Source organism: Kushneria avicenniae, from assembly GCF_900112585.1.
Taxonomy (GTDB): Bacteria; Pseudomonadota; Gammaproteobacteria; order Pseudomonadales; family Halomonadaceae; genus Kushneria; species Kushneria avicenniae.
The window spans coordinates 228,967-285,951 of sequence record NZ_FOLY01000005.1; the positions used below are offsets into that span (position 1 = coordinate 228,967).

The window sequence follows — 56,985 nt, forward strand, 5'->3', positions numbered from 1 at the left end:
GGGCTCGGGTGGCGGCGCTTTTGCTGGTAATGATGCTGGTGCTGCTGGTGTCACTGGCGCTGGGCCGGGTCATGCTCGGCCCCGGCGCGCTGCTGGAGGCGCTGATGAATCCGCACGCGCCGACCGGGCTGATCGTGCGCGAGCTGCGCCTGCCTCGGATCCTGCTGGCAGCACTGATCGGGGCCGCACTGGGCGTGGCTGGATGGCTGTTGCAGCAGGTCATGCGCAACCCGCTGGCCTCGCCAGACATTATCGGCGTGACCAGCGGGGCCAGTGCCGCGGCGGTCAGCTATCTGGCGTGGCTGGCCGTGCCGCTGGGCATGGCGGGGCTGCCGGTGGCGGCCATGCTGGGGGCCGCCGGGGCGGCACTGGCGGTCTATACCCTGGCCTGGTCGCACGGGGTGACGCCGCTGCGACTGGTGCTGACCGGCATCGGCATGGCGGCGGCGCTTGGCGCCGTGACCACGCTGGTACTGGCGATCAGCCCGTTGACCACGACGCTTTCGGCCTATGTGTGGCTGACCGGCAGCGTTTACGGCGCCAACTGGTCGGATGTCTCGAGCCTGGCATTGTGGTGTGTGGCGCTTTTGGTGCCGCTGGCGGCGCTGATGCGCCAGGTCATGCTGGCGCCGCTGGATGATGCGCTGGCCACCGGTCTGGGGCTTGCGGTGCAGCGTCACCGGGCAGCACTTCTGGCGCTGGCCTCGGCGCTGGCCGGGGTGGCGGTGGCGTGGGGCGGTGCCTTTGTTTTCGTGGGGCTGGTGGCGCCGCATCTGGCCCGGCGGCTGTCGGGCTATTCGGGCACGGCACAGATGGTGCTGGCACTGCTGTATGGGGCGCTGCTGGTCATGCTGGCCGACCTGGTGGCCCGTACGCTCTTTCTGCCGCTGGATCTGCCGGCCGGCATCTTTGTGGCCGCGCTGGGCGCGCCGTTTTTTCTGGCCCTTTTGATTCGCGAGGTACGCTGACACGCCATGGCCACGGTATCGGCTCACGCTCTGATGCTGGGCTATCAGCGTCGCCGGATTCTCGATCAGCTCGAGCTGGATCTGCCCGAGGGAAAAATCTCGGTGCTGGTGGGCAGCAACGGCTGCGGCAAGAGTACGCTGCTCAAGGCGCTGGCGCGGCTGCTGTCGCCCTGGTCCGGGCAGGTGTGTCTTGATGGCACTGACATTCATCAGCTGCCCACCCGTGAGGTGGCGCACCGGCTCTCGCTTTTGCCCCAGCAGCCGGTCGCTCCGGAAGGCATGACGGTACGCCAGCTGGTACAGCTGGGTCGTCATCCGCATCAGCGCTGGCTCTCACAGTGGTCGCCGGATGACGAGCATCAGGTGGCCCGCGCGCTGGAGCGTACCGGTCTGGAGGCGCTGGCCGATCAGGTGGTGGATACGCTCTCGGGCGGACAGCGCCAGCGTGCCTGGATTGCGCTGGCGGTGGCCCAGAACACACCGCTGATGCTGCTTGATGAGCCCACCTCCTTTCTGGACATGAATCACCAGATGGAGGTGCTCGATCTTTTGCATGAACTCAATCGCGAGGAGGGGCGGACCATCGTGATGGTGCTGCACGACCTGAATCTGGCCGGTCGCTACGCCGATCACATGGTGGCGCTTCGGGCCGGGCAGGTATATGCCCGGGGCACGCCCGCGCAGGTGATGATCCCTGAGCGGATCGAGGCCATTTTCGGGCTGGCCTGTCGGGTCATCGAGGACCCGTGCTCCCACACGCCGCTGTGTATTCCGCTGAGCCGACAGGCGCGCTCATGAGTGGCGCGAGAGACTTCACGCCGCAGACGTGGGCCTTTCTGACCGACACGCTGGCGCTGGTGTCGGCGCAGCACTCGGATGTCCGCGCAGCTCGAGTCGCTGAGCTGTGCGAGCCCGCCTGCTGCGCTCGCATGCTCGATCAGCTCTCACCCACCATCGGCTCGCCCGGTCGACGCGTGACGGCGTCGCTGCTCTCCAAGCGGCTGGGATTTTTACTGACCGGGGCTGGGCTTTATGCGCTGTCGGCCTGCAATCGGGTGCTGGATGTCTCAAGCGATAACTGCCTGATCGAGTGGGCGCACGATGGCGGCCGCTGGACCTCCTCGCTGCCGCTTGTGACGCTTGAAAGCATCTCGCTTGACGGTGCCGATCGGGAGGGGCTTCGAACGAGGCTGGTGACGCAGCTGTTTGCCGGCGTGATGCAGCCGCTGTGGCAGACATTTCACGAGGTCAGCGGCGTGCCGCTCAGCATGCTGTGGGAAAACGCCGCCGTGCGCGTTTACTCCCTTTACGAGCGCCGCATGGCGAAACTCGATGATCCGCAGGCCAGAGCGCGACGCGATGAGGATTTCAAATTTTTGCTGACGGCGCCGCCGTCCCTGTTCGGCGCCCCCTGGAACCCGCTGGCCCGCTTTTATTACCCTGAAACACCGACAGAGGATGGCCGGACACAGCGCTTTCGGCGTACCTGCTGTCTCTATTTCAAGGCCACCTGTCCGGCCGAGTACTGTCAGAGCTGTCCGCTGTTGAAGCCGCGGAGACGACAGTCCGGGACGGGCTCGCTAATATAAGACCGGGAACCGACCGCGACGACGGTCGAAAAATTACTGCCAAACAATTAAAAAGGGCGCTTCATGTTGACCCCGCTTCTCTACTGTCGCCGCCGTCTGGCGGTACTGGCGACGCTTGGTGCTGTCACGATACTGATGGCTGCACCTGCCAGCGCTGACGACACGCTCACGGCGCGCAGCGCCGACATCATGGCCGAGCTTCGCGATCAGCCGCCGAAGCTTCGCATGTTCCTGCAGCGCATGCCCAAGGGCGGTGATATACACCACCATCTGTGGGGCACCCCCTGGCCGGAGACGCTGCTGAAAGAGGCCGGCCGGGCCGGCATGTGCGTGCATGCCGATGGCTCGGCGATCGCGCCGACACCCTGTGAGGGGGAGACGCTGGCCCCTGCCGAAGGTCTGGCACAGCGTGACAGCGCGCTCTACGCCGAGCTGCTCAATGCCCTGTCGATGCGCAATACACCCATCGGGCCCGGCACGCCGCCGGTGGATGGCCACGACCAGTTCTTTTCGACCTTCGACCGTTTCGCCCCGATCGCCGCAGCCTCGCCCGGCGCGCTGCTGAGCGCCTCGAAGCAACTGGCCGCCGGGGATCACCTGAGCTATCTCGAAACCATCTCCAACCCTGGCGCCGTGCACGCCTTCGGTGCCATGGCGCAGTCGCGCGGGCTGGATGTTGATGATCTTGACGCGGCCTGGCAGGCGCTGTCGCCGCAGATCGATGAGTCACTGGCAGACGCCCGCCACGAAACCGATGAGATGTTTGCCACAGCACAATCAAGGCTGGGCTGCGACGGCAACAAGGCCGCGCCGGGCTGTGACGTGACGGTGCGTCTGCAGGGTTTTGCCGTACGTACCCAGCCGCCCATGGCGGTCTTTGGGCAACTGATGATGGCCTTTGCGCTCGCCGATGCCGACCCGCGCTATGTCGGCGTCAATATCGTCGCGCCGGAGGATAACCCGGTGGCGCTTGAGGACTACGACCGCCACATGCAGATGCTGGCCTTTCTGTCGAAGCGCTATCCCGGGGTGCCACTGGCGCTGCATGCCGGGGAGCTGACGCTCGGCCTGGTGCCGCCGTTCGAGCTGCGTGATCACATCGAAAAGGCCGTCGATATCGCCGGTGCCCGCCGCATCGGCCACGGTGTAGACATTGCCTTTGAACGGAATGCGCCGCAGCTGTTGCAGACCATGGCGGAGCAGGACGTGGCGGTGGAGATCAACCTCACCAGCAATGACGTGATTCTCGGGGTCCGTGGTGAGGAACACCCGATCAATCTCTATCGCGATGCGGGGGTGCCGCTGGTGCTGGCCACCGACGATCAGGGCGTGTCTCGCATCGATCTGACCCATGAGTACGAGCGCGCCGTCACCGAGCAGGGGCTCGACTATCCGGCACTCAAGCAGATGGCGCGCAACAGCCTTGAGTACAGCTTTCTGGCGGGTGAGAGCCTGTGGGCGACCGGCGAAACAGGCAAAACGCGCGTCGCCGCCTGCCAGAGCGCTTCGCTTGATGCCGCCCCGAAAGGGCAGTGCGCCGACCTGCTGGAACACAGCGATCGCGCTCGGCTGCAGTGGCAGCTCGAGCAGAATCTGCTGGCCTTCGAGTCAGCGGTCACGCAATGGCCGCAGTGGCTGGGCGGGGCGTCACGCTGAGCAGGCAGGGCAGGGGTCAATGCGCCGCCACCGGGCGGCGCAGCACGCTGACCAGCACGCTCAACGACAGCAGCATCACGAAGACGCCGTAGACATCAATCGTGGCTTCAAGACCGAAATGCTGGGTGGCGATGCCAGCGGCCAGCGCCGGCAGGCTGGCGGAGAGGTAGCTCACCACGTAGAACACCGCCATCAGTGATGAGCGCTCGCTGGCCGGTGCCAGTGGCATGACCGCGCGCAGTGCCCCCATGAAGCCCGAGCCAAACCCCAGCCCGGCAACGCCATAGCCGGTAATCAACAGCACAAGACTTGGCAGGTAGACGCTGATCAGCACCAGTACCAGCCCGGTGGGCAGCAGGGTGCTCGAGATCAGCAAAATGGTGCGGGTCGTGAAGCGGCGAAAGCGCCAGACGCTGATGCCGCCCATGACCGATAAAATGCAGGCCAGCAGCCCACCCATCAGGGCGCTGTGAAATCCGGCGACCTGCTCGGCCAGCGCCGGCCCCAGCGACAGGCTGAAGCCACCCAGCGCCCAGGCGGCCACGTTGGCCGGCATGGTGCGCACGAACGTGGGCAGAACGACGGCCGGCACGCGGGCGCGCGGCGTCATCGAGGCCAGCGCGCCCGGTCGGCGCGTCACGCTTTCTTTCATGCGACCCAGCCCCAGCATCTGCCAGGCGAATATCACGATCATCACGACATAGACCAGTCGCAGCGGCCAGGGGGCTCCGGCCACCAGCACGCTGGCGCCCAGCGCTCCGAGTCCCATGCCGATCATGGGGGCAACGCTTGCCATGATCGGGCCGCGCTGATGGTCGCTGTCCATCAGCGCCGCACTCAGTGCGCTGGTAACGATGCCGGTCGCCAGGCCCTGCAGGAGGCGGGCGGCGAACAGCCATGCGAGATCGGTGGCCAGCAGAAAACAGCCCATCGAAGCCAGCTCGATCACAAGGCCTGCAAGGATGACCGGACGGCGGCCGAGATAGTCCGACAGCGCGCCGGTGAACAACAGCGTCACCAGCAGCGCAAACAGATAGCTGGCAAACACCAGGGTGAGCATGAACGCGGAGAAATGCCAGCTCTCCTGATAGAGCGGATACAGCGGCGTGGGCACGCCGGAAGCGGCCAGAAACGCCATCAGCACCAGGGTGTAGAACACCAGCTGACGCGGACGGGCAACGTCCGGGGCCGTGACATCACGGGACATGAGAGGCGATACCTTGAGCGATAAAAAGCGTTGAAGTGGCGCCAGTGTAGGGGATTGTCTCGCCACCGGCAGTGGCATCTTTCAATCGAGGCCATGGCCTGACCCTCATGAACCGATCAAGCCGTCGCTTCAGGGCCCTCGGCAGTGGCGGAGAAAACTTTAGCGAGAAAGTTGAATAGGGCATGAATTCGCATTCATTCCTGCTCATTGACCCCGGCGCGCTCATGGCACCCTTGGCGCCATGATGTGAAGGCAGCCGCTGGAGATGACACCCGGCGGTCTGCACCACGACCGTCGATCAGGAGAGTCAGGGCATGGGGGTACACCGTTTTATCGGCACCAGCGCACGCGACGCCATGCGCCAGGTGCGCGAAACGCTGGGTGACGAGGCGCTGATTCTTTCCAACCGCCAGGTCGATGGGGGGGTCGAGATCGTGGCGATGCTGGATGCCGATCAGCAGAGCCTGACCGGCCATGAGCGCCCGCCCGAACCCGCAGCGCCGTCGCCTGTCGCGCCTGATCCCGAGCCGGCACCGCGCCCGGTCTCTGTCACCGCCCCGCAGGAGATGCAGGCCTTCAGCGCGCAGCTGATGAATGAATTTGCCGCCATGCGCGATCTGCTCGACAGCCGCCTGAGTGCCGCACCGGCGCCTGAAGAGGCAAAAGCCACACCGGCCACCCGCCTGCGCCAGCGCATGATTGGCGTGGGGTTCAGTCAGACGCTGGTGCGCGAGCTGATCGCATTGCTGCCGGCAGAGTTTGCCGACACCGCCGATGAGGAGATCGACGAGGCGCTCAATGGCTGGATCAGTCGTCAGCTCGCCGCCCGGCTTGAAACCCTGGACGCCAACAGTGACCTGCTTGCCGAGGGCGGGGTGATGGCGCTGATCGGGCCGACCGGCGTGGGCAAGACCACCACCACCGCCAAGCTCGCCTCGCGCTACGTGATGGCCCACGGCAACCGCGATGCGGCGCTGATTACCACCGACAGCTACCGTATCGGCGCTCAGGAGCAGCTGCGCATCTACGCGCGCCTGCTGGGCGTGGAAGTACACGCGCTGGAAGGCGATGGCGATCTGGGCGCGCTGCTGGCACGGCTCATGACGCCGCGCCGGGCGCTTTTACAGATGCAGCGGGCCACGCCCAAACGCACCATCCTGATCGACACGCTCGGCATGAGTCAGCGCGACCCCCGGCTGGCGACCGAAGTCGCGCGTCTCGGCGAGGCGGGCGTGCCCATTGCGACCCTGCTGGTGCTGGATGCGGCCAGTCACGGCGATACCCTCGAGCAGGTGGTGGCGGCCTATCAACAGGCCGCAGCGCAAGCCGGCACGCCGATTCGCGGCTGCATTATCACCAAGCTGGATGAGTCCGCGCGTCCGGCAACCGTGCTGGACATTCTGGCCCGCCATCGGCTGCAGGTACTGTTTGTGGGCAACGGTCAGCGCGTACCGGAAGACCTGGCCGCGGTGGACGTCGCTGCATTGGTGCATGAGGCGCTCTCGGTCGACAGCGCCTCGCCGTTTGGCTATGACGCGGCCACGCTTGCCGAGATGGCCGGGCAAACGCGTCAGTCGAAGGCGCACGCCCTGTCGCGTGATGTGGTCAGTCACGGCCGATCGCTGCAGGCGATGTTCGAGACGCTGGCCAGGCGGGCCCCGGGCACGACGCTGCTGGAGCAGCTCTGGACCCACGGCATGAGCAATGCCGCCAGTGAGAGCTTTGCCGCCCACATGGCCGCGCGCGCACCGATCACGATGGCCCCGGGGGAAGAGCAGGCGCTTTGGTGGTCGAAGGAGAAGGGCTCACGCCGGCAGGACTGGCTGATGCCGCTGGTGTCGCTGGACGACCACGGTCTGCCGCTGCCGCAGACCTGGCTGCGCCACCGCCTGCCGACCTCGGAGGCCGAGCGCATGCGCTGGGCGCGCGAGACCCATCAGAGCGTCTGGCATCTGATGGCTGCGCCGCCGGCGCCCGGGGAGATGCACCGCCTGTCCGCCGACCGGCAGCTGTGGATGGCCGCGGCCACGGCGTCGCGCCAGGTGCGCCACCAGGGTGAGCGTCAGCGGCTGGTCGATCTGGCAGGTCTTGCCGATGAGGTCGATCAGCGCCAGTGCCGCTGGCGCGGCCGCACGGTCACCATGGTGCTCTCCTGTCTGCCGGCGCTGTACGAGACGCGCGGCAGCACCGCGTCGGTCGAGGTGCTGGTGTGGTATGCAAGGCTTCATGATGTCGATGACAACCGCGTGCTGGCGCAGCGCTACTGGCTCTCCAACGCCGTGACCGGCCGCGATGTGGCCTCCAGACTGGCCCGGGCCGTGGCGCTTGAGGGGCTCGAGGGATTGACCCGGCAGGCCATGCGCCGGCTGGAAGAGCACGGCGTGGCACGCAGCGATCGTGAGACCCGGCTACAGCTGGCTTCCGGGTTGGCAGCACTGGCCACCCGGCTGGAGCTGTGTGGTGAGGACTGGGCCATGGACGTACGTGCTCAGCTGTTCAATCTTTCCGGCGGCACGCGCCGACGCACCGGCACCGTGCTGCTGGAAGCGCTGCTGCAGGCCTTTACGGCTCGTGATGCCCTGAGAGAGGCCCGGGGAGCCGGCGCGTGAGCCCGGCGGTCATGAACGAGGGCCACCATGTCCAGTGATCAGGCCAGCGGCCTGCGCCAGTGGTCACAGGCACGCGCGTCAAACGTGGATCGACCGGTTCCGGCGGTGCTGGTGGTCATGGTCTGGACCCATGACCGCGCAGCGATCAGGGCGATGGTGTCGCAGCTGCGGCTGCCTGCGGGGGTGTCCGCCTGGCAGCCCCGGGTGCTGGTGCTGTCCGAGCCGCTGCCCGAACCTCTGCCGGCGTCTCTGTCCGAGTCATCGTGCTGGGTGCTTCATCCGGTGTCGCTGCCGCCCCGGGAGGCATCAGGGCTGGCCAGTGCCCTGCGAGTGCTTTATCGCGCCGGTATGCCGCAGACCGTGCTGCTGACGGCGCCCGAACCCGGACTGGTCCGGGCCGCGCGTGATTATCTGGGCGTGCGGCTGGTGCAGGATCAGCAGGCCTGGCAAGAGGCTGTCATGGCGGCGTCCGGCGCGGGTTAAGGTAGACGTCAGGGCGATGTTGATGAAATACTTCGCATCCTTACGTTTTTCTCCACGCCGCCGTTTCCTGCCAGCAGGCACTATCGCCTGCCGGCGGCGTGCGTCGTTCACAATGTCGATCATTTCCAATGAGAATTGTCTCGAGTATTACCGGTGACCACTGGGTGCTGGCGCTGCGTACCGTGCTGGCGGTCTGGCTGGCGCTTTATGTCGCGCTGCGTCTGGATCTGGCGCAGCCGGCCTGGGCGATTCTGGCCGTGATGATCGTGACCCTGCAGCCGGTCATGTTCACCGGCGGCACGCCACCGCTGGGCATCATCATCCATCGCTGTATCGGCCGGTTGATCGGCACCTTTCTGGGCGCGCTGATGGGGCTGGTGCTGATTGCGCTCTTTGCCCAGCAGCCGATGCTCTATCTGCTCGCCGCCGGCGCCTGGCTGGCCTTTTGTACCTTTTGCGTGATGCTTTTAAACGATGAGCCGGCCAGCTACATCATGATGCTCAGCGGCTATACCGCCACGCTGGTGTCGTTGACCGCCATCGGCACCGGGGTGGATAACATCTTTGATCTGGCCCTGGCGCGCACCACCGAGACGGCGCTGGGCATCGGCGCCGGCTTTTTGATGCATGTGCTCATTGCGCCGCGCTTTGGCAGTCGTGCGCTGCCGGGGACGCTTCATACCCTGATCAGTGGCGCCGCCGGTGAGGTGCGCGTGGCGCTTGATCGGACACGCTCAAGAGCGGTGCTCAACGAACGACTGCGTACCCTGATGGGCAAGCACCAGCAGTTCGAGGCCCAGCATGGTCTGGCCCGCTTCGAGTTTCGCCGCTTTCGCCGGTTGCTGCCGGCGCTGGATCGCTTTGCCGGCGACAGCCTGGCGCTGATGACCGGGCTTCGTGAACTCGAAGAGGCCATCGACCGGCTGTCGCACTGCGATGGCGCCGAGGCGATCATGACGGCTCTGCGCGATCCGACGCTGCCCTTTCTGACAGCGCTGGAGCAGGACGATGACCAACTGCCGGCGCTTCCTGAACTCCCTGATGTGGCCAGCCAGCAACCGCTGGAGGCGCAGGTGACCCTGGTGCGGGCCACACTGGTGCGCGAGCGCCTGAGCGAGGTGATGCGGCTTTTGCACCATGGCCGGTCGCTGAGTCTTGCCATGCGTCATCATCGCCATGCCGGGCTGGTACGGCTGACCGGTCGCCGCCCGCGTCGGGCAAACCATCCCGAGTACGGCGTGGCGCGCTACAACGCCCTGCGCGTTTTTATCGCCTTCGAGCTTCTGGGGCTTTTCTGGATCCACAGCGGCTGGACCTCCGGGTATCTCTCCATGATGCTGCTGGGCGTGTTTATCGTGCTGTTTGCCAAGGCGCCCAATCCGGCGGCGGTGGTGCGGCAGTTTCTGACCGGCACGATCTGGGCGGTGATCATTGGCTGTCTGTTTTCCTACGTTGTCTTTCCGTCCATCACCGGGTTTCCGCTGCTGGCGCTGAGCCTCGCGGTGCCGGTGGTGATCGGCACCCTGATGACGCCGCACATGCGCTACGCCGCGGTCGGTCTGGCCGGCGCGGTGACGCTGATGACGCTTTTGAATCTGCACCGCACCTACGTGTTTCACCCGACCCAGTTCATCAACGGGGGGCTGGCCTCGATTCTGGGCACCATTGTGACCATGGTGACCTATTCACTCTTTCGCCAGCGCACCCCGGCCGAACGTCTGGAAACGCTGGTGGCAGCCTACTGGCGTGGCCTTGAGCGGGTCACCCGAGCACGGCGGCTGCCGTCGCGGACATGGCTTGAAAGCCGGCTTTATGACCGTTTGAGCCGCCTGCTGGCGCTGGGCAGCAATGAACCGATGCTGCGCGAAGCGGTGGATTTACATGCCCTGGCGATGTGCCTGTGGCGACTGCGCCGTCTGGCGCGCGTGAGCGGATCGCATCAGCGCGAGATTGAGCGCTGGGTTGCCCGGCTCGGTCGACAGCTGCCTCACTCCGGGCGCGACGAGCAGGCCTGGCGGCGTCTGGCGGCGGAAAGCGAGTCGCAGGCGGCTGCTCTTTATGATCTCAAGCCGCTGCCTATGGCATTGCTCGGAGAGTTCGAGATGCTCTCGCATCTATTGCGGGATCTGCCCGGCGCCGCGACCCAGGCCCGCGAGGCGCTGTCGCAGGGCGAACACGAACAAGGAGCCACGGATGCTCGATGAGTGGTCGTTTCTGGGGTTTCTGACGCCGCCCCTGTTTGTGCCGGTGTTTCTGGCCCTGCTGCTGTTCTGGGGCGTACGCCGAGTAATGTCGTATTTCGCGCTGTATCGATTTTTCTGGCAGCCGGTGCTGGCGGACATCGCCATGTTTACGCTGCTGTTGTGGGCGGTACTGATGTTCAGCGGGGCACTGCCGGCCGGAGGGGGAACATGACGGACAAGGAGTCGGGTATGAACAGCGTATCAGCGCTGGCAGGGCGTTTTGTACGCGTGGTGTCAACGCTTTTGCTGGTGGGGGCTGCGCTGCTGGCGGCCTGGTGGATCTGGCATCACTACATGCATGACCCCTGGACCCGGGATGGCCGTATCCGCGCCGATATCGTTCAGGTCGGGGTAGATGTCTCGGGGCTGGTCGACACGCTCGAGGTCCACGACAATGACCTGGTTCAGAAGGGCGAGGTGCTCTTTACCATCGACCAGGCGCGCTATCAGCTGGCGCTGGATCAGGCAAAGGCGGACCTGGCACGGTTCAAGGAGCAGCGTGACGAGGCGAAGGCCACCAGCAATCGTCGCGAGCGGCTCAACAACTACGTCTCGCAGGAGGCGCGCGACAACGCTCGATTTGAATACCGTTCGGCCGAGGCGGCGGTGCAGAATGCCGAGGTGGCGGTGCGTGCCGCGCAGCTGGACCTGGAGCGTTCGAAGGTGCGTGCGCCTGTGGATGGCTATGTAACCAATCAGCAGCTGCGCCCCGGGCAGTACGTCAGCTCGGGCACCCAGGCCATGACGCTGGTGGATGAGCAGAGCTTCTATGCGCTGGGTTATTTCGAAGAGACCAAGCTGGGGGGGATTCACCCCGGTGATCCGGCGCGCGTGCGCCTGCTGGGACGCGACCGGGAGCTCCACGGTCACGTGGATTCGATCGCCCGCGGCATCGTTGATAACAGCCTGACCGGTCAGTCCGGCGGGCTGGCGGCGGTGAATCCGTCCTTTGACTGGGTGCGTCTGTCCCAGCGGATTCCGGTGCGCATCCGGCTGGAGAACGTGCCCGATGATCTGGTGCTGTCCGCCGGACAGACGGCGACCATCTACGTCGATGCGCCCGGCCATGAGCCACAGGAAAACGGCTGGGGCGCTGCGCTGCGCCGCCAGCTTGAAGAGATTTTCGACATCTAGAAGCCGCCTCGTTGCTAGCGGCTGTAGGGCGTTGCCGGTGCCGGCCCGCGCGGGTCGGCGTAGAGGTTGCCGCCCCGGCCCGGGTCGCTGAAGGAAGGCGGTCGCGACTGGCCGGGCAGTGGGTAGCCATGGGGTGGCAGCGGATAGCCGGCCGATGGTGGCCGGTAGCCGCCCGGCGGGCGGTTGCCGGGGCGCTGCCATCGATCGGGCCCGTAGTACTCATTTCCGCGCGGCGCGGTGCCGTAGATGGTGTCGCGCTGCTCGCGATCAAACTGGCGACGCTGGGCCTCGTAAAGGCGCTCGTAGTGACGCCTCAGCCGCTCGTCGGGGTCGATGCGCTCTGGGCGATGCCAGCCAAAGCCGGGTCGGCCATCGTAGCCCCACTGACCGTTATAGATCGGCGGGCCGCTATAGCCGGGACGGCCACCGCTTCCTGATCGACCCTCATGGCCGGGCCGGTCATCAAGCCCCGGACGCCGGTCAAAACCCGGATGGCGATCAAAATCCGGGCGGTGGTCGAAGCCGGGGCGGCCGGGGTGATGCCAGCCGCGTTCGCCGAAGGTGTCGTGCTGGCGGAACTGTGAGTGGTTCTGCGAAAAATGAGAGCGATCCCGGTCAAAGTGCGAGCGTATCGGTTCGCGTTCCTCGGCCTGTGCCACACTGCTGAGTAACAGTGCGGCAAACCCTGTCAGTAGTAACGGTCTCATGACGGCCCCTCCCGGGAGTCGTTCGATGCAGCCTTCATTCTAGCCTGGCAGGGCACGGGCCGCGCCATGCCGGGATTACTCTTCGGTCGTCGCCTTTTTTGCCGCTTGTCGCTCAAGCTGACGGCGTAGCTGCGGCGTCGCAACGCGTAGCCGCCAGGGCGCGTCGCGGTGTTCGGGCTGGGCGTAGTCGATGCCGATGCGCGGGCTTCGGATGATGTCCTCCTCACCGACGGGCGTGCCTGGCTCGATCCACAGGCCCTCACCGCTGCACAGATCAATCCGGTTAAAGGCCGTTTTGGTGATGCCCATGGCGCGGGTCAGCTTGCCGGGGCCGTTGAGCATCTCGCGGCCGCGCTTGCCGTTACGCCGCTCTACCATGGTCTCTTCACCCTGAATCGGCTCAACGGCGCGGATCAGCACTGCGCAGGGGTCATCCTCGACCTCGGTCACCAGATTGAGCATGTCGTAGATGCCGTAGATGATGTAGACATAGGCATAGCCCGCCGGGCCGAACATGACCTCGGTGCGCTGGGTGCGCCCGTGGGAGGAGTGACAGGCCGTGTCCTGAAGACCGAGATAGGCTTCGGTTTCGGTGATCCGGCCGACCAGACGTTCCCGGCCGTCATCGACGACAAGATGACAGCCCAGCAGTGCCCGGGCGACCTCAAGGGTCGGTTGCTGATAGAAGCTTCTGGGCAGCGGGGCCGGCGGGGAAACTGCAGGCATTGAACCTCCTTGTGAATATGTCTGACGCGACGGCATCGTTGCCTTTCGAGTCAGAGGGTGCGATAGCATGACCCCCAATAATGGATGAGTCCGGCGCATTTCGCCGATTCTGATCGTTTTCCTGTTCCCGTATCGAGTGTCCATGTTGCCTGAACCGCACGACTTCCATCAGATGCAGGGCCCCGGCTGGCAGACCGCACGGGGCGCCTGTCCGTCGCTGGCCACGCCCATGGAGACCGGCGACGGCTGGCTGGCACGCCTGCCGCCGTTGGTGGCGCCGCTCGAGAGCGAGGAGGTCATCACGCTGTGCGAGGCCGCCGAGCGCTTTGGCAATGGGCTGATCGAGGTAACCCGGCGCGGCAATCTGCAGCTGCGCGGGCTGGCCGAGGGCGCGCATCGGGGGCTGGCGGACTACCTGACCCGGCGGCTGTCGCAATACTGGCTGGACAGCGGCGCGCCGGCGGTGTCGCTTGATCCGCTGATGGATGTCGATGAAGCCATTGATGCGCCCACGCGCGCGCTGGCCCGGCGGCTGCGCGGCCAGATCCTGACCGGGGCGCCGGCAGCGCTGGCCCCCAAGTGCGCCGTGGTGATCGATGCCGGCGGCTGGGCGGGGCTTGCCGGGCTTTCCGGCGATGTCCACCTGCGGCTGGACGGCGCTCGTGGCGGCTGGATCGGTGTGGCGGGCGACCAGGGCAGCGCCACCTGGCTGGGGTGGATGGTGGCTTCGAAGCTTGCCAGCGCCGTGCTCGGCCTTCTGAGTGAAATGGAGATGCTCGGTCCGGCGGCTCGGGGGCGGGACCTGCTGTCGCGGGTGTCGGTCTATGCGCTGTGCGACCTGCTGGGCTGTCGCCCCGGCGCCCCGCCGCTGCGCAGCGGCCTGACTCAGGGCCCGGATGTGGCGGCCCGGCGCCAGCGTGATGTGCTGGATATCGTCTGGCCGTTCGGACAGATGCCAGCGCTGGCGCTGTTGCGTTTTACCCGCGAGGCGCAGCGCCGTGGCGCGCTGGGCTTTGCTGCCGCGCCCGGGCGCCACTGGCGACTGGTGTGTCGCGAGCATGCCGATATCGACGCCATCGCGGGCGCCGCGCGCGAGGCCGGAATGATTGTCTCAGACGACGATGCCCGGCTGACCCTTGTTGCCTGCACCGGGGCGCCGGGCTGTGCCAGCGCCTTCATGGCCACCCACGACGCCGGCCGGGCGCTGAGCCGTCGCTGGGCGAGCCTGTTTGATGCATCGGTCAGCGTGCACCTGTCCGGCTGTGCCAAGGGCTGTGCCAGTCTTGATGTCTGCACCTTTACCCTGGTCGGCCTTGAGCCGGGGGTCGGTCTGGTTTTTCAGGGCAACCCGCGCGGCGCAGCGCGGCTGATTGCCGGAGACGCTGCCGCGCTCACAGCGGCGTTCGAGCATCTGGCCGTCATGCTTTCCCGACAGGGGGAGGTACTGCCGCTGGACAATGCAGCGCTGGACCGGGTCGGCGAGGAGCGCGTAGTGGCCCTGCTGCGCGCGGGCAGCGGTGTCGATACCGACGCGTAAGGGCGGACGCTGCCGTGTCGCCAGGGTAGAATGGCGCGCCTGATTGCCCCGATATCCACTTCGACCACGAGGGAGCCCATGACCGATCGCCATGGCACGCATGACGCACCTGCCCAACGTTCCCTTTATGAGTATGAACATGACGGGCAGGCCATCTATCGTCAGTCGTTTGCCATCATTCGTGAAGAGGCGGATCTGGCGCGCTTTTCGCCGCTCGAGGCCGACGTTGCCGTGCGCATGATTCACGCCTGCGGCGTGGTGGCGCTGGCCGAGCAGATCGTTTTCGGCGGGGGCGATATCCACCGGGCGCGCGAGGCGATTCTCGACGGCGCGCCGATTCTGTGCGACGCCGGCATGGTCGAGCGGGGTGTGACCCGGGCGCGGCTGCCGGCCGGCAATGACGTGATCTGCACCCTGCATGACGCCCGCACGTTTGATCTGGCGGCACGCCTTGGCAATACCCGCACGGCGGCAGCGATCGAACTCTGGGGCGAGCAGCTTGACGGTGGCGTGGTGGTGATCGGCAACGCGCCGACCGCGCTCTTTCATCTGCTGGATCTGCTCCATCAGGGCGCGCCGCGTCCGGCGGCCATCATCGGCGTGCCGGTGGGCTTTGTCGGTGCGGTGGAGTCCAAGCAGGCCCTGATCGATGCCGGATTCGACATTCCCTTCATTACGGTTCGCGGACGCATGGGCGGCAGCGCCATCGCCTCGGCCACCATCAACGCGCTGGCAAGCGACCGACTGTGATGCGATCAACGCCCGAATTTTCCGCGTCTTCCGGCGGTCAGCCGTCCGCCTTCGGGCGTCTTTATGGTGTGGGCACCGGCCCCGGCGACCCGGAGCTTTTAACTCTCAAGGCGGCGCGGGTGCTGGCCGAGGCCGACGTGGTCGCCTGGTTTGCCAAGGCCGGCAATCAGAGCAACGCCCGGCGCGTGGTCGCGGCGCATCTGCGCCCCGGTCAGCCCGAGCTGGCGCTCTATTATCCGGTCACGACCGAGCTGCATCGTCATTCCAGCGGCTATCGCGACGCCATCACCGCCTTCTACGAAGAGAGCGCGGAGCGGTTGGCCTCCGAGCTTGCCGCCGGACGCAGCGTGGCGGTGCTCTCGGAAGGGGACCCGCTCTTTTTCGGCTCGTGGATGCATCTGCATGTGCGTCTGCGCGAGCGCTTCGATGTCGAGGTCATTCCCGGCGTGACCGGCATGGCCGGCGGCTGGTCGAGCGCCGGCGTGCCGATCTGTCAGGGCGACGACGTGCTCACGATTCTGCCGGGGACGCTGGATGAGGCCGCGCTGGTGGATCGTCTTACGCGCTGCGAGGCCGCCGTGATCATGAAGGTGGGGCGCAACCTGCCGCGCATTCGTGCGGCGCTGGCTCGGGTGGGTCTTCTGGAGCGGGCGCTCTATGTCGAGCGCGCCACCATGGCGGGCGAGCAGATCATGGCGCTGAGCGCGCGCGATGATCGCCCGGCACCCTATTTTTCGATTGTGCTGGTGCCCGGCTGGGCAGCCTGCACACATCCTGTCCACTCCGATGCGCGGGTGCGCTCATGAGCGGCCGGCTGATGGTGATCGGGCTGGGCCCCGGGGAGGCGCGCTATCTGACGACGCAGGCGGCGGATGCGCTGGCCAGTGCCGACTGGTTCTACGGCTACGGCCCCTATGTAGATCGCGTGGTGGCACCGGACGACCCGCGTCGGGTGGTCTCTGACAACCGCGAGGAGGGCGCGCGGGCGCGTGAGGCGCTTATGCTGGCGGCCCGCGGCGAATGTGTGGCGATGCTCTCCGGCGGCGATCCGGGCGTCTTTGCGATGGCCTCGGCAGTGTGTGAGCAGATCGAGCGCGGTCCGCAGGCGTGGCGGGCGCTGACAATTGACATCGTGCCCGGGGTGAGCGCCATGCTGGCGGCCGCGGCGGCCTGCGGGGCGCCGCTGGGCCACGATTTTGCCACCCTTTCGCTGTCCGACAATTTAAAGCCCTGGGCGCTGATCGAGCGCCGACTGCTGGCCTGTGCCGGTGCCGGCATGGCCATGGCGCTGTATAACCCGATTTCGAAGGCGCGCCCCTGGCAGCTGGGCGTGGCGCTTGAGCGCCTGCGCGAGGTGCTCTCGCCGGAAACGCTGGTGATTTTCGCCCGCGCCGCCGGCCGCGCCGATGAGCAGATCACGACCGTAACGCTTGAAAAGGCTCGCGCCGAGCAGGCCGACATGGCAACGCTTGTGATCATCGGCAGTGAGGAGACCCGCCGGGTCGAGCGCCCTGATCAGGCACCGCTGATCTATACGCCGCGCTTTGCCCCGGGTCATGATCCCGAGACGCCGGACTCAAAGGGCTGACACCCAGTCGAGCAGCGCGGCCATGCCGGTGGTCTCAAGCCTGTCCACAACCGGGGTGTCGGGCATGACCGGACGGCGGATCATGATGACATCGATGCCCAGCGCTCTCGCCGCATCGAGCTTGGCCCGCGTGGCCTCGCCGCCGCTGTGCTTGGTCACCAGCACGTCAATGGCGCGACTGCGCAGCAGGTGGCGCTCCTGCGCCAGCGTAAAGGGACCGCGTGCGATCAGATTATCCACATGGGGAAGGGCGAGCGGCGGATCGATGGGATCAATGCTGCGCACCACATAGTGATGCTGTGGGGCGGCCTCAAAGCGGGCTGCCTGAGCGCGTCCGAAGGTAAGCAGCACCCGACGCGGCGTCTCGCCCAGAAGGGTGACGGCCTGATCGGTGCTGTCGCATTCAAACCATCGATCACCGCTCTGGCGCTGCCAGCCGGGTCGGGCCACGCGCACGATGGGCAGACCGGTCCGGCGTGCGGCCTCGTGAGCGTTGTGTGCCATCTGCGCGGCAAAGGGATGCGTGGCGACAATGATGCCATCGATGCGATGGGCGCTCAGCCAGGCCACCAGCCCGGTCACGCCGCCAAAGCCGCCGATGCGGGTGGCCACGCCGTTGTTGATGGGCACGCGGGTGCGACCGGCCAGCGACAGGGTGACCGAGACCCTCGGCAGGGCGGCCAGCTGCGGCGCGATCCGGCGGGCTTCAAGCGTGCCGCCGAGCAGCAGCAGACGTCTATGCCGGGAAGAGGCGGGTAAGGACATGGTCGGCAACGTCGTGATCGATGGAAGTGAACAGGCCGTAGCGATGCACCCGATAACGGTGCCCGCGGATGGCACAATATAACAGGAGAGTGATGCATGAGCCCCAGTGACGCCCCTGCCGATGCAGCAAGCGTTGACGATGGCAGCGGCCACGAGCCCTGGCTTTCCATCGTCGGCATTCAGGAGTCCGGCGCCGAGGAGCTGTGCGAACGGGCACGCGAGGCGATCAGCCAGGCCTCGGTGGTCTTTGGCGGCTCGCGGCATCTGGCGTTGACCGGCACGCTGATTCAGGGCACGCCGATCGCCTGGCCCTCGCCCCTGAGCGAGGGCATCAGCCAGCTGATGGCGCTGCGCGGTCAACGGGTCTGCGTGCTGGCTTCGGGCGATCCCTTTCACTATGGCATCGGCTCGACCCTGTCGGAATACATTCCCGCCGCCGAGATGATGGTCTTTCCCGCGCCGTCCGCCTTTTCGCTGGCCTGTGCCCGCCTGGGCTGGCCGCTGCAGAAAAGCCGGCTGTTGTCGCTGCACGGTCGCGCCATGAGCCGTCTCAACGGCCATCTGCATCACGGCGTGCGTGTGGTGGCACTGACCAGCGATGGTCAGGCGCCGGCCCTGATGGCCGGCATGCTTGTCGAACGCAACATGGGCGAGACCCGCCTGACCGTGCTGGAAGCGCTGGGCGGGCCGCGTGAGAAGATCGCGTCCTTTACCGCGCAGGCGCTGGCCCGCGAGGATCGAACCTTTGATGCTCTCAATGTGGTGGCGCTCGAGATCGTTCAGCAGGGCGAGGGTGCCGTGGCCGGGCTGGCGCCCGGGCGCAGCGATGCGCTGTTCGAGCATGACGGTCAGATTACCCGTCGCGATATTCGTGCCATGACGCTGGCCCGGCTGTCACCGCGCCCGGGGGAGCGGCTATGGGACATCGGTGCCGGTGCCGGCTCGGTCGCCATCGAGTGGCTGCTGCTGGATGATTCACTCGAGGCCGTGGCCATCGAGCGCGACGAGACCCGCCGCCAGCGCATTCGTCGCAATAGCGAAACACTGGGTGTGCCGCGCCTTGAGATCGTCTCGGGTGAGGCGCCCGCCGCGCTGGATGGCCTGGCCACGCCACAGGCCATCTTCGTGGGCGGCGGGGTGAGCGACATGGCGCTGATGGCGCGCTGCTTTGATGCGCTGGCCCCCGGCGGCCGGCTGGTGGCCAACGCCGTGACGCTGGAAAGCGAGCTGGCGCTTGGCGAGTGCCATCGCCTGCTGGGCGGTGAGCTGATGCGACTGAGCCTTGAGCAGACCGCGCCGCTGGGCAGCATGATCGGCTGGACGCCAGCGCGTACCATTACGCAGTGGGCCTGGACCAAACCGCTGGATTTTCAGGGGGTGTCATGACGGTCCATTTCATCGGTGCCGGCCCCGGGGCGGCCGACCTGATCACCGTGCGCGGTCAGCGCCTGCTCGCGCAGTGTCCGGTGTGTCTCTATGCCGGCTCCACGGTGGCCACTGAACTGCTGGAACACTGTCCGAGCGGGGCGCGTCTGATCAATACCGCGCCGCTGGACCTTGATGCGATCGAGGCCGAGTATCTGCGCGCCCATCACAACCATGAGGCGGTGGCCCGGCTGCATTCGGGCGATCTCTCGGTGTACAGCGCGCTGGCCGAGCAGCTCAGGCGTTTGAGACACCACGGCATCGATTATACCCTGACGCCCGGTGTGCCGGCCTTTTCGGCGGCCGCGGCGCTTGTTGAGTGCGAGCTGACGGTGCCGGAAGTGGCGCAGAGCGTGGTGCTGACCCGGCTGTCCGGAAGGGCGTCGAAAATGCCGGAGCGTGAGCAGCTTGAAACCTTTGCCGAAAGCGGTGCGACGCTGGCGATCCACCTGGCGATCCATCGGCTGGAAGAGATTACCACGCGGCTGACCCCCTTTTACGGCGCGGACTGTCCGGTGGCGGTGGTCTATCGCGCCAGCTGGCCGGAGGAGCGTCTGGTTGAGGGCGTGCTGGGTGATATCGTCAAGCGGCTGGCAGCGGACCCGATCGAGCGCAGCGCGCTGATTCTGGTCGGTCCGGCGCTGGCAAGTGATGATTTCCGCGACAGCGCGCTGTATGAAGCCGGCTATTGCCGGCGCTTTCGTCACGGCAACGCGGGCGATGCTCCGGTCGTGTCAGACAAGGGATAGGAAAAAAGCATGCAAAACGATCTGCCCGGCACGGGCGCCGATGATGACGCCGCCTATGCCTTCCGGGAGCATCGACTGTCGTGGGTGGCCTACGGAGATGCCGTTCTCAAGGGGGGCGTGGCGATCGCCATCAGCGTTGCGCTGATGCTCTCGCCGCGCTGGATCACGGTGGCGCCCATTACCGCACAGGTGCTGTTTTACGCCGGTATTGCCTTTGCCCTCTGCGCGCTGGCGCTTTCAATCTATCGACTCTGCTATCTCCGCCGCGTGCGGCTTTATACCGATCAGGACGGCGTATGGTGCTATCGCGGCATTCTGCCGTGGCGGCGCGGCATCGTTGGCACCAACTGGCGCGACGTGCGCCAGGCGAGCTACGGCACCGGTTTTGTGCGCTGGGTCACGAAGGCCTACCCGATCAACGTGGACAATCGCTTTACCGATACTGACCCGATCACGCTTGCCCACGTGCACCGTGGCCATGAGTTTGTCGGCCATGTGAATGCCTGGCGCAACCGGATGCTGCGCCAGGACGACGAGACGCTGCGCTGATCAGGTTTCGACCGGCGGCTGATGCTCCCTGACGACCCTGCGATCGCGAATGCAGTCCTCTTCATGGGACGCCTCCCGCCAGGGTTCCTGAATACCGGTGCTGACCCACTCGGCCACCGCCGGGTGGGACAGCAGCCGATCCACATAGGCCATGGCCTGCTCATTGAGATCGAGCTGATAATTTTTGAGGCGCACCGCCACCGGAGCGAAAAAGGCATCCACTGCGGTAAAGCGATCGCCGGCCAGCCAGGGGCCGCCAAAGCGCTCCAGTCCGAAACACCACAGCGATTCGAGACGCTTTAGATCACGCTTGAGCGCCTCGCTCGGCGTGGTCAGCGCAATGACCAGCCGGCAGTTCATTGAACACTCATCGCGCAGGGCGCCAAAGCCCGAGTGCATCTCGGCGGCCGCGCAGCGAGCGAAGGCGCGCGCTACGGGCTCATGGTGCCATACCGCTGGATGGGCCTCGGCCAGATACTCGCAGATGGCCAGCGAATCCCACACCGTCAGGTCACTTTCGACCAGACACGGCACCTTGCCACTCGGCGAGAAGACGTCAAACGAGGGCTGACGCATGCCGTACTCAAACGGCGTCAGCACCTCTTCAAAGGCAATGTCGAGCGCGCGCATCAATACCCATGGCCGCATGGACCATGACGAGTAGTTCTTGTTGGCAATGTGAAGACGATAGCGCATGACATCCCTTCCCGGCGGGTGATCAGATCACCCCCAGCATACCCAGAAATACACGCAGTGCCAGCAGACAGACGATCAGCATCACAAGGCCGTAGACCAGGTTCTGTCTGAATGTGTTGGCAAATGCACCCAAAAGCGTGCGTTGATTGCACAGTACCCAGATCGAGCCCACGATCGCCGGCAGCAGCAGGCCGTTGATCGCCTGGGCTGTCAGGATCAGCTCGATCGGCGTGCTGCCGAAAAGCGCCACGATCACGACCGGTGCCAGCGCGGCCAGCAGCATGACAGAGCGGTTGCGCGTGCTGCGCGCGCTTTCATTGCGTCCGGTGGCCTCGCCCAGCAGCGGCGGCTGCACGGCGATGTTGAAAAGCCCGGAAGAGAAGCCGGCCGCCCACAGCCCCAGCGAGAACAGCACCCCGGCGTACTGGCCCAGCACCGGCGTGAGCTGTCCGGCCATGTCGGCGGCCCCCGAGACGCCGGTGCCCAGCGGATGAAGGGCCGCCGCCGAACACAGCAGAATGGCGACCATGACCACGCCGGTGATCACCACATTGGTGGTGTGGTCAAAGCGGGACAGGGCCAGACGCTTGTCCATCGCCGTGGTGGTGTCATGGGCGTACTTGCGCTTGATGAAGGCCGACAGCCCCAGCACGGTGTTGGGCGGCAGGGTGGTGGCAATCAGGGCGAGGATCAGCCAGTAGTTACCTTCGGGCACCTTGAACGAGAAGCCGGTGGCCGCCACATCGCCCGCATTCGGGCCGGCCAGCGCCAGTGTGAGCACAAAGGAGAGCACGATCAGGGCGATGATCGCGCGGTTGATGTTCTCCAGCAGTCGGTAGATGCCCACCCAGCACATGACCAGTGCCGCCAGCGCCAGAATGCCGACCCAGGCCAGAATCGGGACCGAGGGCAACAGATAGTTGAGCGCCAGCGCCGCCCCGGTGAAATTACCGGCCTGAAAGGCGACAGCGCCCAAAAGCAGTGCAACGTAGAGCGTGATGGACCATTTTCGCCCCATGTGCTGGCGAATACCCTCCATCGCCGACATGCCGGTGGCCAGGGTGAAGCGGATCACCGGCCGCTGGAAGCAGAACGCCACCACAGAGGCAGCCATGACGGCCCATAGTAGTGCAAAGCCGTACTCGGCGCCCGCCACCGACAGCGTGGTGATCGAACCGGGCCCCAGAATGCAGGCCGCGACCATGGCGCCGGGTCCAAGGGCGCGCAGGCGCTCCATGATGCCGAGCGATGTCGGCGCCTGACGAAGAGCGCTGTCGTGCGTGGTCATTGTTTTCATGCTGGACCTCCCGGCAAATGGATACGCTCCCCTTCTGATGCAAAAGGCGTGCCTGAAAGGCCCGTCGGGTCGACATTTTTCTGGTGAAATTCGATCAGCATGGCGTGGAGGAAGATCGGGCCAAAAAAAAGCCCTGCGCAAGGCAGGGCGAAGGAGAGAGACGGGAGAAAAGAGAAATCAGTGGGCGACGCTGCCGGAGGCGCCAATGCCGGTCTGGGAGCGGACGAATTGAGCGTCGAACAGATCGCGTTCACGCTTGGCGGCGGCAGAGTGGTCGGTAACCGAGAACAGCCAGATGCCGATAAAGGCCACGGCCATCGAGAACAGCGCCGGGTAGTCATAGGGGTAGATGGGCGTAGCGTGCCCCAGCACCTGCACCCAGATGGTCGGCCCGAGAATCATCAGTGCAATGGCCGTGACCAGCCCCAGTCCGCCGCCGATGACCGCCCCGCGGGTGGTCAGCCGGCGCCAGTACATGGAGAGCAGCAGTACCGGGAAGTTGCAGCTTGCCGCGATCGAGAAGGCCAGACCCACCATGAAGGCGACGTTCTGGGTCTCAAAGGCGATCCCCAGCACGATGGCCACTACCCCCAGCACCAGAACGGAGATCTTGGAGATGCGTACCTCCTTTTTCTCATCGGCGTTGTCCTTTTTGAGCACGCCGGCGTAGAGGTCATGCGAGATGGCCGAGGCGCCGGCCAGGGCCAGACCGGCCACTACGGCCAGGATGGTGGCAAAGGCCACTGCCGAGATGAACCCGAGGAAGATGCTGCCGCCCACGGCATTGGCCAGATGGACCGCGACCATGTTGTTCCCGCCGATGATGGCTCCGGTACTGTCCTGAAAAGCCGGGTTGGTGCTCACCAGAATGATGGCGCCAAAGCCGATAATGAAGGTAAGAATGTAGAAGTAACCAATGAAGCCGGTGGCCACGAACACGCTCTTGCGGGCCTCTTTGGCGTTGCCGACGGTGAAAAAGCGCATCAGGATGTGCGGCAGGCCGGCGGTACCGAACATCAGCGCCAGCCCCAGCGAGATGGCGGAAATGGGGTCCTTGACCAGCCCGCCCGGGCTCATGATCGAGGCGCCGTTGGCATGTACGGCCACCGCCTCGTTGAAAAGACCTTCCAGACTGAAGTCCACGTGTATCAGCACCATCAGCGCCATGAAACTGGCACCGAACAGCAGGATCGCGGCCTTGATCATCTGTACCCAGGTGGTAGCCAGCATGCCGCCAAAGAGCACGTAGCAGACCATCAGCGCGCCGACGACCACCACGGCAATGTGATAGTTGAGACCGAACAGCAGTTGAATCAGCTTGCCGGCCCCGACCATCTGGGCGATCAGATACAGCGCCACCACGGCCAGCGAGCCAAAGGCAGAAAGCGTTCTGACCGGGCGCTTGCTCAGGCGAAACGAGGCCACATCGGCAAAGGTATAGCGGCCCAGATTGCGCAGGCGCTCGGCGATCAGAAACATGATCATCGGCCAGCCGACCAGAAAGCCCATTGAGTAGATCAAACCGTCATAGCCCGAGGTGAACACCAGCGCCGAGATGCCCAGAAAGGAGGCCGCCGACATGAAGTCGCCCGAGATGGCCAGACCGTTCTGAAAACCGGTGATGTTGCCCCCGGCGGCGTAGTAGTCCGATGCCGACCGGGTCTTCTTTGATGCCCACCAGGTGATGTAGAGCGTGATGCCGACAAAGATCAGAAACATGATGATGGCCGGCACGTTGAGCGCCTGCTGTGTCACGGGCCCGGTCAGGGCGTCGGCCATGGCGGTGGCGCCGGTCAGCAGACTGCCTGCCACCACCAGGGCCAGTTTGAAAAAGGCGATATTCATCGTTTGATCTCCTCAAGCACGCGGGCATTGAGGCGATCGAATTCACCGTTGGCGCGTCGCACGTAGAGACCGGTCAGCGCGATGGCAACGAGGATCAGGCCCAGACCGATAAGAATTCCCCAGGTCGTGGTCATGCCACTGGCCAGCGGCGTGCCCAGTACACCGGGTGCAAAGGCGATCAGAAGGATAAAGGCCATGTAGAGACCCAGCATGATGATGGAGAGCGTCATGGCAAAACGGCTGCGTTTTTGTACCAGCTCCTGGAAGCTGGCATTGCGCTGAATATCGCGCCACTGGGTGTCGTTGTGCGTCAGTCTACTCATGGCTCATCCTTGTTATCCGGGTCAATGACCGTTTTTATGTGCATGGCCCCTGATACTTGCCCGTAAACAGGGCAAAAGAGCAGAGCACTTTAGTCTTGATTCGACCAAAGAAATATTTGATGCGTGCCGGGCTCGCCGGTGGCGGCGATGGCAGATACGCTTAACAGGGCAGCGACATCAGGTGCCATCGCCTGCAGGTTCAGACGGTGGTTCGCCATGACAGGGGACAGAGCACGAAATGGATATCGAACAGCTGGAAATTCGTCAGCACATGGCGCAGTTTGCGCCCTTTGAATACCTCGGGGACGAATGGCTGGACCAGGTGGCCACCCGGGTCGAGATCAGCTATTTCCAGGCCGGTACCGACATTCTGACGCTGGATCAGGAGGTCAACGAACTCTGCTATGTCCGCAGCGGTGCCGTCGAGGTCTCAAGGCGCAGCGGCCAGCTGTTCGACCGGCTGGTGGAAGGCGATATCTTCGGCTATTCCGACATCATGCGTAACCGCCGTGTCCGCTTTCCCGTGCGGGCGATCGAGGACACGCTGATCTACTTCGTGCCCGCCGAGCTTTTTGACGCACTGCGCGCCGATAACGATGACTTTGCCGACTTCGTCGAAACCGGTGGTGACCGTCTCAAGGCCACAATCGATCAGCAGCGCAGCGACAATCAGATGAACAGCACCCGGGTGCGGCGTCTGATCCGGCGCAAGCCGACCATGGTGGACATTCAGACGCCGGTGGGCGAGGTGGCCCGTCGCATGCGCGAGGATAACGTGACCTCGGTACTGGTGCTCAGCGATGAAGGCGAGGAGGCCAACGGGCCGCGTCATTTCATGACCCAGGAAGGGCAGGTTCGCCGTCTGGCCGGGCTGTTGACCGACCGCGACTGCTGCATACGCACGCTGGCGGAAAACCTCGGTGGCGAGACGCCGGTGGGCGAGGTGATGTCGACCAGCCTGATCACCGCGCCTTCGGATGCCTCGATCTATGACGCCACCATGACGATGCTCAACCACAATATCCAGCACCTGCCCATCCTGTATCGGCGTCGGCCGATCGGTGTGCTGGAGCTGAGTGATGTCATGCGCTACGAGACGCGCAGCAGCCTCTATCTGGTCAGCTCGATCTTTAATCAGTCGGGCCTTGCCGGGCTGGTGCGCCTGAGTGGTGACGTGCCGCTGGCCTTTGCACGGCTGGTCGATGAGGGGGCCGATGCGCACATGATCGGTCGCACCATGGCCACGATCTGTCGAAGTTTCATCCGCAAGCTGCTGGAGCTGGGGGAGGCCGAGCTGGGGCCACCACCGATCCCCTACTGCTTCATGGTGCTGGGCTCGTGCGCCCGCGATGAGCAGACGGTCTTTGCCGATCAGGATCACGCCATGATCCTTGATGACAGCTTTGTGGAGGCCGAGCACGATGAGTACTTTCAGTCGCTGGCGCGTTTTGTCAGCGACGGGCTGGCGGCCTGCAGCTATCCCCTGTGCAAGGGCGACATCATGTCGACCAACCAGCGCTGGCGTCAGCCACTATCGGTCTGGCAGGGCTATTTCCGCGACTGGATCGAAAATCCCGACCCGGAAGCCCTGCTGCACAGCTCGATATTCTTCGATCTGGGCTATGTCCATGGCGAGCTCAACATGCTCGAGAATCTGCAGGGCCTGATCAGCAGGCTGGCGCCCCGGCATCCCTTCTTTCTGGCGGCGATGTCGCGCAACGCACTCAATCGAACGCCGCCGCTGGGGCTCTTTCGTACCTTCATTCTGGAGAAGGATGGCCAGCACAAGGATGCCATCGACCTCAAGCGCCGCGGTACAGCGCCACTGGTCGATCTGGTCCGCGTGCACGCGCTGGCCTGTGGCTCCAGTGCGAACAACACCATCGATCGCCTCAAGGATATTGCCGATACGCGACTGCTGCCCGAAGGCGTCAACGACCGACTGCGCTATGCCTTCGAGTTCATCTCGATGGTGCGCATTCGCCATCAGGCGCTGGCGATCGAAAGCAACGAGTCGCCGGATAACCGGCTCCGACCGGACAATGTGGAAAGTCACGAGCGCCACAACCTCAAGGATGCCTTCGAAGTGCTCAGCCATGCCCAGAAATTTTTGAAGTTCCGCTATCCCATGCCCTCCACTTCGAGCCGGGGAAGGGGACGTTGATGCGCGACTGGCCGCAGCGACTGCAAAAGCACTACCGGCGCTGGCAGTGGCACCGGCGTGGGAAGCTGGTTTCCGAGTGGCCGGCCTATCTGGCGGACCGGCAGAAAAAGACCCGTGATGAGCGTCTGGAGCACTATTTTGCCGCCGGGACGTTTGATCCGCAGACCCCGATCAGCGATGTGCCGCTGGTAGCGCTGGATGTCGAGACCACCGGTCTGGACCCGTCGCGGGACAGCATCGTCAGCATCGGGGTGCAGCCCTTTACGCTCGGGCGCATTCCGGTGGCACAGAGCCGTTACTGGACGGTCAAGCCCCGGCGGAGGCTCAGCGATCGCTCGGTAATTTATCATCGCCTGACGCACAGCGATCTGGCCAATGCGCCGCGCTTTAACGAGATTGTCGGCGAAGTGCTCGAGCAGCTGGCCGGGCGGCTGGTGGTGGTGCACTACACCCGGATCGAGCGTGAGTTCCTCAATGCGGCTGCCAAACACTATCTGAAGGAGCCGCTGCTGTTTCCGCTGGTCGACACCATGGCGATCGAGGCATTTCACCATCGTCGACTGACCTGGCTGCAGCGACTGCGCGGCCGTCGCCCGGTATCGCTGCGTCTGCACCCCAGTCGGGAGCGCTATAATCTGCCGCCCTATCAGGCCCACCATGCGCTGGTCGATGCGCTGGCCACGGCCGAGCTCTTGCAGGCGCAGGTGGCCCGACACTACGCGCTGGATACCCCTGTGGGGGTGCTCTGGGAGTAGACGCCTTTCTGGGCGACGAATGCTTTAAAACGACAAAGGCGGCCCGAAGGCCGCCTTTTTAGTGCGCATAAAGCGCGCGCTCATGACACGCTATCTCAGTAGCGAGGTTCCGAACGAAGTCCCTGGATGATGGCGTAACACGCTGCCAAAAGCACGATGGTAAACGGCAGACCGGTGGTGATAACGGCTGCCTGCAGTGCAGTGAGGCCACCCCCCAGCAGCAGGGCAATGGCAATGGCGCCTTCGATCAGTGCCCAGAACACGCGCTGCGGCTTGGGCGCATCGACCTTGCCGCCGGCGGTGATGGAGTCGATGACCAGCGAGCCGGAGTCCGAGGAGGTGATAAAGAACACCATGACCAGCACGATACCGACAAAGGAGGTGATCGACGTCAACGGCAGCTGGCCCAGCATGGTAAACAGTTGCAGCTCCAGGGCGGCATCCTTGACGCCTTCAAAGCCATTGGTCAGCTGCGCGATGGCAGTGTCACCAAAGGCGGTCATCCAGATGATGGACACCACCGTCGGGACCAGCAGTACAGCGATCAGGAACTCACGTACGGTGCGGCCACGGCTGACGCGCGCGATGAACATGCCGACAAACGGTGACCAGGAAATCCACCAGGCCCAGTAGAAGGCCGTCCAGCCATGGACGAAGTTGGTGTCCTCGCGGCCGAAGGGCATCGACAGCGCCGGCAGATTTTTGAGATACGACCACATGTTTTCGACAAAGCCGGTGGCGATCAGAAGCGTCGGGCCGACGAAGATGACGAACAGCAGCAGTATAAAGGCCAGTGCCATATTGACCTGCGACAGGCGCTGTACGCCCTTGTCGACGCCCAGCATGACCGACAGCAGAGCCACCAGCGTGATGCCGATGATCAGGATGACCATGGTCACGTCGGTATTGGGCGTATCGAACAGGTAATTCAGACCGGCAGAGGCCTGAGACGCGCCCAGCCCCAGCGACGTGGCAAGACCGAACAGCGTTGCAAATACCGCCAGGATGTCGATGATGTGGCCCGGCCAGCCCCAGATGCGCTCCCCCAGAATCGGGTAGAAAATCGAGCGCATGGTCAGCGGCAGCCCCTTGTTGTAGGAGAACAGGGCCAGCGACAGCGCCACAATGGCGTAGATACCCCAGGGATGCAGGCCCCAGTGGAAGATGGTAGCCGCCATGGCCATCGACTGCGACTGAGCAGCATTGCCTTCAGCGCCGCCCAGCGGGGCCCAGGAATCACCGGTGATGGAGGTTCCATAGTGGGTAATCGGCTCCGAGACGCCATAAAACATCAGCCCGATGCCCATGCCGGCGGCGAACAGCATCGCGAACCAGCCGGCGTAGCTGAAATCCGGTTTGGCGTGCATACCGCCGATGCGCACTCGGCTCAGTGGGGTAAAAATGAGCGCCACCGCAAGGATGACAAAAATATTGGCTGCCAGAAGAAACAGCCAGCTGAGGTTGTCGGTCAGAAAACTTTTGGCACCGTTGAAAACCGGTCCCATCTGCTCCGGCAGTGCGAGCGTGATGATTACGAACAGCAAAATGACCAGTGAGGAAACCGTGAAGACCTTGCCGTGCAGATCGACACTGAAACCGAATCGGTTGGTTTGAATGTTGTCCTGACCAATGACGTAGTCCGTGTCAATCAGGTTGGCCTTGCCGCTCGGGGCGGGAATGCCTTCGCTGACCTGATCCCTGTCGTTGTCGTTGTTACCGGGTGTCTGGCTCAATTTATTGTCTCCATTACAGCCATCAAGGCGCTGGCAGGTTGAGCAGTTGAGCGCTCACGGCGCAGTCATAAACGTAGCTGAACATGACGTCGGTTTGAATACCCAGTCGCGACATGCGTTGAATAAAAACACGTCGGGACCGACATTTGGCGTCCCGTCCACGACGGTTTAACGACATGGTTCATCACCAAACCCCGTGATGTTACAGTCGATTACATGCTGCGCCACGCCTTATAGACCATGGGATGAGTTTCGGGGATGCAAGCCTTGATTCTACTTCCAGCCATGTCGGTCAGCGTGATCACCGCCACGACATGGCAGGTATAAAAAACGGGGCGACCCGAAGGCCGCCCCGTTTTCGCCTGTCGTGTGACTCACCGCCGGGTAGCGCGATGAGGTCAGTGGATCACGATATTTTTTTGGCGCGGGGCTCCGACATCAGCCCCTTTATAACACCGAAGCAGCCAACCAGCAGCACGATGGCAAACGGCAGACCGGTCGAAATGACCATCGCCTGAAGCGCGCCCAGACCGCCGCCCAGCAGCAGGGCAATCGCGATCACGCCGCTGATCAGTGCCCAGAACACACGCTGGGTAGTCGGTGCATCGATCTTGCCGCCGGCGGTGATGGTGTCGATAACCAGCGAGCCGGAGTCGGCCGAGGTAATAAAGAACACCATGATCAACAGCACGCCGATCAGCGATGTGATTGTCGACCATGGCAGATTACCGAGCATGACAAAGAGCTTGAGCTCAAGGGCGGCACTGGCCACTTCCTGCATGCCGGCATCGACCTGGAAAATGGCGGCGCCGCCGAAAACGGTCATCCACAGCACGCAGACAATGGTGGGCACCAGCAGTACGGCGATCAGGAACTCGCGCACGGTTCGGCCGCGGCTGACCCGGGCGATGAACATGCCCACGAACGGCGACCAGCTGATCCACCACGCCCAGTAAAACGCCGACCAGGACTGGCTGTAGTCGATGTCCTCACGCCCGAACGGCATCGAAAGCTGGGGCAGGTAGGTGATGTAGGCCCAGATGTTGTTGAAAAATCCAACGATCAGATCCAGCGTCGGGCCGGTGAACAAAATGAACAGCAGCAGCGCAAACGCAAGGCCCATATTGAGCTCGGAGAGGTGCTTGAGGCCGGCATTGACGCCGGCCGCCACCGAACACAGCGTTATGGTGGTGATGGCCACGATCAACAGCACCCGCGTGGTATCGGTATCCGGCACATCAAACAAAAAGTGCAGACCGGCCGTGGCCTGCTGGGCACCGTAACCCAGCGAGGTGGCAAGGCCAAACAGGGTGGAAAAGACCGCCAGAATATCCACGAGGTGACCGGGCCAGCCCCATACGCGTTCTCCCAGAATCGGGTAGAAGATCGAGCGCATGGTCAGCGGCAGGCCCTTGTTGAAGGAGAACAGCGCCAGTGACAGGGCCACCATGGCATAGATCGCCCAGGGGTGAAGCCCCCAGTGCAGCATGGTCGAGGCCATGCCGAGCTGGCGTGCCGCCGTCTCATCACCCATGGCACCGCCCAGCGGAGCACTGTCAACACGCACGCCGTTCTCGACAACGGTGCCGCCCATGGCCGCCGTATAATGCGAGATCGGTTCGGAGACGCCGTAAAACATCAACCCGATGCCCATGCCGGCGGCAAACAGCATGGCGAACCAGCTGATGTAGGTATGATCGGGTTTGGCCTCGGCCCCGCCCAGGCGCACCCTGCCCAGCGGACTGAAGATCAGCCCGATGGCGAGAATCACGAAAATGGCGGTCGAGAGCATGAAAAACCAGGAGAGATTGGCGGTCAGCCAGTCCCGGATACCGTTGAAAAACGGCTCCATCTGCGCCTGCATGGTCAGCGTCAGTACCACGAATGCCAGCACCAGCAGCGATGAGATGCCAAACACCTTGCCGTGCAGGTCTACATTGAAGAGCATGCGCCCCTGAAAATTGTCCTGACCGATGACATAGTCGGTATCGATCAGGTTGGAGTCACCGGTGGGCGCGGGTATTCCCTCCCCGGAACTGCTTTGCTCGTCCTTTTTATTTTTTTCGTCATTGTCCGATTCTTGCGTCAATGTCTTGCTCCATCATTGTGGTCGGATTGTCCGGGGGTGGAATCGACTGAATGAGTGTTGAACCGGGCCGTGGCCGGTCATTTTTCAGGGCGTCGGTCAGGAGAGTAGACGTTGTTGGGCAAACCTCATAACTTTCAAAGCGTTGACCTAGTGGAATTCGGCAGCAGTACATGCCTTCTGGCTGCCCGCCGATACCGCACACGCGGTCGTCGCTAGCAGATGTGGGGATCGCTCCGGCCAACGCAACGTCCCTGGCGGTCAAATACCATCACATCAAGGGTGATGCCACTATGGCGAATGACCGCTGCGGCGTGACCCCGGGCGCTTTCGGCCAGCCGATCGCCCAGCGCGATGTCGGCGCTTTCGGCCAGCTCAAAGGCCTCGAGTCCCGAATTGGCACCGGCGATATGATCCGATAGCGCCGCATTGCCGCCGGCTTCGCGCGACAGCCGGGCCAGCCGCTCAAGATCGATACTTCCGCGTCTTGAGTGCACGTCCAGCATGCCCTGGCCCAGCTTGGCCATCTTGGCGATGCCGCCGGCAATGGTGACTCGAGGCACCGGATGCCGGCGCAGGTACTTGAGCATGCCGCCGACGAAGTCTCCCATTTCGATCAGTGCGCTCTCCTCCAGCGCGTAATGGGCCTGTACGGCTGCCTCCGAGGTGGAACCGGTCGAGCCGGCCACGTGGGGCAGCCCGCGGGCACGGGCGACATCAATGCCCCGGTGAATGGAGTGGATCCATGCCGAACAGGAAAAGGGGATCACGATCCCGGTGGTCCCCAGCACCGATAGCCCCCCCACGATCCCGAGGCGGCCATTGAGCGTCTTCTCGGCGATTCGTTCCCCCTCATCAATGGCGATGGTGACTTCCACATCCACCTGATGATGCCCCGGTGTCTCGTGCGCCACCGCCTCAAGGGCCTGCAGGATCATGTGCCGGGGAACCGGATTGATCGCCGGCTCACCGACCGGAATCGGCAGTCCCGGGCGCGTGACCGTGCCCACGCCGGGGCCAGCCTTGAAGACCAGACCCGAGCCGGCCTTGAGTGAGCGCACCGTGGCGCGTACCAGCACGCCGTGCGTGGCGTCAGGATCATCGCCGGCGTCCTTGATGACGCCGGCCATGGCCCAGCCATCGCCACGGTCATGTACAGCGAGCGCAAAGGCCGGCGTTTGCCCCCTTGGCAGGGTAATGGTGACCGGATCGGGAAACTCGCCGCTCAAAATGGCCGTATAGGCCGCCCGGGCCGCTGCCGTAGCGCAGCAGCCGGTGGTCCAGCCACGTTTGAGAGGGGCGCGATCGTCGCTCATGAGACTTCAGGGCCAGCGAAAGTAAGGCATCATCATAACATGTTCAAACGAAGGCTCCGGCCAGCAAACGGGCGCCTGCAAAAGAGCCTATCAATGGTGATTGTTAAAACTCATCGAAAATACGCCTCGACGTCACAAACATAATCTATGTTGATAAGCCGAATACCGTATTCAGGGGCGTTGCGTATCGATATCCGGTACTTGTCCGCCCTGCGATCAACACCAATCAGTGTCCGGCGACGCCCCCCTGACCGCATTGCAGGGTGTCGCTCCGGCAGACCGGGACAGACATCATGAGTGAAGACGTCAAAATCGGCGGCAAGTGCCCCTTTGCAGGCGACACCGTAGGCGGTGTGGCCGGTTCCGCGCCCACCACCGACCACTGGTGGCCCAACCGGCTCAAGGTAGAACTCCTGCACCAGAACCCGCGCGAGGCCAACCCCCAGGATGAGGGATTTGACTACGCACAGGCTTTCAGCCAGCTGGATCTGGCCGAAATCAAAAAGGACATCAAGGCGCTGCTGACCTCCTCGGTCGACTGGTGGCCCTCGGATTACGGCAACTACGGCCCGCAGATGATTCGCATGGCGTGGCACTCCGCCGGCACCTATCGCATCGCCGATGGCCGTGGTGGCGCGGGTGAAGCCATGCAGCGCTTTGCCCCGATCAACAGCTGGTGGGACAACGGCAACGTCGACAAGTCGCGTCGTCTGCTATGGCCGATCAAGCAGAAATATGGCGATGCCATCTCGTGGGCCGATCTGATCGTATTGACCGGCAACTGCTCGCTGGAAATCATGAACTTCCCGACCTTCGGCTTTGCAGGCGGGCGTATTGATGCCTGGGAGCCGGACAATCTGACCTACTGGGGTCCGGAATCCTGGTACGGCAAAAAAGTCGATGACGCTCCCCACGGCCCGTTCGAAGGCCATCCGGATCAGATGGTCAATCGTGACCTGCGCTGGACCGGCGAAGCCGGCGACGACAACTACGATCTCGAAGCGCCGCTGGCAGCATCGAATTCCAACCTGATCTACGTCGATCCGGAAGGCTCGGCCAAGAAGGGCGTGCCGGAAGACTCCGCTGCCGACATCCGCATCACCTTCGGCCGCATGGCGATGAACGATGAAGAGACCGTGGCCCTGATCGCCGGCGGTCACGCCTTCGGCAAGTCCCACGGCATGACCCCGCCGGATCAGATCGGTTTCGCCCCGGAAGGCGCACCGATGGAAGCCCAGGGGCTTGGCTGGCACAACCCGCGCGGCAAGGGTAACGCCGAAGACACCATGACCAACGGGATCGAAGGTTCCTGGACGCAGAACCCGACCCAGTGGGATAACAGCTATCTCGAAAACCTGTTCAACTTCGAGTGGGAGCAGACCCGCAGCCCGGCAGGCGCGCTGCAGTGGACGCCGGTCGACAGGAATGCGCCGCGCACGCCGGACGCACACCTTGAAGGCGTCGATCATCCGCTGATGATGATGACGTCCGACATCGCGCTCAAGGTTGACCCGTCCTATCGCAAAATCTGCGAGAAATTCCTCGAGGACTTCGATTACTTCACCGACGCGTTCTCACGCGCCTGGTACAAGCTGACGCACCGCGACATGGGCCCGAAAGCGCGCTATCTCGGTCCGGAAGTACCGCAGGAAGAGCTGATCTGGCAGGACCCGATTCCCGCCGTCGATTTTGAACTTGTCGATGCCGGTGATATCGCTGATCTCAAGCGCCGTATTCTGGACAGTGGCCTGAGCGTTTCTCAGCTCACCGCCGTGGCGTGGGGATCGGCTTCAACCTTCCGAACGTCCGACAAGCGCGGCGGTGCCGATGGTGCTCGTATTCGCCTGGCGCCCATGAAGGACTGGCCGGTCAATAATCCTGGCGATCTCGCTCAGGTGCTCGGCGTTCTTGAAGGCATCAAGCGCGACTTCGATGGTGCCCAGAGTGGTCACAAGAAAGTCTCGCTGGCGGATCTGATCGTGCTGGGCGGCTGCGCTGCGGTTGAAAAGGCCGCGAAGGACGCCGGTGTCAACGTCGAGGTGCCCTTTACGCCGGGTCGCAACGACGCCACCGCCGAGCAGACCGACGAGCAGGCCTTCCGCTGGCTCGAGCCGGTTTCCGACGGCTTTCGTAACTTCCATCGTGACGACATCCAGTACAACATCTCGCCGGAAGAGATCTTTCTGGATCGCGCTGCGCTGCTGGGTCTGTCAGCGCCTGAATGGACGGCTCTGGTCGGCGGCCTGCGTGTGCTCGATGTCAATGCGAAGGGGGCCTATCAACAGCATGGCGTTTTCACGCATCGTCCGGGGGTGCTGACCAACGACTTCTTCCTCAACCTGACCTCTCCGGATTTCGAGTGGAAGAAGGTCGATGAAGACGGTCTGGAGTTCACGCTCAACGATCGCAGCTCCGGCGAGACCCGGTTCAAGGCCACTCGCTGCGATCTGATCTTCGGTGCCAACTCCCAGCTGCGTCAGCTCAGTGAGTTCTACGCGCAGAAGGGCGGCCACGAGAAGCTCGTTCGCGACTTCGTCGCCGCCTGGAACAAGGTGATGATGCACGACCGCTTCGACGTCTGATCCCGACTCGTCGCTTCACCCAACCCGGCGCCTTCTGGCGCCGGGTTTTTTATGGCCGGTCGATAGCCGCCGCGGCTTTCGTGTCGCTGTCGGTTCACCCGGGAGAAGCGCCTGGAGAGGCCCTCAAAAAACCGAATCGACCTTTTGCACTCAGGTTTTACCGAAACCCGCCGTTGAAAACCTCATCGATTTGATAGCGAACACTGTTTGCTCCCCCGGGCCAACGCCTTTAATATAGGCTTAATATTTTCTTAATCTTTAAGCGTCTACTGGTGTTTATCCGTCCTGCCGGGCGTCAAACGAGCTGTCTGCCATGAGTTCATCTCCTGTCTCCTTTCATTGGGAGCATGCGTCTTCCTGGCGTGCTGCCCATCATGTTTATCCGAAGCGGCGTGAATGGAAGATGCGCTACAAGATGTTTTTGCGTGCCACCCTTCATTACGGTATTCATCGCGCCATGATGCTTGGCATCGGTCTGAACCCGCTGCTGGAAAAGGCCGTAACGAACCGGGCCAATCTGCTCAACAAACCGTTTCGACCCTACATCTCGATTCGCTACAGCCATGTCGAGCGGCTGCGCCATCTGCTGCTGCACTATCGCCTGCAGGCCGATCTGCTCGGAGATGACGTCAGTGCGCGCATCATGCAGCGCCCCGGACTATGGCTGGGGGCCTGCGAGGTGGGCGGTGAAACGGCCAATATTTATCTGGGCTATCGAGGCGCGCATGACAAGGAAGGCGAGATGATGCTGATGATCATCCGCCCACCCAGAAAGCGCCTTTACAGTGCGGCGCTCTCCTTCATGCGTGACGAGCAGGGCCGGCCGGCGCTGTGCCTGGGCACCGTGCAGGGCTCACGTCAGCAGTCGGACTGGAACCGACAGTTCACCCGCGATCACTTTGGTCTGCGACCGCAGTCGCTGATGGTCGAGCTGACGCAGATGCTGGCGCGAAGCCTTGGCATGACAAACATCTACTGCGTGGATAACGCCCATCACGTCTACCGGGCCAGACCCAACGGCAGCCGCCAGCGAGGCTTTGATCTGGACGCGCTGATCATCGAACACGGCGGTGAGGCGTTTGAGCCAGGCTGGGTCGTGCTGCCCGCTGCCCAGCGCCGCAAACCCGTAGAGATCATCGCTTCCAGAAAGCGCAGCATGTACCGAAAGCGCTACGCCTGGCTGGATGCGCTGGAAGAGCGGGTCGCTCGGTCGCTGTCGGACAACGTCGAGCCCGACGCTTTCAGAGACTCCGGCACGGTCATCGATCTCGTGCCGGAGACGCCCGGGATGAACAGGTCAGTCGCGCTGTGAACGCGCCTCGCCCACATTGACCGGAATGCGGTACAGACTGCTGGTGGCGGTCACGAACAGATAGTGCTGACCGCCGTGCTCGGCAAAGGCCAGATTGGCCGTGCGCTCGGGCAGATCGATACGACCCAGACGCTCGCCATCCGGATTGAAAACCTGCAGGCCGCTGTCGCTGCTGGACCAGACGTTGCCATGCTCGTCGACCTTGATGCCGTCTGGCACACCGGGAGAAACCTCGGCAAAAATGCGCTCGTTGGCCAGCGCACCGTCCTCGTCGACGTCGTAGGCAACGATATGATGATTGAGGCTGTCATTCTCGCGGTCGTGGCCCAGCTCGGAGTCGGCGATGTAAAGCGTGTTCTCGCCCGGGGCAAAGGCCAGCCCGTTGGGCGTTTTGACCGCCGGCGTTGACAGTCGGGTCAGCTCATCGCTTTCCGGGTCGAAGCGATAAACGTACTCACCCCCGGTCACCGAGCGCCCGCCGTAGCCCTCTTCGGGCTCATCAATGCCAAAGGTCGGATCGGTAAACCAGATGCGCCCGCGAGCATCGACCACCAGGTCGTTGGGGCTGTTGAGTTTTTGCTCGCCGTCCAGATCGGCCAGCACCTCCCATTGGCCATCCTCGTTTTGTCTTTCGACCGCACGCTTGCCGTGCGAGGCGGCAATGACGCGCCCTTCGTGATCGAGGGCATGGCCGTTGTGGAACTGGGCCGGTCTGAGCCACTCGCCAACCTCTTCTCCCTCGCGCCAGACCATCACGCGATTGTTCTTGATATCGCTCCAGATCACGCTGCCATCCGGCAGCGCCAGCGGTCCCTCGCTCCATTTGGCGCCGCCAAAAAGCTGCTGAATGTCAGCGTTGTCGTCAACCAGATCATTGAATCCGGGCGTTTCAGCGACCACGGCAGGGGCATCGCCTCCGGAGGCCAGCGCGCTGCCGGCCCCCATGCCGGCCATCAGCAGACCGGTGCACAGCGAGCGTGATACATGGTAAAGCCAGCGGGACATGGGTTTTTCCTTTTGCATGAGTTGAGGGTACAAGCCTGACCGTTGAAACAGATTTCGCCAATATGACCTTTTGCGATGGACACGTTCGAGCAGGGATTGCCCGGGGCGAATTTGCGAGATAGTCTGAACCGGATTCGTTTTTCGAATCAGATCCTCAGGGCGGGGTGAAAGTCCCCACCGGCGGTGATGTCGACGTGTCACGGACATGGCGAACAAGCCCGCGAGCGCACCACGCGCAGGAACCGGTGAGATTCCGGTGCCGACGGTCATAGTCCGGATGGGAGAGGATCGATGCCGGGTTGCCGCTGCGGCAGTCCTGCGTCGCTGTACGTGTCGTACATGAACTCCTGTCTTGCCCTGTTCCTTGTCATTCGCCTTTTTTGGCGATTCTGGAGCAGCCTGTCATGTCGTTTGAAAAAGAAATTGATACTCCCCGAACCACCGATGCCGGCGCTCGCGTGCGGGCCGCGCTCGACAGCCTCGCCTGCGGCCGCGGCGTGGTGGTCACCGATGATCCCGACCGTGAAAACGAAGGCGATCTGATCTTTGCCGCCACCACTCTGGAAAGCCCGCAGATGGCGCAGATGATCCGTTTTGGCAGCGGCATCGTCTGCCTGTGCCTGACCGGTGATCATGCCGAGCGTCTCGAACTGCCGCCGATGGTGGTCAACAATGAAAGTCCCTACTCGACCGGCTTTACCGTCACCATCGAGGCCCGAACGGGGGTCACCACCGGTGTCAGCGCCCATGATCGCACCGTCACCGTGCGGGCGGCGGTGGCTGACAATGCCCGCGCCGAGGATCTCGTTCGTCCCGGACATATCTTCCCGCTGCGGGCGCGTGACAATGGCGTGCTGGAGCGGCGCGGCCACACCGAGGCGACCATCGATCTGGTACGTCTGGCGGGCCATGCCCCGACCGGCGTGCTCTGCGAGCTGATGAACGACGACGGCACCATGATGCAGGGCGAAGCCCTGGAAGCCTTCGCCCGTGAATACGACTATCCCATGGTGTCCATCGCCGAGCTGGTCGCCTGGCGCGAACAGTACGATCAGGCCGATACCTTTGACGTGGCGTCGATGGCGGCACTCTAGATCGCTTACTCCTCCCGCGTGGCCAGCAGAATATGCGAGGCCTTGATGACGGCGGTGGCCGCCACGCCCTCGGTCAGACCCAGTGCCTCGACCGAGGGACGTGTCACGATGGCATAAAGGCGCTCGCCGCCTTTCAGGGTCAGCGCCACTTCGGCGTTGACCGCGCCGTCGCTGACGCTTTCAACCTTTCCTGACAGACAGTTGCGTGCCGACAGTCGCAGCCCTTCATGATCGGTCATCAGCGTGACCCAGGGGGCCTTGATCATGGCGATGGCGGTGCTGCCCACCTTGATCTCGAGGCGCTTGAGACTTTGCAGGGTGATGACGGCGACCAGTGTTTCCCCGCCGTCAAGCTCAAGGGCCACCTCGGCGTTAATGGCGCCTTCCACGACTTCCGTGACACGGCCTTCCAGTACGTTACGTGCGCTGACTTTCATTTTGATGTTTTCCCTCGATAATGGTGATCGCTGCCATGCCCTTGGGCAGGCCGACAGCATAAGCCCTTGAACATACTTCCCACCAGATTCATGCAGGGGGCATTGCCATGAGTGAACCACTGCTCCATCACTTTGACGCGTCGCCCTTTTCCGAAAAGGTACGCCTGCTGCTCGGCTACTGCGGTCTACAGTGGGGATCGGTACATATCCCGCGCGTCATGCCCAAGCCCTGTTTCACGGCCCTGACCGGCGGCTATCGCAAAACGCCGGCGCTGCAGCTGGGGCGCGATGTCTACTGCGACACCGCGCTGATCGTGCGCGTGATCGAGCAGCTGTCGGAAACGACATCGCTGGTGCCGCTTGATCAGGCGGCCAGCGTCAGAGCGATGGAAGAACTGGGTGATCGTCTTTTTATGGCGGCCATCCCGATTCTGTTTCGCCCTGAGGGGCGAGCTGTTCTCGTCGAGCAGCTCGGCGAAGAAGCGCTGGCCCGCTTTCAGGCGGATCGCGCCGAGCTTTTCAGCGGCGGCAGCGTCTCAAGACCCGATGATCAATTCTCCCGTGCCGTGTGGGGCCCGACGCTTGCAACCCTCGAGGCGCAGCTGGCGCCTCAGCCGTTCGTGCTGGGCGAGCATCCAACGCTGGCCGATTTTTCGCTTTATCATCCGATCTGGTATGTCAGAAACAACCCGGGCGTGCGCGCAATCACCGAAGGCTATCCCGCCGTGATGGCCTGGTTTGCGCGAATGCAGGCCTTTGGTCACGGCAGCGCCCGTGAGGTCAGCGAGGCGGCCGCGCACGAGATTGCGGCCGACTGCAACCACTGGCAGCCGCTAATGGGCGAGTTCGATGACAGCGCCGGCATGGCCGCAGGCGATTCGATTGCCGTGCACGCTGTGGACTACGGCGTTGACGCAGTGCACGGTCGGCTGGTCCACCTCAGTGCCGAGACCCTCACGCTCGAGCGAAAGGCCTCGTTTGAAGGCCGGGAGATCGGCGCGGTGCGGGTTCACTTCCCGCGCGATGGCTTTGCCTTCACTTCTTTTGATACCTGAACCAACCATGACGGAGCATTGCATGACATCCAGTACGGCCTATCAGCAGCTCGAAGCGCGCTTCACGCGCCTGCACCGCTACGCGCACCTGGGCGCCATGGCAGGCTGGGACCAGCTGACCCTGATGCCGCCGGGCGGCAATGAGGCCCGCGCCGAGGCCATGGCGGAGCTGAGCGTGCTGGTGCATGACACCCTGACCGCGCCGGAGACGCGCCGTCTGCTCGACGAGACCGATGCCGTAGCGCTTGAAGACGAACAAAGGGCCAATCTGCGCGAGATGACGCGGGAGGTGCAGGACGCCACCGTCATGCCGCCGGCACTGGTCGAGGCGCAGTCGCTGGCCGGCGCCCGTTGTGAAAGCATCTGGCGTCGCTGTCGCCCCGACAACGACTGGCAGGGCTTTCTGCCTGCCTTCAGGGAGGTGGTGCGCCTGTCGCGCGAGGAAGCCGGCATTCGCGCCGAAGCGCTCGGCTGCGGCCGCTATGAAGCGCTTTTGCAAAAGTTTGAGCCGGGCCTGACCGTGGCCGAGCTGGACCGCATCTTCAACGACATGCGCCAGTGGCTGCCGGAACTGTTGAGCGAGGTGCAGGCGCATCAGCGCGAGCGTCGCATTGCCCTGCCCGAGGGCCCCTTTGCCACGGAGGATCAGCGTCGCCTTGGCGAGCGCGTCATGCGCTGGCTAGGATTTGATTTTGACCACGGCCGGCTGGATGTCAGCCTGCATCCCTTCTGCGGCGGCGTGCCGGAGGATGTGCGCCTGACAACCCGCTACCGCGAGGATGAGTGCCTGACGGCGCTGATGGGCATCATTCACGAGACCGGCCATGCCCGCTACGAACAGAACCTGCCGCCGACGTGGCGCCATCAGCCCGCCGGACGCGCCCGCTCGATGGCGGTGCATGAATCCCAGAGTCTGAGCTTCGAGATGCAGCTGGGACGCAGCGCGCCCTTTATCCGAACGCTGCAGCCGTGGCTGGTGGAAACCTTCGGCGATCAGCCCGCGTTCCAGGCGGAAAATCTGATTCGTCTGGCCCAGCAGGTCGAGCCGGGCCTGATCCGCGTTGATGCCGATGAAGTCAGCTATCCGGCGCACATTCTGCTGCGCTATGACATCGAACGTGCCCTGATCGAGGGGGAAATCGAGGTGGAAGACATTCCTGCGCGCTGGGATGAGGGCATGGCGCGCCTGCTGGGACTCGATACCCGCGGCAACTACCGCGATGGCTGCCTGCAGGACATCCACTGGACCGACGGGTCGTTCGGTTACTTCCCCACCTACAGCCTTGGCGCCATGCTGGCCGCCCAGCTGATGGCCGCTGCGCGTCAGGCAGAGCCGCAGCTTGATGCGCGGATTGCCGAAGGGGATCCGAGCCTGCTGCTTGAATGGCTCAGGACCCATATCTGGCAGCAGGGCAGTCTGCTGGAAACATCGGAACTGATCCGTCAGGCCACTGGAGAGGCGCTCAACCCGGAGTATTACCGTCGTCATCTGCGCGAGCGCTACGTTGATGGAAAATGAATCGGCATAATGCTGCGGAAGGCTAATACCTGTCCGGAGATAGCAGGCGTCTTTCAGGATCACCGGGCGTTACAAAAAGACAGCCGCGAGAACAGCACGCTGGTGTGACATCCGAGTGCCTGACCACCACACTGGGGCGTTCAATATCATGAATGTCGAGACCCTGGGCGATGGGTGTACAGGTACTTTTTCATGGCTGTCTCGATGATTTCCTGCCGCCTTCGGGGCGAGGGCAGCCGGTTACGCCGCACACTCGACGACGGACATCGCTCAAGGACCTGGTCGAATCGCTTGGCGTGCCGCACCCGGAAATCGCGGCGCTGACGCTCAACGATCGCCCGGCGGCCTTTGAAACGCTGATCGAACCGCTTGAGGATGAGCACTGGCTGGTCAGGGCCTGGCCGGCACGCTCGTCGGGGCATCGACTGTCCGGCCATGCCCTGCAGCCGCCGCGTTCGCGTCCGGCACGCCTTGTGCTTGATGTTCATCTGGGCCGGCTGGCCCGCTATCTGCGCCTGCTGGGCTTTGACGTGTGCTGGCGCAACGATTTCAGCGACGAGGAACTGACCGATATCTCGGCCGCCCAGCGTCGGATTCTGCTTACGCGCGATCGTCGCCTGCTGTATCGCCGCCGGATCGTGCACGGCTATTTCGTACGTGATACCGACCCGATACGGCAGGTCGAGGAGGTCTGCCGACGCTTTGAACTCCACGGCGAGATTGCTGCCTTCAAGCGCTGCGTGCGCTGCAACGCACCGCTGGCAAAGGTCTCGAAGGCCTCGGTGGCCGGTCGGCTGGAGGCACACACCCTGACCTGGTACGACGAATTTCATCGCTGCAGCGGGTGTCGCCATATCTATTGGAAGGGCAGCCACTTCACGCGCCTGTCTGCCTGGATCGAGACGCTGAAGCAGCAGGCGGCCCGGGACACCGCACCGCCTGACGATCATGACTGATGATCAGAGATGGGGGGCGCTCGCCTCATCGGCGTCGGTACCCTGTGCCACACGCGTGATCATGCGATGGATCTCCTCGGCCACGATATCGGGGTGCTCCTCGGGGGTGAAATGGCCGCCACCACGAACGCGTCGAATGATCGGCACCGACATTCTGGCGGCCAGACGCTCGACCGAGGCCATCGACTGTGGGTCCTGATCGCCCTGCAGCAGGGCCACGGGCATGGTGGGGGTCAGTGGCAGCCGGGCCGCGATCGACCGGCCATCCCCGGTGCTCATGCAGCGAATCTGATGCGCCAGACCGGCAGGACCGGTCGGCTGACTGTAGGGTGCCCACGATAGCGCGTTCGAGGCTGCACCGTGCTGCCTGCCGCCATGGGCCGGGCCGGTGAATATCCTGTGAAGCAGTGGCCTGGCCAGCGCGGGAGGCAGCTTTTCGATGACGCCGGTCAGGCGCGTCGCACCGGCCACTGTCGGTATCGGCCATTGATCGAGGGGGGCCGGGTCCACCAGTACCAGCCCCGCAACGCGTTCAGGATAGAGCGCCAGGAGGGCCTGCAGTATACCGCCGCCGATATCGTGGCCAACGAAGGTGGCGCGCTCGATCTCCTGATGGTCCAGCCAGGCGATCAGATAGTCCACCTGAGCGGCCAGCGAAATATCGCGCTCCAGCCCTTCATTGATCGACCAGCCAAAGCCGACCATCTCCCAGGCCAGGCAGCAGGTACCCGTGCCGGCAAGACGCGGAACGACGTGACGCCACAGGCGCGGGGTGGTGGGGATACCATGGATCATGACCACCGGTGGCTGATCACTGCGCTCGCCGTGCGCTTCCCAGCGCATCAGGATATTGTTGACCAGGGCGCTGTGTGACAGCTCCGGTGCGGTGTGACGCTGATCGTGACGGGCTGCCCTGAGGGTCTGATGCTTTTGCCAGCTGGCCCACGCCAGGCTGGCAGTCAGCCCGGCAAGCGCCCAGCGGCCCCTGTGTGAGCGTCGGCGTGGACGATCTGGTGATGACTCCCGTGCCATGATGCCTCCCTCTCGGTCAAAACAATGGTGGTCCAACTGCCACCGTTGAACGTCTTCAAGACATGATCGCCTGCGAGAAACGATGGCCTGTAGTGAAGCGTAGCCGGCCCCCTTCAGGGTGCAATCGGCAAAAGAGGTTGTCCGGAGCCTCTTTTTAACCGGGGTATAATTATATTACTCTGGTGGCATTAAGTTTTGCTTCAAGCACAGGGGGCTCTCATGAGCGCGACATCCCGACAGTCGGAGGCACTGCTGGCCACCGACATCGTGCCCGGCAGCATCAGCGTGCCTCGTGGCGGGAGTGCCTTCCGGCGGTTTCTGGCCTTTCTGGGGCCCGGTGCCATGGTGTCGGTGGGCTATATCGATCCGGGCAACTGGGCGACGTCGCTGGAAGGCGGGTCGCGCTTTGGCTACACGCTTTTATGCGTCATTCTGCTGTCCAACCTGATGGCCGTGCTGCTGCAGTCCCTGTGCGCACGGCTGGGCATCGCCAGCGGTCGTGATCTGGCGCAGAGCTGTCGTGAGCACTATTCAAGACCGGTCAACGTGGCGCTCTGGGCGCTGTGCGAGCTGGCCATCATCGCAACAGACCTTGCCGAAGTGATCGGTACGGCCGTGGCGCTCAAGCTGCTGTTTGGCATACCGCTGGCCTGGGGGGCGGGCATCACCATCATTGATACGGTGGTGCTGTTGATGCTGATGCGCCGCGGCTTTCGCTGGCTGGAAGCCTTCGTAATGTCGCTGATGGCGATGATTTTTGGCTGTTTCGTGGTCGAGCTGGTACTGGCGCAACCGTCGCTTTCCGGCATTGCCGACGGCTTTCTGACGCCTGATACCAGCATCGTGACCAACCCGCAGATGCTCTACATCGCCATCGGCATCATCGGTGCCACGGTCATGCCGCATAACCTGTATCTGCACTCGGCGCTGGTGAAGACCCGTGATTTTGAACAGCACGCGCGGGGCAAGCGCGAAGCGCTGCGTTTTGCCACCCTGGACAGCACGATTTCCCTGTCGCTGGCGCTTTTTGTCAACGCCGGCATTCTGATTCTGGCCGCCGCCGTCTTTCACAGCGCCGGCCGGACGGTGGTAGAGATCGAGGAGGCCTACGGGCTTTTGAGTCCGCTGCTGGGGGCCGGCATTGCCGCCACGCTCTTTGGGGTGGCGCTGCTGGCCTCGGGACTCAATTCGACCGTCACGGCAACGCTTGCCGGTCAGATCGTGATGGAAGGGTTTCTGCGCTTTCGAATGAAGCCCTGGGTACGACGCCTGATCACACGCGGGCTGGCAATCCTGCCGGTACTGTATGTCACCCAGGTCTACGGCGATCAGAGTGTTGGGCGGCTGCTGGTGCTGAGTCAGGTTGTGCTGTCGCTGCAGCTGCCGTTTGCCATCATCCCGTTGATCCGATTTGTCTCACGACGTGACTGGATGGGCGAGCTGGCTATCGGCTGGAAGACCCGGGCGCTGACCTGGGCCATCGCGATACTGATTCTGGTGCTCAATGTCCGTCTGGTGATGGAAGTCTTTCAGGGCCTTTAAGGGCTCTGAAACGTGCCGGTCGTGACATGAAGGGGAGGATGATGCCCGGCATCAGGCATCGACATTGCGAAAGCGGGCATTGACCAGGCAGTAGCCGCCATAGGCGATCAGGCCCATGGCGACCAGCCCCAGCAGCCAGGGCCCGAAGGGCTGTTCGGCCAGAACGCTGAGCGCCCCGCCCAGTCCGCGCGCGTCGGAAGGATCGGTATTGATGGCCGCAAGACACAGGAATAGCGCCACGATCATGAACACGATGCCGCGCGCGGTCAGACCGATTCGCGAGACATTGGCGGCGATCAGACGCTGGGCGCGGCTCATCTCATCAAGATGCCAGTTCTTTTCATAGCTGTGATGCCAGCCACGCCAGATCTGGCGCATTCCTACACCCAGAAAGCCGAGCCCGATCAGAAAGATCGCCACAATGCCACCGGGATGCGACATGACCTCGCGAGTATGGCTTGAGGTAGATCCCGAGCTGCCGCCACTGTTGAGCAGCAGTTCGACGCAGTTGATGGCAATGCCGGCGTAGATGACTCCGCTGAGCACATAGCCGAGCCGGGTCAGAATGCCCTTCCAGTCGCGCCCCTTTTGTTCGGCATCAAAGAGGGCCTGCATCAGGCGCCAGGCGGTATAGCCAAACAGCCCGATCGCCAGCAGCGTAATGAGCACGCTGCCGAAGGGCTGGGTGGCCAGTTCGCTGATGGCCTCCGAGGAGCCGCCGTTGCGCCCGCCCATACCCAGCACCGCCATCATCGACAGCCAGCCGATGGTGATATAGATCATGCCCTTGGCGGTATAGCCGCATCGTGCGGCAACGGTCACAAGGCGCTGGGTATTACCGCTGGGGTGGTCCAAGCTGGCTCCGGATCAGCAGGGTTGACGTAAAAGTCTGGGAAACAACAGGCCGATTTGCCAGTGCTTATTGACCGGCACAGCACTTCTTGTATTTCCGGCCGCTGCCACAAGGGCAGGGGTCATTGCGCCCGGCCAGCGCCATCGCGGGCGGGTCGATAACGCCATCGACATAGCGCCAGCGGCCGGCGCTGCGGCGAAAGCGAGACCGCTCATGCAGCGTCTGCTCCCGATCGTCTTCCAGATACCAGGCCCGAAACTCCACCATGCCCTGAGCGCCGTTGACGCGGGTCTGCAGTATCTCCAGACGCTGCCAGTCGACGGTGCGCACGTTGAGCATGGCCGCATCGCTCGGCGGACGGCCGGGGGCGTTCTCGGCCCAGGTCTCGAGCAGATACTCTCCCAGCCCGCCTAGGGCAAAAGCGCTGTAGCGCGAGCGCATGAGGGCTTCGGGCGTGGCAGCGACCCGCTCGCCACGGTGAAGCGGAGCGCAGCAGCGATCATAGTGATCGCCGCTGCAGCAGGGGCAGATGAAGTCGGTGGTCATGACGCAACCCTGTGGCAGTGCTGTGCAACGTCGTGCAGGCAAAAATGATATGGATAAAAAAAGACCGGCCGACAGTGTAAAGACTGTCGGCCGGATGTCGAGCGGCGGGTCAAACCGGAAAATCAGGCCTGCCAGCGCGCGCTCAGCCAGCTCAGGGCGCGAGAGGTGGTGGCGCGCACGCCGCGCTCCAGAGCGCTCTCGTCCAGGCGGGATGTGGTGATGACGCCCTTGTCGCTGACGCTGTCGCGTTCGGTCAGCTCATGCGATTTGTCCTGCTGATGCGGCTCGTCGGAGAGCACTTTCTGCTGGGCCTGGTCGATCGGCTCACCCGAGTACAGCACCCACTGATTGCTTTCACGGACCGCATAGGAGCGAATCTCGCGTGGCGCGGTCACGGTCACGTCAGGCAGGTTGCTCGCGGTATCGCCCTTGAGCAGGCTGGCAAACCAGGCAAGGCGCGAGGTCTCGACGGCCGGCTGCCAGGGGGCGCTGTCGCTGGGCGTATGCTGCGGTGCGAGCTGCCAGCCGTCGGCACCCATCTGCTGCCACAGGTCCAGACGCGGCGACTGCAGCGCGACATCACGGGACACTTCGCCGGTCATCCGTGTCGCCTGAACAGCGTCGCTCGGGGCCAGTGCCATGGTGGTGGCGCCACGCGGTGCCGAACGGCTCTGAGCGACCTGTGCCTGCTGCGCCGGGGCGAGCGTGTCACCGGTTTGAATCTGACCGTTCAGGGCGATGGGCTCCTGTTCGGCGGCCGTGTTGATCGGTTCTGCGGCAGTCGTCGGGGCCTGCGCGACGGTACGGGCCGGTGCCGGGGCAACCGTGTCGCCGGTGCGAATCTCGTTGCCGAGACCGACAGGGGCACGCTCGGAGGCGGTGTTGATCGGTTCGGCAGCGGCTGGTGCCTGAGCCACCGTACGGGCCGGCGCCGGGGCAACCGTGTCGCCGGTACGAATCTCGTTGCCCATACCGATGGGCGCGCGCTCGGGCGCGGTATTGACCGGTGCCTGCGCGACCGTGCGGGCCGGGGCAACCGTGTTACCGGTGTGAATCTCGTTGCTCATGCCGATGGACGACCGCTCGGGTGCGGTATCGACAGGCTCGGCTGCCGGGGCCTGCGCCATGGCGCGCGATCTGGCGCGAGTCACCGGCGCGCCGGCACCGACCTGACTGTAGAACTGAAGATGTGGACGCTCGGCGACCGGCTCGGGTGCCGAGGGCTGTGGCGCGGTCGCAGCGGTCCTGACGGCCGGAGCAGGCTCGGGCGTCGTCCGGGGGGCCGGCGTGGCAGCCACCTGCTGTGCCTGCTGCTGCGGTGCCTGCTGATGTGGCGCCGGACGGCTGGCGGCCTGCTCGAGGCTTTCACGTTCGATGGCGCGATCCATGGCCAGGGCACTTTCGGTGGCGCCGTTGTCGGCACCGGTAGCGGCCGGATTCGGACCAAAGCTGGCGTGCGTCAGCTGTGGGTCGGTATTGGTATGAACCACCACGGCGTGAACGTTGTCACGCAAAAGCCACATGTCGCCGGTCTTGTCGAGTTTGGGCCCGCGCTTGAGGAACTCGGCAAGCACCTTTTCACGACGCTCGTCGGAGGGCTGGCAGGCCATCTGCGTCGAGGCGATATCGCCGACGTCCAGTCGGGCCTCGTCGGGTCGAGCGTTGGCGCTCAGATGGTTGCAACCGACCCAGGCGTCGAGACGATTGCCGGTCAGGTTGACTTTGGCGCCGCTGATGTTGGTCAGCGCCGTGGCGTAATAGCCTGAAGATGAAGACCCGGAACTGGCGCATCCTGCCATCAGGGTGGCCAGTGCCAGCGTGGTAAGCGTTGGCCTGAATGCGTGTCGCATTGAAACTCCTGTCGCGTTGATCATGCTACCTGTCCCGGGTAGGCGGTCTGTCCCGATGAAAACATCGGCACATGATGGTGTTGGGGCGCAAGCATACCCTGGTGTGCGGGTAAAGATGTGATCAAAGTGATGATTGTTACATGTCGTGGTATCACACTGTTATTCTCCGCATCCCTTTTGGTTGACATCGACCGCCCCTGAGGGCGTCACATCAGGACAGGATATGGCTGACTATGATATCGGCCCGGCGGCGCAAAAGTTGCGTCCCCGGATCATCATGCCTCGCAGTCGTCGCGCGCGCGGGCTGCTGGTGGCGTTCATGCTGCTGATAGCGGCTGGTTGCTGGCCGGTCATCATGCTCTTTAACCGGCCTGCGGTGGTGGCCGGTCTGCCACTGATGGCGCTTTGGAGCTATGTCATTGTCTTTTTGAGCGTCGCGCTCATGGCGCTGGGCAATCGGCTGCCCAGAGAGGATAGCAGGGCAGAGGCCGAACAGGGTCATTCCTCAGGGGAGTCCAGGACATCATGACAGGCATGACGCCGCTATGGCTGACCCTTCTATATATAGCCCTGGCGCTGGGACTGGGCATTCGCGCTCGGGGCGGCCACGCCATGACAGGACTCGAACAGTGGGGCGTGGCCGGGCGCAGCATGAACGCCATGATGCTCTATCTGCTGATCGGCGCCGGCAGCGTCAGTGCCTATACCTTCATGGGAGCGCCGGGCTGGGCCTTTTCACGAGGCGTGGCGGTCTTTTATGTCGTGATCTATCTCTCTTATCTGGCCGTGGTGGCCTGGTATTTCGGCCCGAAGGTCTGGACGCTGGGCGCGCGCTTTGGCCATGTGACCCAGGCCAGCGCCATTCGTGACCGGTTTGAAAGCACGGCGCTGGGCGCGCTGGCCTCGCTGGTCATGGCCATCGGGACGCTGGCCTACGCGGTGCTTCAGACCATGGGCGCCGCCTATATCCTGAGCGTCATGAGCGGCGGCCTTATCCCGATATGGGTGGGGGTACTGATGGTGCTCGGCGTGATGGGCAGCTATCTCTATATCAGCGGTCAGCGAGCCATCGGCATGACCAACGCCTTTCAGGGCGGGCTCATGCTGCTGGTGGCCTGGCTGGTCGGTCTCTGGGCGGTGCACGATTTCACCGGCGGCTGGACCACCGGGGCGCTTTTCGAGCGTCTGGCCGCCGAAAGGCCCGAGTTCATGACCCTGCCGGGGGCCAGTGGCAACATGGGGTTTGCCTTCTGGACGACCTCGATCATCGTGTCGATGCTCTCCTTTCTGCCCCCGGTCTGGACGCAATGGATGAGCGCGCGCTCGCGCGAGACCATTCGCCGCAGCGCCACCTGGCTGCCCACCTACTATGTGGTCATCCTGCCGATGGTGGTGGTGGGCTTTATCGGTATTTTCACGCTGCCGACCCTGTCGCGCGCCGACACGGTAGTGCTCGAGACGGCGATGCAGACCATGCCGGCATGGCTGACCGGGCTTCTGGGCGCGGGCACGCTGGCCGCGGCGATGTCCTCCTGCGAGCCCTTCATCCATTCGGTCGCGTTGTCGGTTACGCGGGATGTCATTCAGCCGGCGCTGCGTCTGGGGGATGCCTTTACGGCACGTCTGGCGCGCTGGATGCTCTTTCCGGTGCTGGCACTGGTGGCGGTTCTGGCCATCAGTGAGCCCGGCAATCTGGTGATGATCCTGCTGGTGGGGCTCGGCTTTGCCGCTCAGGTGCTGCCAGCGTTCATCGGTATGTTCTTCTGGTTCGGCGCGACCCGCAGCGGCGTCATGGCGGGGCTTCTGGCAGGATTTGCGGTGACGTTTGCCCTGACGGTGATCTGGCCCAACCCGCTGGGTATTCATGCCGGTTTCTGGGGGCTTTTGCTCAACCTGCCGCTGTTTGTGGTGGTTTCCCGACGTACCCGACCGGCATCAGTGCAGACGCTGCAGCGCTTTTATGAGGTCGCGCGACAGTTTTGAGTGCACTGGCTCAACGTCTGCAAAAGGGGGCTTGTGTCGCTGCGACTGCTGTTTCAGAAACGTGACCGGCCGGCGGTCAATCAGGGGGCGTTAAAAGCTGTGATACAGTGAGTTTCCTTCGGCAGATCGGTATCAAACACCTGTTACTCGATTTGACAGGAAGATACCGCTGTCCTGTTCTGAACTCGGATAAACAACTATTAAAGGTATCCGTATGCAGATTCGTAACGTCGTGACCGGAGTGTTTGCTCTCTCGATCATGGGGGCGGCAACGTCTGCGCTCGCCGACACATGGCGCTTTGGTCTTGAGGAGACCGAAGGCAGTGTCCAGTACGCTTATGCAGAAGCCTTCAAGGATCTGATCGAAGAAAAAAGCGACGGTGATGTCACCGTCCAGATCCTTCCCTACGGGGTCTGGGGCTCCAACTATTCCGCGCTGTATGACGCACTGCAAAGCGGTGCTATCCCCATCTCCTTCGGCTCGGGCTTTCTGGGCGGCACCGTACCTGAAAGTCAGTTGATGAGCCTTAACTACGTCATGCCCAACGACCAGCTGGAAACCGCGGAAATTCTCAATTCCGATGCGTTCATGCAAAGCGAGGCGTGGCAGCAGTCGTTTCGCAGTCGCGGGCTGGTACCGCTGGCGGCCCTGCCCGAAGGCTTCCAGGTGTGGACCGCCAACAAGCCGATTCGCACGCCCGAGGACATGAAGGGGCTGCAGATTCGCGTCATGGACAACAGTCTGCTGCGCGCGACCTATCAGGCCTATGGCGCCTCGCCCATCACCATTGCCTATGGCGAGCTCTACAGCGCGCTGCAGCAGGGGCAGGCCGAGGGCAACATCCAGCCCGTTTTCGCTCATGAGAACATGGGGTTTTATGAAGTGCAGGACGACATGATCTTTGCCGAGCAGGCACAGTTCATCGGCAACCTGATCGCCAATGAGGATTGGTACGAAGCGCTGTCGGATGATCAACAGGAGATGCTGCAGTCCACACTGAAAGAGATGGTGCAAAAGGGGCACGACATCCAGACGCAATTCAACGCCGAGCGTCTTGAGACCATCAAGGACAACAGCGATATCAACATCATCTATCTGGATGAAAAGGAGCGTAGCCGCTTCCGTGAACTCGCCCGCCCGGTCCGTCAGGTCTATGTCGACATGGTCGGTGAGCGTGGCAAGCAGGCGCTGGACATCCTGCTCAAACAGGTCGAAGAGAGCAAATCAGGCTCCAGCGACAGTGATGACAGCGATCAGTCCTCCTGATCTGCTGACCTGTATGCCCTGATGGTATGCAAAACGCCCGCAGGCAGTCACCTGCGGGCGTTTTTCATGGGGTGACGGACACAATGATTCTCCGACGTCAGTCGCGCGTTCAGTCACCGCCCAGCGAGGGCAGCAGCAGCGAGATCTGTGGGAAGACAATCAGGATCAGCGTGGCCAGTAGCAGGATGAGAATAAAGGGCGGCGTACCTCGAATGACCTCCAGATAGGGCCGGCGAAAAACGGCGATGGCCGTAAAGATGTCGCAGCCAAAGGGCGGTGTGGCCGAGCCGATGGCCGCCTGCAGGGTCACGATGACGCCGACGTGCACCGGGTCCAGCCCGGTCGACTGTACCAGCGGCTTGAAGATGGGCACCAGAATCAGAATCACCACGATGGGGTCGACAAACATGCAGCCGATGAAAAAGGCCGCGGCAATCAGCAGCAGTGCCAGAAACTGGCTGTCGCCGATACCATCGATGATCGGCCCCAGAATCTGCTGAGGAATGCCGGCCGTGGCGAGTGCCTGGGAAAAGGCTGCGCCGATCGCCACCAGAATAAAGACCACGGCGGTAATCATGCCGGTCGAGAGGGCCAGACTGCCCAGATCGCGAATTTTGACCTGACGATAGATCACCACTTCCAGCAGCAGGGCATAGGCCACTGCCACGGCCGAGGCTTCCACAGCGCTGAAAAATCCCCCGTAGATACCGCCGACCACCAGAATCGGGAAGCCCAGCGGCAGGATCACGCGACGCAGGGCACGCCCTCGCTCGTGCCACGAGGCCTTCGGATCCGGGGTGATGCCCTTCAGGCGAGCGTCGATCCAGCAGTAGAGTGAAAACATCACCATGATCAGAAGTCCCGGCAGGATACCGGCCAGGAAAAGATCGCCGATCGAGGTCTGCATCGCCACGCCATAGATGATGAAGCCGATGCTGGGTGGTATCAGCAGCGCGACGTCACTGGCATTGATGATCAGTGCCAGCGTGAAGGCATCGGAATATCCCTTCCTGAGCAGTCGAGGGCGCATCGGCCCGCCCATGGCCACCACGGTCGCCTGGGTCGAACCCGAGACGGCGCCAAAGAGGGCACAGGATGCGGCGGTGGTGATGGGCAGACCGCCGCGCAGATGGCGGGTAAAGGTATCCACCACATCCAGCAGGCGATTGGCCGTATGGCCCTTGGTCAGAATGTCTGCGGCAAAGATGAACATGGGGACGGCGGCCAGTACCCAGCTGCCGACGCCATTGATCATCCAGCTGACCGCCTGATCCGGACCAAAAAAGGTCATTCCGGTAAACATCATATACAGTGTGCCGGCCGCCAGGGGGACCATCATGGGAAATCCCAGAAGCAGCAGCACGAGCATGAGCACACCAAGCCCTGTCAGCATGATCTCTTCCCTCGCCTTCCTGTCATGTTGTTGTTGCCAATGTTCGGTGGACGGTGATCAATCGCGCGCCGCATCGTCGCTTTTGGCGTCACTGTCGGGCATTGGGGCGTCGTTGTAATCCTCTTTTTCCGTGAGGGAGCGCCAGATACCGGGGCTTGTCAGGTTACGAACGAGGGTCAGAACATACTGGATGCCGGCGAGCGCAAACCCGATGGGCAGGGCGAGGTAAACGATCCAGAGCGGCATCTGCAGCGAGGCGCTGGTGCGGCCGCGGTCATGGAGGGTGATGACGTACTCGATGGATTTGTAGCTGAAGTAGAACATCAAAAGCGCCGTTCCCAGACAGATCAGCATCAGAAGGGCCTTGCGGCGCTGATCGCCAAGCTGCTCATAAATGGCCGACATGCTGATATGGCGGGCGTGACGGGCGGCGTAGCCCACGCCCACGAAAGTGATGATCACGATCAGCATCTCGGTCATTTCATACGTCCCGGTGATGCCCTGACCCAGGGTAATGCTGCCCACGACATGCGCACTCATCAAAAGCGCCATGACGAGGATGCTGCCGGCAACAATGGTTCGTTCGATCAGGCCCAGTCCACGATCCAGCAACAGCAGGGCTCTCAGCAGCGCGCTCGAGGGGTGATCCTCGTCCCGTGAGGAAGCGGTCTGGCTCATGAGTATTTATCCTTGTTGTGAAGAGCACATCACAGACAATACAGCCTTGCCTCTTTATAACAAGTGGCTGACAGGTGACATTGGTATCGTCCTGGCTGCCCATCGACCACAAGGCTATCCTGCCGTAGCGGTGCGTCCTGCCGCCCGGCGTTCGAATCAGCGCTGCGACGTTCAAATCAGCGCTGCGACGTTCAAATCAGCGCTGCGACGTTCAAATCAGCGCTGCAATGCATTCATGAGGTGACAGGATCATTTTGAAAGCACGGGATCCACGTCTGCGCCGATGGCGATGGTGGTGTCTGCTGCTGTGGATGCCGCTACTGGGCGGCTGCTCGGGCGTGGCGGTCATCAACGCCCTGACGCCTGCCGGCCGGACGCAGACGGTCGAGTCGATCGCCTATGGCGAGTCGAGTCGCCAGCAACTGGACATCTATCAACCGGAAGGTGCCGAGGGCCGGGCACCGGTAGTGGTGTTTTTCTACGGCGGCACCTGGCGGGAAGGGGAGCGGGGCGACTATCGCTTTGTCGGCCGGGCGCTGGCGTCTCGCGGCATCGTGACGGTCGTGGCCGACTACCGGCTCTATCCCGAGGTGCGCTACCCGGGCTTTGTCGAGGACTCGGCGCAGGCGCTGGCCTGGAGCTACCGCCATATCGCCCGCTACGGGGGAGATCCGCACCGGCTTTTTGTCATGGGGCATAGCGCCGGCGCCTATAACGCCGCCATGGTGGCACTGGATTCGCGCTGGCTGGCGGCGCAGTCGCTGTCACCCGATATTCTCTCCGGCTGGATCGGCCTGGCGGGGCCCTATGACTTCCTGCCGATCACCAACGCAGACGCGCGCCCCGTGTTTGACTGGCCGAACACGTCTCGTGATACCCAGCCCATCGAACACGTCAGCGACCGCTCCCCGCCGGCGCTGCTTCTGGCCTCGCATCGCGATACCACGGTCAATCCCGAGCGCAATACGGCCGGCATGGCCCGTGCTCTGCGGGCGCACGGCGTGGCGGTGACCGAGGACTATCTTGATCACACCAGCCACGTCACGCTGATTGCGTCTCTGGCCTGGCCCCTGCGCTGGCTGGGGCCGGCGCTTGATGACATCGATACCTTTGTGCACGGGCTCCGTTCTGGAGCGAACGCCGGGGCTCAGTGATGGGCGTGGCCGGTATCGCCGGTCAACGCCGTTTCGGCCAGATCCAGCTCCCGTACCAGCTTTCTCAGCACATCATCGTTGATGTGATGTTTGCCGCGCAGTCGATAGTACTCCCGCCGTTCGGCACGCAGCGCTTCCACGCGGGTTTCGCGCTCCAGCGAGCGGATGGCCTCGAGTCGGGGCGTGGGCACGGTGGTGTCGCCGAGCTCAAGGCGCTGGCGATACCAGGTCATCAGCTGTGAACTGATGTCGTTGAAGGCGATGATGAACTCTTCGCTGTGGTACTCGCGGGTGAAGGCCTCCGCGCGCTGATGGTGAAAGTCCTCGATGCGCCGAATGGCCGCCTCGGCCGCGGCGATCCGAGCGCGGCGCTCCTCCTCGAACTCGTGGGTATCGCGGGGCAGATCGAGATTCTTGAGCACCAGCGGCAGGCCGATACTGCCGGTGATCAGAGTGAACATGATCACACCGGTGGCCAGAAAGATCAGCAGCTCGCGCGCCGGGAAGGGCGTGCCGTCATTCATCAGCTGAGGCAACGACAGCGCCGCGGCCAGCGTAATGGTGCCGCGAATGCCGGCAAGGGTCGCAGCCAGCATCACCCGCATCGACAGCGCCGCTCGATGTTCCCTGGAGAACAGACGCTGAAGCCAGGTCGCCCCGAAAATCCAGACAAACCGCGACAGCAGCAGCGCAATCGAGATGACCGCCACATAGCCCAGAAGGCGCAGGAACTCGTAATCCCCCACGTCATGCAGCGAATGATCCAGTGCGCCGCCGATGATATCCGGCAGCTGAAAGCCCAGCAGCAGAAAGACCAGCGCGTTGAGGGTGAACTCCAGCATCTCCCACACGCTTTTTGTCTGCATGCGCATGTTGATCTGATGCTCGCGCTTCAGGTCCGTGCGATTGATGACCATGCCGGCGGCCACCGCGGCCAGAATGCCGGACATGCCAAAGTGTTCGGCCAGCAGATAGGCGGCAAAGGGCAGAAGCAGCAGCAGTAGAAGGATCTGGATGGTCGACCCCTCACCGAGATGGCGCTCGATCAGGCGGGTACGAATCACGTTGAACACAATCGCCACCGCCGCGCCCACCAGCAGTCCGCCAAAAGAGATGATGAAAAAGCCGAACGTGGCGTCCACGACCGAGAAGGTGCCGGTCAGGGCAGCGGCGACGGCAAACTTGAAGGCCACCAGTCCCGAGGCATCGTTCATCAGCGACTCGCCTTCCAGAATGCGCATCAGCCGGTGAGGCACCGGCAGACGCCCCGAAATGGCCGAGACCGCCACGGCATCGGTGGGTGACAGGATGGCGGCCAGGGCAAAGCAGACCGGCAGCGGCAGCGCCGGAAGCAGCCAGTGAATGAAGGTGCCCACGCCGACCACGGTGAAGAGCACCAGCCCCAGCGCCAGGGCCAGTATCGGGCCGCGCAGCACCATGAATTCGCGCTGGGGAAAGCGTCTGGCATCGGCAAACAGCAGCGGCGCGATGAACACCAGCATGAAGAGCTCGGGTTCCAGCTCCACGTTCAGATTGATGCCCGGCAGCGCCAGCAGGGCACCAAAGGCGATCTGCACCAGCGGCGTGGGCAGGGAGGGCAGAAAGCGGGCAGCAACACCGGTAGCGGAGGCCACCAGCAGCAGTATCAGTACAAGAAAGACGGCGTCCATGGCTTCTCGGGATCATTCAGGGGTGGAAAAGCGCGTCATGCGAAGCGGAGCGCAGCATAGCGCATTTTCCGGCTGTAAAAGCAGTGCCGACAGCGTAGCGCTGTCGGCCCGGCAGGGGCTCAGCGTCTGGGCCTCGAGGTAAGCGCCATCTCGACCA

The 56,985-nt window shown here is 63.4% G+C and carries 51 protein-coding genes and 1 riboswitch (2 of these 52 cut by a window edge); of the genes, 30 read left to right on the top strand and 21 right to left on the bottom strand.

All coding sequences use genetic code 11. The annotated features are described in order from the left end of the window. The 4 genes from BM079_RS12710 to BM079_RS12725 form a co-directional block, all read left to right on the top strand. Positions 1 to 968, top strand: partial view of a FecCD family ABC transporter permease gene (locus tag BM079_RS12710; RefSeq protein ID WP_090134688.1) — the 3' portion only. The gene continues 58 nt to the left of window position 1, outside the view; only the last 968 of its 1,026 coding nucleotides appear in the window; its start codon lies off the left edge, out of view; the stop codon is at positions 966 to 968. Between the two features lie 6 nt (positions 969 to 974). Then, positions 975 to 1,766, top strand: a complete 792-nt coding sequence (locus BM079_RS12715; RefSeq protein ID WP_090134691.1) for an ABC transporter ATP-binding protein — start codon at positions 975 to 977, stop codon at positions 1,764 to 1,766. Then, positions 1,763 to 2,557 (top strand): IucA/IucC family C-terminal-domain containing protein, encoded by a 795-nt coding sequence (locus tag BM079_RS12720; RefSeq protein ID WP_090134693.1) that lies wholly within the window; start codon positions 1,763 to 1,765, stop codon positions 2,555 to 2,557. Before BM079_RS12715 ends, BM079_RS12720 begins: the two co-directional genes overlap by 4 nt. A gap of 63 nt (positions 2,558 to 2,620) precedes the next feature. Then, complete coding sequence (locus BM079_RS12725) at positions 2,621 to 4,213, top strand: adenosine deaminase family protein (RefSeq protein WP_217639696.1); 1,593 nt, start codon at positions 2,621 to 2,623, stop codon at positions 4,211 to 4,213. A 16-nt stretch (positions 4,214 to 4,229) separates the two neighbouring features. Here BM079_RS12725 and BM079_RS12730 read toward each other — a convergent pair whose 3' ends face one another. After that, a complete protein-coding gene (locus tag BM079_RS12730) occupies positions 4,230 to 5,420 on the bottom strand; it encodes an MFS transporter (protein WP_090134694.1) in 1,191 nt (396 codons plus the stop codon). A gap of 314 nt (positions 5,421 to 5,734) precedes the next feature. On the opposite strand from BM079_RS12730, the gene flhF reads away from it, so the two are divergent. From flhF to BM079_RS12755, 5 genes are all read left to right on the top strand, one after another. Then, positions 5,735 to 8,029: a flagellar biosynthesis protein FlhF gene (gene flhF, locus BM079_RS12735; protein WP_090134696.1), complete on the top strand. Its 2,295-nt coding sequence runs from the start codon at positions 5,735 to 5,737 to the stop codon at positions 8,027 to 8,029. Positions 8,030 to 8,056: 27 nt separating this feature from the next. Then, the gene (locus BM079_RS12740) at positions 8,057 to 8,512 is read left to right on the top strand and encodes a hypothetical protein (RefSeq protein ID WP_090134698.1); all 456 of its coding nucleotides are present in this window, start codon (positions 8,057 to 8,059) and stop codon (positions 8,510 to 8,512) included. Positions 8,513 to 8,640: 128 nt separating this feature from the next. After that, entirely contained in the window at positions 8,641 to 10,716 is a 2,076-nt protein-coding gene (locus BM079_RS12745) for an FUSC family protein (protein ID WP_090134700.1), read from the top strand. Next, complete coding sequence (locus tag BM079_RS16745) at positions 10,706 to 10,927, top strand: DUF1656 domain-containing protein (RefSeq protein WP_175489689.1); 222 nt, start codon at positions 10,706 to 10,708, stop codon at positions 10,925 to 10,927. Before BM079_RS12745 ends, BM079_RS16745 begins: the two co-directional genes overlap by 11 nt. A gap of 17 nt (positions 10,928 to 10,944) precedes the next feature. Then, complete coding sequence (locus tag BM079_RS12755) at positions 10,945 to 11,889, top strand: efflux RND transporter periplasmic adaptor subunit (RefSeq protein WP_090135023.1); 945 nt, start codon at positions 10,945 to 10,947, stop codon at positions 11,887 to 11,889. Between the two features lie 14 nt (positions 11,890 to 11,903). On the opposite strand, the gene BM079_RS12760 is transcribed toward BM079_RS12755, so the two are convergent. Both BM079_RS12760 and BM079_RS12765 read right to left on the bottom strand, forming a co-directional pair. After that, on the bottom strand, positions 11,904 to 12,596 hold the full coding sequence (locus tag BM079_RS12760; protein ID WP_090134704.1) for a chromosomal replication initiator protein DnaA: 693 nt from the start codon (positions 12,594 to 12,596) through the stop codon (positions 11,904 to 11,906). 75 nt (positions 12,597 to 12,671) lie between these two features. Next, positions 12,672 to 13,322, bottom strand: coding sequence for a DNA-3-methyladenine glycosylase (locus tag BM079_RS12765; RefSeq protein ID WP_090134706.1), 651 nt, complete (start codon positions 13,320 to 13,322; stop codon positions 12,672 to 12,674). 142 nt (positions 13,323 to 13,464) lie between these two features. On the opposite strand from BM079_RS12765, the gene BM079_RS12770 reads away from it, so the two are divergent. The 4 genes from BM079_RS12770 (at position 13,465) to cobJ (ending at position 17,197) form a co-directional block, all read left to right on the top strand. Continuing rightward, positions 13,465 to 14,859, top strand: a complete 1,395-nt coding sequence (locus tag BM079_RS12770) for a hypothetical protein (protein ID WP_090134707.1) — start codon at positions 13,465 to 13,467, stop codon at positions 14,857 to 14,859. A 78-nt stretch (positions 14,860 to 14,937) separates the two neighbouring features. Then, positions 14,938 to 15,609: a precorrin-8X methylmutase gene (locus BM079_RS12775; RefSeq protein WP_090134710.1), complete on the top strand. Its 672-nt coding sequence runs from the start codon at positions 14,938 to 14,940 to the stop codon at positions 15,607 to 15,609. Next, the gene (locus BM079_RS12780; protein ID WP_090134712.1) at positions 15,609 to 16,415 is read left to right on the top strand and encodes a precorrin-2 C(20)-methyltransferase; all 807 of its coding nucleotides are present in this window, start codon (positions 15,609 to 15,611) and stop codon (positions 16,413 to 16,415) included. Before BM079_RS12775 ends, BM079_RS12780 begins: the two co-directional genes overlap by 1 nt. After that, entirely contained in the window at positions 16,412 to 17,197 is a 786-nt protein-coding gene (gene cobJ / locus BM079_RS12785; protein WP_090134713.1) for a precorrin-3B C(17)-methyltransferase, read from the top strand. The genes BM079_RS12780 and cobJ overlap by 4 nt, the downstream gene beginning before the upstream one ends. Here cobJ and BM079_RS12790 read toward each other — a convergent pair. Then, on the bottom strand, positions 17,186 to 17,962 hold the full coding sequence (locus BM079_RS12790) for a cobalt-precorrin-6A reductase (protein WP_090134715.1): 777 nt from the start codon (positions 17,960 to 17,962) through the stop codon (positions 17,186 to 17,188). The two genes, cobJ and BM079_RS12790, sit on opposite strands and share 12 nt — an antisense overlap. A 96-nt stretch (positions 17,963 to 18,058) precedes the next feature. Here BM079_RS12790 and cbiE point away from each other — a divergent pair, with 96 nt between their 5' ends. Genes cbiE through BM079_RS12805 form a run of 3 tightly spaced genes read left to right on the top strand, consistent with a single transcriptional unit; the run spans position 18,059 to position 20,685 of the window. Then, positions 18,059 to 19,348: a precorrin-6y C5,15-methyltransferase (decarboxylating) subunit CbiE gene (gene cbiE / locus BM079_RS12795; protein ID WP_090134717.1), complete on the top strand. Its 1,290-nt coding sequence runs from the start codon at positions 18,059 to 18,061 to the stop codon at positions 19,346 to 19,348. After that, positions 19,345 to 20,136, top strand: coding sequence for a precorrin-4 C(11)-methyltransferase (gene cobM, locus BM079_RS12800; RefSeq protein ID WP_090134719.1), 792 nt, complete (start codon positions 19,345 to 19,347; stop codon positions 20,134 to 20,136). The genes cbiE and cobM overlap by 4 nt, the downstream gene beginning before the upstream one ends. 9 nt (positions 20,137 to 20,145) lie before the next feature. Continuing rightward, positions 20,146 to 20,685, top strand: a complete 540-nt coding sequence (locus tag BM079_RS12805) for a hypothetical protein (protein WP_090134721.1) — start codon at positions 20,146 to 20,148, stop codon at positions 20,683 to 20,685. On the opposite strand, the gene BM079_RS12810 is transcribed toward BM079_RS12805, so the two are convergent. The 4 genes from BM079_RS12810 to BM079_RS12825 form a co-directional block, all read right to left on the bottom strand. Beyond that, positions 20,686 to 21,381 (bottom strand): glutathione S-transferase family protein, encoded by a 696-nt coding sequence (locus BM079_RS12810; protein ID WP_090134723.1) that lies wholly within the window; start codon positions 21,379 to 21,381, stop codon positions 20,686 to 20,688. It lies immediately after the preceding gene. A gap of 22 nt (positions 21,382 to 21,403) precedes the next feature. Beyond that, on the bottom strand, positions 21,404 to 22,678 hold the full coding sequence (locus tag BM079_RS12815) for an Nramp family divalent metal transporter (RefSeq protein WP_090134726.1): 1,275 nt from the start codon (positions 22,676 to 22,678) through the stop codon (positions 21,404 to 21,406). A gap of 177 nt (positions 22,679 to 22,855) precedes the next feature. Further along, on the bottom strand, positions 22,856 to 24,523 hold the full coding sequence (locus BM079_RS12820) for a cation acetate symporter (RefSeq protein WP_090134729.1): 1,668 nt from the start codon (positions 24,521 to 24,523) through the stop codon (positions 22,856 to 22,858). Beyond that, on the bottom strand, positions 24,520 to 24,846 hold the full coding sequence (locus tag BM079_RS12825; RefSeq protein ID WP_090134731.1) for a DUF485 domain-containing protein: 327 nt from the start codon (positions 24,844 to 24,846) through the stop codon (positions 24,520 to 24,522). The genes BM079_RS12820 and BM079_RS12825 overlap by 4 nt, the downstream gene beginning before the upstream one ends. Positions 24,847 to 25,084: 238 nt before the next feature. On the opposite strand from BM079_RS12825, the gene BM079_RS12830 reads away from it, so the two are divergent. Further along, a complete protein-coding gene (locus BM079_RS12830) occupies positions 25,085 to 27,010 on the top strand; it encodes a putative nucleotidyltransferase substrate binding domain-containing protein (RefSeq protein ID WP_090134733.1) in 1,926 nt (641 codons plus the stop codon). Beyond that, the gene (locus tag BM079_RS12835) at positions 27,010 to 27,765 is read left to right on the top strand and encodes a 3'-5' exonuclease (RefSeq protein ID WP_090134736.1); all 756 of its coding nucleotides are present in this window, start codon (positions 27,010 to 27,012) and stop codon (positions 27,763 to 27,765) included. Before BM079_RS12830 ends, BM079_RS12835 begins: the two co-directional genes overlap by 1 nt. A 95-nt stretch (positions 27,766 to 27,860) precedes the next feature. On the opposite strand, the gene BM079_RS12840 is transcribed toward BM079_RS12835, so the two are convergent. The 3 genes from BM079_RS12840 to BM079_RS12850 form a co-directional block, all read right to left on the bottom strand. After that, positions 27,861 to 29,498, bottom strand: coding sequence for a BCCT family transporter (locus BM079_RS12840; RefSeq protein WP_090134738.1), 1,638 nt, complete (start codon positions 29,496 to 29,498; stop codon positions 27,861 to 27,863). Between the two features lie 406 nt (positions 29,499 to 29,904). Beyond that, the gene (locus BM079_RS12845) at positions 29,905 to 31,587 is read right to left on the bottom strand and encodes a BCCT family transporter (protein WP_217639697.1); all 1,683 of its coding nucleotides are present in this window, start codon (positions 31,585 to 31,587) and stop codon (positions 29,905 to 29,907) included. A 212-nt stretch (positions 31,588 to 31,799) separates the two neighbouring features. Then, positions 31,800 to 32,900, bottom strand: coding sequence for a cobalt-precorrin-5B (C(1))-methyltransferase (locus BM079_RS12850; RefSeq protein ID WP_090134740.1), 1,101 nt, complete (start codon positions 32,898 to 32,900; stop codon positions 31,800 to 31,802). A 293-nt stretch (positions 32,901 to 33,193) separates the two neighbouring features. Here BM079_RS12850 and katG point away from each other — a divergent pair, with 293 nt between their 5' ends. Then, positions 33,194 to 35,482: a catalase/peroxidase HPI gene (katG, locus tag BM079_RS12855; RefSeq protein ID WP_090134742.1), complete on the top strand. Its 2,289-nt coding sequence runs from the start codon at positions 33,194 to 33,196 to the stop codon at positions 35,480 to 35,482. A 313-nt stretch (positions 35,483 to 35,795) separates the two neighbouring features. Next, on the top strand, positions 35,796 to 36,794 hold the full coding sequence (locus BM079_RS12860; protein WP_090134744.1) for a DUF535 family protein: 999 nt from the start codon (positions 35,796 to 35,798) through the stop codon (positions 36,792 to 36,794). Here the strand turns inward: BM079_RS12860 and BM079_RS12865 are convergent. Further along, positions 36,780 to 37,799, bottom strand: coding sequence for an SMP-30/gluconolactonase/LRE family protein (locus tag BM079_RS12865; protein ID WP_090134746.1), 1,020 nt, complete (start codon positions 37,797 to 37,799; stop codon positions 36,780 to 36,782). The genes BM079_RS12860 and BM079_RS12865 overlap by 15 nt on opposite strands. Positions 37,800 to 37,945: 146 nt before the next feature. After that, positions 37,946 to 38,092, top strand: a riboswitch (FMN riboswitch). A gap of 111 nt (positions 38,093 to 38,203) precedes the next feature. Between BM079_RS12865 and ribB the strand changes: the two genes are divergently transcribed. Then, the gene (gene ribB / locus BM079_RS12875) at positions 38,204 to 38,893 is read left to right on the top strand and encodes a 3,4-dihydroxy-2-butanone-4-phosphate synthase (RefSeq protein WP_090134748.1); all 690 of its coding nucleotides are present in this window, start codon (positions 38,204 to 38,206) and stop codon (positions 38,891 to 38,893) included. Positions 38,894 to 38,898: 5 nt separating this feature from the next. Here the strand turns inward: ribB and BM079_RS12880 are convergent, their stop codons facing one another. After that, on the bottom strand, positions 38,899 to 39,330 hold the full coding sequence (locus BM079_RS12880) for a TOBE domain-containing protein (protein ID WP_090134750.1): 432 nt from the start codon (positions 39,328 to 39,330) through the stop codon (positions 38,899 to 38,901). A gap of 107 nt (positions 39,331 to 39,437) precedes the next feature. Between BM079_RS12880 and BM079_RS12885 the strand changes: the two genes are divergently transcribed. From BM079_RS12885 to BM079_RS12895, 3 genes are all read left to right on the top strand, one after another. Next, positions 39,438 to 40,385, top strand: a complete 948-nt coding sequence (locus BM079_RS12885; RefSeq protein ID WP_090134753.1) for a glutathione S-transferase family protein — start codon at positions 39,438 to 39,440, stop codon at positions 40,383 to 40,385. A 22-nt stretch (positions 40,386 to 40,407) separates the two neighbouring features. Next, positions 40,408 to 41,904: a carboxypeptidase M32 gene (locus BM079_RS12890; RefSeq protein WP_090134756.1), complete on the top strand. Its 1,497-nt coding sequence runs from the start codon at positions 40,408 to 40,410 to the stop codon at positions 41,902 to 41,904. A 152-nt stretch (positions 41,905 to 42,056) separates the two neighbouring features. Further along, positions 42,057 to 42,860 (top strand): Mut7-C RNAse domain-containing protein, encoded by an 804-nt coding sequence (locus BM079_RS12895; protein ID WP_090134758.1) that lies wholly within the window; start codon positions 42,057 to 42,059, stop codon positions 42,858 to 42,860. A gap of 3 nt (positions 42,861 to 42,863) precedes the next feature. Here BM079_RS12895 and BM079_RS12900 read toward each other — a convergent pair whose 3' ends face one another. Then, entirely contained in the window at positions 42,864 to 43,892 is a 1,029-nt protein-coding gene (locus BM079_RS12900; RefSeq protein WP_090134761.1) for an alpha/beta fold hydrolase, read from the bottom strand. A gap of 219 nt (positions 43,893 to 44,111) precedes the next feature. On the opposite strand from BM079_RS12900, the gene BM079_RS12905 reads away from it, so the two are divergent. Further along, a complete protein-coding gene (locus BM079_RS12905; protein ID WP_090134764.1) occupies positions 44,112 to 45,434 on the top strand; it encodes an Nramp family divalent metal transporter in 1,323 nt (440 codons plus the stop codon). A gap of 51 nt (positions 45,435 to 45,485) precedes the next feature. Here the strand turns inward: BM079_RS12905 and BM079_RS12910 are convergent, their stop codons facing one another. The 3 genes from BM079_RS12910 to BM079_RS12920 all read right to left on the bottom strand — a co-directional run bounded on the left by BM079_RS12910 (position 45,486) and on the right by BM079_RS12920 (position 48,683). After that, entirely contained in the window at positions 45,486 to 46,289 is an 804-nt protein-coding gene (locus BM079_RS12910) for a DUF1206 domain-containing protein (protein ID WP_245743036.1), read from the bottom strand. A 64-nt stretch (positions 46,290 to 46,353) separates the two neighbouring features. After that, a complete protein-coding gene (locus BM079_RS12915; protein WP_090134766.1) occupies positions 46,354 to 46,833 on the bottom strand; it encodes a YchJ family protein in 480 nt (159 codons plus the stop codon). A 122-nt stretch (positions 46,834 to 46,955) separates the two neighbouring features. Continuing rightward, complete coding sequence (locus BM079_RS12920; RefSeq protein ID WP_175489690.1) at positions 46,956 to 48,683, bottom strand: META domain-containing protein; 1,728 nt, start codon at positions 48,681 to 48,683, stop codon at positions 46,956 to 46,958. A gap of 223 nt (positions 48,684 to 48,906) precedes the next feature. Between BM079_RS12920 and BM079_RS12925 the strand changes: the two genes are divergently transcribed. The 3 genes from BM079_RS12925 (at position 48,907) to dctP (ending at position 51,933) form a co-directional block, all read left to right on the top strand. After that, on the top strand, positions 48,907 to 49,212 hold the full coding sequence (locus BM079_RS12925) for a hypothetical protein (protein WP_175489691.1): 306 nt from the start codon (positions 48,907 to 48,909) through the stop codon (positions 49,210 to 49,212). After that, positions 49,209 to 50,666, top strand: a complete 1,458-nt coding sequence (locus BM079_RS12930) for a sodium:solute symporter family protein (RefSeq protein ID WP_090134771.1) — start codon at positions 49,209 to 49,211, stop codon at positions 50,664 to 50,666. Before BM079_RS12925 ends, BM079_RS12930 begins: the two co-directional genes overlap by 4 nt. Before the next feature lie 214 nt (positions 50,667 to 50,880). Continuing rightward, complete coding sequence (dctP, locus tag BM079_RS12935; protein ID WP_090134773.1) at positions 50,881 to 51,933, top strand: TRAP transporter substrate-binding protein DctP; 1,053 nt, start codon at positions 50,881 to 50,883, stop codon at positions 51,931 to 51,933. Between the two features lie 109 nt (positions 51,934 to 52,042). Here dctP and BM079_RS12940 read toward each other — a convergent pair whose 3' ends face one another. Beyond that, positions 52,043 to 53,326, bottom strand: coding sequence for a TRAP transporter large permease (locus BM079_RS12940; RefSeq protein ID WP_090134775.1), 1,284 nt, complete (start codon positions 53,324 to 53,326; stop codon positions 52,043 to 52,045). Positions 53,327 to 53,383: 57 nt separating this feature from the next. Continuing rightward, complete coding sequence (locus tag BM079_RS12945; RefSeq protein ID WP_090134777.1) at positions 53,384 to 54,004, bottom strand: TRAP transporter small permease; 621 nt, start codon at positions 54,002 to 54,004, stop codon at positions 53,384 to 53,386. On the opposite strand from BM079_RS12945, the gene BM079_RS16635 reads away from it, so the two are divergent. Both BM079_RS16635 and BM079_RS12950 read left to right on the top strand, forming a co-directional pair. Next, positions 54,003 to 54,248: a hypothetical protein gene (locus BM079_RS16635; RefSeq protein WP_139215309.1), complete on the top strand. Its 246-nt coding sequence runs from the start codon at positions 54,003 to 54,005 to the stop codon at positions 54,246 to 54,248. The genes BM079_RS12945 and BM079_RS16635 overlap by 2 nt on opposite strands. 10 nt (positions 54,249 to 54,258) lie before the next feature. Next, complete coding sequence (locus BM079_RS12950) at positions 54,259 to 55,158, top strand: alpha/beta hydrolase (protein WP_217639698.1); 900 nt, start codon at positions 54,259 to 54,261, stop codon at positions 55,156 to 55,158. On the opposite strand, the gene BM079_RS12955 is transcribed toward BM079_RS12950, so the two are convergent. Together BM079_RS12955 and BM079_RS12960 are read right to left on the bottom strand one after the other, a co-directional pair. Next, the gene (locus tag BM079_RS12955; RefSeq protein ID WP_090134779.1) at positions 55,152 to 56,828 is read right to left on the bottom strand and encodes a Na+/H+ antiporter; all 1,677 of its coding nucleotides are present in this window, start codon (positions 56,826 to 56,828) and stop codon (positions 55,152 to 55,154) included. The genes BM079_RS12950 and BM079_RS12955 overlap by 7 nt on opposite strands. Positions 56,829 to 56,947: 119 nt before the next feature. Further along, on the bottom strand, positions 56,948 to 56,985 hold the final stretch of the coding sequence (locus BM079_RS12960; RefSeq protein WP_090134781.1) for a Na+/H+ antiporter. It continues 1,624 nt past the right edge of the window; only the last 38 of its 1,662 coding nucleotides appear in the window; its start codon lies off the right edge, out of view; its stop codon occupies positions 56,948 to 56,950.

Bases quoted from the DNA above. Each gene is read 5' to 3' on its own strand.
- BM079_RS12715 (WP_090134691.1), top strand. From the start codon at position 975: ATGGCCACGGTATCGGCTCACGCTCTGATGCTGGGCTATCAGCGTCGC.
- BM079_RS12720 (WP_090134693.1), top strand. From the start codon at position 1,763: ATGAGTGGCGCGAGAGACTTCACGCCGCAGACGTGGGCCTTTCTGACC.
- BM079_RS12725 (WP_217639696.1), top strand. From the start codon at position 2,621: ATGTTGACCCCGCTTCTCTACTGTCGCCGCCGTCTGGCGGTACTGGCG.
- BM079_RS12730 (WP_090134694.1), bottom strand. From the start codon at position 5,420: ATGTCCCGTGATGTCACGGCCCCGGACGTTGCCCGTCCGCGTCAGCTG.
- flhF (WP_090134696.1), top strand. From the start codon at position 5,735: ATGGGGGTACACCGTTTTATCGGCACCAGCGCACGCGACGCCATGCGC.
- BM079_RS12740 (WP_090134698.1), top strand. From the start codon at position 8,057: ATGTCCAGTGATCAGGCCAGCGGCCTGCGCCAGTGGTCACAGGCACGC.
- BM079_RS12745 (WP_090134700.1), top strand. From the start codon at position 8,641: ATGAGAATTGTCTCGAGTATTACCGGTGACCACTGGGTGCTGGCGCTG.
- BM079_RS16745 (WP_175489689.1), top strand. From the start codon at position 10,706: ATGCTCGATGAGTGGTCGTTTCTGGGGTTTCTGACGCCGCCCCTGTTT.
- BM079_RS12755 (WP_090135023.1), top strand. From the start codon at position 10,945: ATGAACAGCGTATCAGCGCTGGCAGGGCGTTTTGTACGCGTGGTGTCA.
- BM079_RS12760 (WP_090134704.1), bottom strand. From the start codon at position 12,596: ATGAGACCGTTACTACTGACAGGGTTTGCCGCACTGTTACTCAGCAGT.
- BM079_RS12765 (WP_090134706.1), bottom strand. From the start codon at position 13,322: ATGCCTGCAGTTTCCCCGCCGGCCCCGCTGCCCAGAAGCTTCTATCAG.
- BM079_RS12770 (WP_090134707.1), top strand. From the start codon at position 13,465: ATGTTGCCTGAACCGCACGACTTCCATCAGATGCAGGGCCCCGGCTGG.
- BM079_RS12775 (WP_090134710.1), top strand. From the start codon at position 14,938: ATGACCGATCGCCATGGCACGCATGACGCACCTGCCCAACGTTCCCTT.
- BM079_RS12780 (WP_090134712.1), top strand. From the start codon at position 15,609: ATGCGATCAACGCCCGAATTTTCCGCGTCTTCCGGCGGTCAGCCGTCC.
- cobJ (WP_090134713.1), top strand. From the start codon at position 16,412: ATGAGCGGCCGGCTGATGGTGATCGGGCTGGGCCCCGGGGAGGCGCGC.
- BM079_RS12790 (WP_090134715.1), bottom strand. From the start codon at position 17,962: ATGTCCTTACCCGCCTCTTCCCGGCATAGACGTCTGCTGCTGCTCGGC.
- cbiE (WP_090134717.1), top strand. From the start codon at position 18,059: ATGAGCCCCAGTGACGCCCCTGCCGATGCAGCAAGCGTTGACGATGGC.
- cobM (WP_090134719.1), top strand. From the start codon at position 19,345: ATGACGGTCCATTTCATCGGTGCCGGCCCCGGGGCGGCCGACCTGATC.
- BM079_RS12805 (WP_090134721.1), top strand. From the start codon at position 20,146: ATGCAAAACGATCTGCCCGGCACGGGCGCCGATGATGACGCCGCCTAT.
- BM079_RS12810 (WP_090134723.1), bottom strand. From the start codon at position 21,381: ATGCGCTATCGTCTTCACATTGCCAACAAGAACTACTCGTCATGGTCC.
- BM079_RS12815 (WP_090134726.1), bottom strand. From the start codon at position 22,678: ATGAAAACAATGACCACGCACGACAGCGCTCTTCGTCAGGCGCCGACA.
- BM079_RS12820 (WP_090134729.1), bottom strand. From the start codon at position 24,523: ATGAATATCGCCTTTTTCAAACTGGCCCTGGTGGTGGCAGGCAGTCTG.
- BM079_RS12825 (WP_090134731.1), bottom strand. From the start codon at position 24,846: ATGAGTAGACTGACGCACAACGACACCCAGTGGCGCGATATTCAGCGC.
- BM079_RS12830 (WP_090134733.1), top strand. From the start codon at position 25,085: ATGGATATCGAACAGCTGGAAATTCGTCAGCACATGGCGCAGTTTGCG.
- BM079_RS12835 (WP_090134736.1), top strand. From the start codon at position 27,010: ATGCGCGACTGGCCGCAGCGACTGCAAAAGCACTACCGGCGCTGGCAG.
- BM079_RS12850 (WP_090134740.1), bottom strand. From the start codon at position 32,900: ATGAGCGACGATCGCGCCCCTCTCAAACGTGGCTGGACCACCGGCTGC.
- katG (WP_090134742.1), top strand. From the start codon at position 33,194: ATGAGTGAAGACGTCAAAATCGGCGGCAAGTGCCCCTTTGCAGGCGAC.
- BM079_RS12860 (WP_090134744.1), top strand. From the start codon at position 35,796: ATGAGTTCATCTCCTGTCTCCTTTCATTGGGAGCATGCGTCTTCCTGG.
- BM079_RS12865 (WP_090134746.1), bottom strand. From the start codon at position 37,799: ATGTCCCGCTGGCTTTACCATGTATCACGCTCGCTGTGCACCGGTCTG.
- ribB (WP_090134748.1), top strand. From the start codon at position 38,204: ATGTCGTTTGAAAAAGAAATTGATACTCCCCGAACCACCGATGCCGGC.
- BM079_RS12880 (WP_090134750.1), bottom strand. From the start codon at position 39,330: ATGAAAGTCAGCGCACGTAACGTACTGGAAGGCCGTGTCACGGAAGTC.
- BM079_RS12885 (WP_090134753.1), top strand. From the start codon at position 39,438: ATGAGTGAACCACTGCTCCATCACTTTGACGCGTCGCCCTTTTCCGAA.
- BM079_RS12890 (WP_090134756.1), top strand. From the start codon at position 40,408: ATGACATCCAGTACGGCCTATCAGCAGCTCGAAGCGCGCTTCACGCGC.
- BM079_RS12895 (WP_090134758.1), top strand. From the start codon at position 42,057: ATGTCGAGACCCTGGGCGATGGGTGTACAGGTACTTTTTCATGGCTGT.
- BM079_RS12900 (WP_090134761.1), bottom strand. From the start codon at position 43,892: ATGGCACGGGAGTCATCACCAGATCGTCCACGCCGACGCTCACACAGG.
- BM079_RS12905 (WP_090134764.1), top strand. From the start codon at position 44,112: ATGAGCGCGACATCCCGACAGTCGGAGGCACTGCTGGCCACCGACATC.
- BM079_RS12915 (WP_090134766.1), bottom strand. From the start codon at position 46,833: ATGACCACCGACTTCATCTGCCCCTGCTGCAGCGGCGATCACTATGAT.
- BM079_RS12920 (WP_175489690.1), bottom strand. From the start codon at position 48,683: ATGCGACACGCATTCAGGCCAACGCTTACCACGCTGGCACTGGCCACC.
- BM079_RS12925 (WP_175489691.1), top strand. From the start codon at position 48,907: ATGGCTGACTATGATATCGGCCCGGCGGCGCAAAAGTTGCGTCCCCGG.
- BM079_RS12930 (WP_090134771.1), top strand. From the start codon at position 49,209: ATGACAGGCATGACGCCGCTATGGCTGACCCTTCTATATATAGCCCTG.
- dctP (WP_090134773.1), top strand. From the start codon at position 50,881: ATGCAGATTCGTAACGTCGTGACCGGAGTGTTTGCTCTCTCGATCATG.
- BM079_RS12940 (WP_090134775.1), bottom strand. From the start codon at position 53,326: ATGCTGACAGGGCTTGGTGTGCTCATGCTCGTGCTGCTGCTTCTGGGA.
- BM079_RS16635 (WP_139215309.1), top strand. From the start codon at position 54,003: ATGAGTATTTATCCTTGTTGTGAAGAGCACATCACAGACAATACAGCC.
- BM079_RS12945 (WP_090134777.1), bottom strand. From the start codon at position 54,004: ATGAGCCAGACCGCTTCCTCACGGGACGAGGATCACCCCTCGAGCGCG.
- BM079_RS12955 (WP_090134779.1), bottom strand. From the start codon at position 56,828: ATGGACGCCGTCTTTCTTGTACTGATACTGCTGCTGGTGGCCTCCGCT.